Origin of the sequence: Candidatus Colwellia aromaticivorans (assembly GCF_003333305.1) — a bacterium.
GTDB classification, from domain to species: Bacteria; Pseudomonadota; Gammaproteobacteria; order Enterobacterales; family Alteromonadaceae; genus Colwellia; species Colwellia aromaticivorans.
In genome coordinates this window covers 1-57,671 of sequence record NZ_QOLD01000091.1, presented here as the reverse complement: position 1 = coordinate 57,671, position 57,671 = coordinate 1, and the positions used below count along the sequence as shown (strand labels likewise).

48 protein-coding genes, 1 tRNA gene and 2 pseudogenes (1 of these 51 running past the window's edge) are annotated in these 57,671 nt (G+C 37.0%); 31 read left to right on the top strand and 20 right to left on the bottom strand.

Features of this window, described 5'->3' with window-relative positions; genetic code table 11:
* On the top strand, positions 1-1,242 hold the 3' portion of the coding sequence (gene uvrB / locus DWA31_RS14985; RefSeq protein WP_281268637.1) for an excinuclease ABC subunit UvrB. The gene continues 786 nt to the left of window position 1, outside the view; the window shows 1,242 of its 2,028 coding nt (coding positions 787-2,028); its start codon lies beyond the left edge, outside the window; the stop codon is at positions 1,240-1,242.
* A gap of 39 nt (positions 1,243-1,281) precedes the next feature.
* Here uvrB and DWA31_RS14980 read toward each other — a convergent pair whose 3' ends face one another.
* Both DWA31_RS14980 and queC read right to left on the bottom strand, forming a co-directional pair.
* A complete protein-coding gene (locus DWA31_RS14980; RefSeq protein WP_114327374.1) occupies positions 1,282-1,494 on the bottom strand; it encodes a hypothetical protein in 213 nt (70 codons plus the stop codon).
* 312 nt (positions 1,495-1,806) lie between these two features.
* Complete coding sequence (gene queC, locus DWA31_RS14975; protein WP_114327400.1) at positions 1,807-2,463, bottom strand: 7-cyano-7-deazaguanine synthase QueC; 657 nt, start codon at positions 2,461-2,463, stop codon at positions 1,807-1,809.
* Between the two features lie 273 nt (positions 2,464-2,736).
* Here queC and queE point away from each other — a divergent pair, with 273 nt between their 5' ends.
* The 3 genes from queE (at position 2,737) to DWA31_RS14960 (ending at position 4,722) form a co-directional block, all read left to right on the top strand.
* Complete coding sequence (gene queE, locus DWA31_RS14970; RefSeq protein ID WP_210725611.1) at positions 2,737-3,408, top strand: 7-carboxy-7-deazaguanine synthase QueE; 672 nt, start codon at positions 2,737-2,739, stop codon at positions 3,406-3,408.
* Positions 3,409-3,571: 163 nt separating this feature from the next.
* The gene (locus DWA31_RS14965) at positions 3,572-3,796 is read left to right on the top strand and encodes a hypothetical protein (protein ID WP_136038007.1); all 225 of its coding nucleotides are present in this window, start codon (positions 3,572-3,574) and stop codon (positions 3,794-3,796) included.
* 251 nt (positions 3,797-4,047) lie between these two features.
* Positions 4,048-4,722 carry a DUF3313 family protein gene (locus DWA31_RS14960; RefSeq protein WP_114327372.1) on the top strand — a complete coding sequence of 225 codons (675 nt, stop codon included), beginning with the start codon at positions 4,048-4,050 and terminating at the stop codon, positions 4,720-4,722.
* A gap of 103 nt (positions 4,723-4,825) precedes the next feature.
* Here the strand turns inward: DWA31_RS14960 and alr are convergent, their stop codons facing one another.
* Positions 4,826-5,911: an alanine racemase gene (alr, locus tag DWA31_RS14955; RefSeq protein ID WP_114327371.1), complete on the bottom strand. Its 1,086-nt coding sequence runs from the start codon at positions 5,909-5,911 to the stop codon at positions 4,826-4,828.
* 172 nt (positions 5,912-6,083) lie between these two features.
* Between alr and murQ the strand changes: the two genes are divergently transcribed.
* From murQ to pbp4b, 3 genes are all read left to right on the top strand, one after another.
* The gene (murQ, locus tag DWA31_RS14950; protein WP_245942638.1) at positions 6,084-7,022 is read left to right on the top strand and encodes an N-acetylmuramic acid 6-phosphate etherase; all 939 of its coding nucleotides are present in this window, start codon (positions 6,084-6,086) and stop codon (positions 7,020-7,022) included.
* A 31-nt stretch (positions 7,023-7,053) separates the two neighbouring features.
* The gene (locus DWA31_RS14945; protein WP_425451900.1) at positions 7,054-8,277 is read left to right on the top strand and encodes an exo-beta-N-acetylmuramidase NamZ family protein; all 1,224 of its coding nucleotides are present in this window, start codon (positions 7,054-7,056) and stop codon (positions 8,275-8,277) included.
* Between the two features lie 148 nt (positions 8,278-8,425).
* Positions 8,426-10,885, top strand: coding sequence for a penicillin binding protein PBP4B (gene pbp4b / locus DWA31_RS14940; RefSeq protein WP_114327396.1), 2,460 nt, complete (start codon positions 8,426-8,428; stop codon positions 10,883-10,885).
* Between the two features lie 352 nt (positions 10,886-11,237).
* Here pbp4b and DWA31_RS14935 read toward each other — a convergent pair whose 3' ends face one another.
* Positions 11,238-11,723 carry a universal stress protein gene (locus DWA31_RS14935; RefSeq protein WP_114327370.1) on the bottom strand — a complete coding sequence of 162 codons (486 nt, stop codon included), beginning with the start codon at positions 11,721-11,723 and terminating at the stop codon, positions 11,238-11,240.
* 760 nt (positions 11,724-12,483) lie between these two features.
* On the opposite strand from DWA31_RS14935, the gene DWA31_RS14925 reads away from it, so the two are divergent.
* Positions 12,484-12,951 carry a hypothetical protein gene (locus tag DWA31_RS14925; RefSeq protein WP_114327368.1) on the top strand — a complete coding sequence of 156 codons (468 nt, stop codon included), beginning with the start codon at positions 12,484-12,486 and terminating at the stop codon, positions 12,949-12,951.
* A gap of 75 nt (positions 12,952-13,026) precedes the next feature.
* On the opposite strand, the pseudogene DWA31_RS17605 reads toward DWA31_RS14925, so the two are convergent.
* Both DWA31_RS17605 and DWA31_RS14915 read right to left on the bottom strand, forming a co-directional pair.
* Positions 13,027-13,188, bottom strand: a pseudogene (locus DWA31_RS17605) (S-formylglutathione hydrolase); the annotation flags it as partial.
* Positions 13,189-13,631: 443 nt separating this feature from the next.
* Positions 13,632-14,441, bottom strand: a complete 810-nt coding sequence (locus tag DWA31_RS14915) for a formylglycine-generating enzyme family protein (protein ID WP_114327367.1) — start codon at positions 14,439-14,441, stop codon at positions 13,632-13,634.
* A gap of 480 nt (positions 14,442-14,921) precedes the next feature.
* Between DWA31_RS14915 and DWA31_RS14910 the strand changes: the two genes are divergently transcribed.
* On the top strand, positions 14,922-15,134 hold the full coding sequence (locus DWA31_RS14910; RefSeq protein ID WP_114327366.1) for a hypothetical protein: 213 nt from the start codon (positions 14,922-14,924) through the stop codon (positions 15,132-15,134).
* Between the two features lie 209 nt (positions 15,135-15,343).
* Here DWA31_RS14910 and hspQ read toward each other — a convergent pair whose 3' ends face one another.
* The 3 genes from hspQ to DWA31_RS14895 form a co-directional block, all read right to left on the bottom strand.
* A complete protein-coding gene (gene hspQ / locus DWA31_RS14905) occupies positions 15,344-15,652 on the bottom strand; it encodes a heat shock protein HspQ (RefSeq protein ID WP_114327365.1) in 309 nt (102 codons plus the stop codon).
* A 16-nt stretch (positions 15,653-15,668) separates the two neighbouring features.
* Positions 15,669-16,400, bottom strand: coding sequence for a protein-L-isoaspartate(D-aspartate) O-methyltransferase (locus DWA31_RS14900; RefSeq protein ID WP_245942637.1), 732 nt, complete (start codon positions 16,398-16,400; stop codon positions 15,669-15,671).
* Positions 16,401-16,935: 535 nt separating this feature from the next.
* Complete coding sequence (locus DWA31_RS14895) at positions 16,936-17,415, bottom strand: aminoacyl-tRNA deacylase (RefSeq protein ID WP_114327364.1); 480 nt, start codon at positions 17,413-17,415, stop codon at positions 16,936-16,938.
* Positions 17,416-17,837: 422 nt separating this feature from the next.
* On the opposite strand from DWA31_RS14895, the pseudogene DWA31_RS14890 reads away from it, so the two are divergent.
* Positions 17,838-18,206: pseudogene (locus DWA31_RS14890) on the top strand (response regulator); the annotation flags it as partial.
* Positions 18,207-18,226: 20 nt separating this feature from the next.
* A complete protein-coding gene (locus DWA31_RS14885) occupies positions 18,227-18,493 on the top strand; it encodes a bacteriohemerythrin (protein ID WP_114327362.1) in 267 nt (88 codons plus the stop codon).
* 426 nt (positions 18,494-18,919) lie between these two features.
* Here DWA31_RS14885 and DWA31_RS14880 read toward each other — a convergent pair whose 3' ends face one another.
* Positions 18,920-20,431: a Fic family protein gene (locus DWA31_RS14880; protein ID WP_114327361.1), complete on the bottom strand. Its 1,512-nt coding sequence runs from the start codon at positions 20,429-20,431 to the stop codon at positions 18,920-18,922.
* Between the two features lie 387 nt (positions 20,432-20,818).
* Between DWA31_RS14880 and DWA31_RS14875 the strand changes: the two genes are divergently transcribed.
* From DWA31_RS14875 to DWA31_RS14835, 9 genes are all read left to right on the top strand, one after another.
* Positions 20,819-21,529 carry a TetR/AcrR family transcriptional regulator gene (locus DWA31_RS14875; protein ID WP_114327360.1) on the top strand — a complete coding sequence of 237 codons (711 nt, stop codon included), beginning with the start codon at positions 20,819-20,821 and terminating at the stop codon, positions 21,527-21,529.
* A complete protein-coding gene (locus DWA31_RS14870) occupies positions 21,526-22,986 on the top strand; it encodes an efflux RND transporter periplasmic adaptor subunit (RefSeq protein ID WP_114327359.1) in 1,461 nt (486 codons plus the stop codon). The genes DWA31_RS14875 and DWA31_RS14870 overlap by 4 nt, the downstream gene beginning before the upstream one ends.
* The gene (locus tag DWA31_RS14865) at positions 22,986-26,111 is read left to right on the top strand and encodes an efflux RND transporter permease subunit (RefSeq protein ID WP_114327358.1); all 3,126 of its coding nucleotides are present in this window, start codon (positions 22,986-22,988) and stop codon (positions 26,109-26,111) included. The genes DWA31_RS14870 and DWA31_RS14865 overlap by 1 nt, the downstream gene beginning before the upstream one ends.
* Before the next feature lie 17 nt (positions 26,112-26,128).
* On the top strand, positions 26,129-26,605 hold the full coding sequence (locus tag DWA31_RS14860) for a cytochrome c (protein WP_114327357.1): 477 nt from the start codon (positions 26,129-26,131) through the stop codon (positions 26,603-26,605).
* A 156-nt stretch (positions 26,606-26,761) separates the two neighbouring features.
* On the top strand, positions 26,762-29,866 hold the full coding sequence (gene ydiJ, locus DWA31_RS14855) for a D-2-hydroxyglutarate dehydrogenase YdiJ (RefSeq protein ID WP_114327356.1): 3,105 nt from the start codon (positions 26,762-26,764) through the stop codon (positions 29,864-29,866).
* Between the two features lie 77 nt (positions 29,867-29,943).
* Positions 29,944-30,240: a hypothetical protein gene (locus DWA31_RS14850; RefSeq protein WP_114327355.1), complete on the top strand. Its 297-nt coding sequence runs from the start codon at positions 29,944-29,946 to the stop codon at positions 30,238-30,240.
* Positions 30,241-30,367: 127 nt separating this feature from the next.
* Positions 30,368-31,363 (top strand): phenylalanine--tRNA ligase subunit alpha, encoded by a 996-nt coding sequence (pheS, locus tag DWA31_RS14845; protein ID WP_114327354.1) that lies wholly within the window; start codon positions 30,368-30,370, stop codon positions 31,361-31,363.
* Positions 31,364-31,373: 10 nt separating this feature from the next.
* A complete protein-coding gene (gene pheT, locus DWA31_RS14840; RefSeq protein ID WP_114327353.1) occupies positions 31,374-33,812 on the top strand; it encodes a phenylalanine--tRNA ligase subunit beta in 2,439 nt (812 codons plus the stop codon).
* 3 nt (positions 33,813-33,815) lie between these two features.
* Positions 33,816-34,109, top strand: coding sequence for an integration host factor subunit alpha (locus tag DWA31_RS14835; protein ID WP_114327352.1), 294 nt, complete (start codon positions 33,816-33,818; stop codon positions 34,107-34,109).
* A gap of 194 nt (positions 34,110-34,303) precedes the next feature.
* On the opposite strand, the gene DWA31_RS14830 is transcribed toward DWA31_RS14835, so the two are convergent.
* The 9 genes from DWA31_RS14830 to DWA31_RS14790 form a co-directional block, all read right to left on the bottom strand.
* Positions 34,304-35,680 carry a BatD family protein gene (locus tag DWA31_RS14830; protein WP_114327351.1) on the bottom strand — a complete coding sequence of 459 codons (1,377 nt, stop codon included), beginning with the start codon at positions 35,678-35,680 and terminating at the stop codon, positions 34,304-34,306.
* Complete coding sequence (locus DWA31_RS14825) at positions 35,673-36,386, bottom strand: tetratricopeptide repeat protein (RefSeq protein WP_210725610.1); 714 nt, start codon at positions 36,384-36,386, stop codon at positions 35,673-35,675. Before DWA31_RS14825 ends, DWA31_RS14830 begins: the two co-directional genes overlap by 8 nt.
* Positions 36,380-37,369, bottom strand: a complete 990-nt coding sequence (locus DWA31_RS14820) for a VWA domain-containing protein (RefSeq protein ID WP_114327350.1) — start codon at positions 37,367-37,369, stop codon at positions 36,380-36,382. The genes DWA31_RS14825 and DWA31_RS14820 overlap by 7 nt, the downstream gene beginning before the upstream one ends.
* Positions 37,369-38,484 (bottom strand): vWA domain-containing protein, encoded by a 1,116-nt coding sequence (locus DWA31_RS14815; protein WP_114327349.1) that lies wholly within the window; start codon positions 38,482-38,484, stop codon positions 37,369-37,371. Before DWA31_RS14815 ends, DWA31_RS14820 begins: the two co-directional genes overlap by 1 nt.
* Positions 38,477-39,031, bottom strand: coding sequence for a DUF4381 domain-containing protein (locus DWA31_RS14810; protein WP_114327348.1), 555 nt, complete (start codon positions 39,029-39,031; stop codon positions 38,477-38,479). Before DWA31_RS14810 ends, DWA31_RS14815 begins: the two co-directional genes overlap by 8 nt.
* A 1-nt stretch (position 39,032) precedes the next feature.
* Positions 39,033-40,007: a DUF58 domain-containing protein gene (locus tag DWA31_RS14805; RefSeq protein WP_114327347.1), complete on the bottom strand. Its 975-nt coding sequence runs from the start codon at positions 40,005-40,007 to the stop codon at positions 39,033-39,035.
* A gap of 10 nt (positions 40,008-40,017) precedes the next feature.
* A complete protein-coding gene (locus DWA31_RS14800) occupies positions 40,018-40,983 on the bottom strand; it encodes an AAA family ATPase (protein WP_114327346.1) in 966 nt (321 codons plus the stop codon).
* Positions 40,984-41,089: 106 nt separating this feature from the next.
* Positions 41,090-43,249: a tetratricopeptide repeat protein gene (locus DWA31_RS14795; RefSeq protein ID WP_245942642.1), complete on the bottom strand. Its 2,160-nt coding sequence runs from the start codon at positions 43,247-43,249 to the stop codon at positions 41,090-41,092.
* Positions 43,250-43,508: 259 nt separating this feature from the next.
* Positions 43,509-45,047 carry an arylsulfatase gene (locus tag DWA31_RS14790; protein WP_114327344.1) on the bottom strand — a complete coding sequence of 513 codons (1,539 nt, stop codon included), beginning with the start codon at positions 45,045-45,047 and terminating at the stop codon, positions 43,509-43,511.
* Between the two features lie 183 nt (positions 45,048-45,230).
* Here DWA31_RS14790 and DWA31_RS14785 point away from each other — a divergent pair, with 183 nt between their 5' ends.
* Positions 45,231-46,979, top strand: coding sequence for an alkaline phosphatase family protein (locus tag DWA31_RS14785; RefSeq protein WP_245942636.1), 1,749 nt, complete (start codon positions 45,231-45,233; stop codon positions 46,977-46,979).
* 70 nt (positions 46,980-47,049) lie between these two features.
* Positions 47,050-47,886 carry a hypothetical protein gene (locus tag DWA31_RS14780; RefSeq protein ID WP_245942635.1) on the top strand — a complete coding sequence of 279 codons (837 nt, stop codon included), beginning with the start codon at positions 47,050-47,052 and terminating at the stop codon, positions 47,884-47,886.
* A gap of 234 nt (positions 47,887-48,120) precedes the next feature.
* Here the strand turns inward: DWA31_RS14780 and yhbY are convergent, their stop codons facing one another.
* Positions 48,121-48,417 carry a ribosome assembly RNA-binding protein YhbY gene (gene yhbY, locus DWA31_RS14775; protein WP_114327343.1) on the bottom strand — a complete coding sequence of 99 codons (297 nt, stop codon included), beginning with the start codon at positions 48,415-48,417 and terminating at the stop codon, positions 48,121-48,123.
* Positions 48,418-48,503: 86 nt separating this feature from the next.
* Here yhbY and rlmE point away from each other — a divergent pair, with 86 nt between their 5' ends.
* From rlmE to DWA31_RS14725, 9 genes are all read left to right on the top strand, one after another.
* Positions 48,504-49,130 (top strand): 23S rRNA (uridine(2552)-2'-O)-methyltransferase RlmE, encoded by a 627-nt coding sequence (gene rlmE / locus DWA31_RS14770; RefSeq protein WP_114327342.1) that lies wholly within the window; start codon positions 48,504-48,506, stop codon positions 49,128-49,130.
* 155 nt (positions 49,131-49,285) lie between these two features.
* Complete coding sequence (ftsH, locus tag DWA31_RS14765; protein WP_114327391.1) at positions 49,286-51,256, top strand: ATP-dependent zinc metalloprotease FtsH; 1,971 nt, start codon at positions 49,286-49,288, stop codon at positions 51,254-51,256.
* 126 nt (positions 51,257-51,382) lie between these two features.
* Positions 51,383-52,231, top strand: a complete 849-nt coding sequence (gene folP / locus DWA31_RS14760) for a dihydropteroate synthase (RefSeq protein ID WP_114327390.1) — start codon at positions 51,383-51,385, stop codon at positions 52,229-52,231.
* Between the two features lie 395 nt (positions 52,232-52,626).
* Positions 52,627-53,964 (top strand): phosphoglucosamine mutase, encoded by a 1,338-nt coding sequence (gene glmM / locus DWA31_RS14750; protein WP_114327341.1) that lies wholly within the window; start codon positions 52,627-52,629, stop codon positions 53,962-53,964.
* A 166-nt stretch (positions 53,965-54,130) separates the two neighbouring features.
* Complete coding sequence (gene tpiA, locus DWA31_RS14745) at positions 54,131-54,901, top strand: triose-phosphate isomerase (RefSeq protein WP_114327340.1); 771 nt, start codon at positions 54,131-54,133, stop codon at positions 54,899-54,901.
* A 2-nt stretch (positions 54,902-54,903) separates the two neighbouring features.
* A complete protein-coding gene (gene secG, locus DWA31_RS14740; RefSeq protein ID WP_114327339.1) occupies positions 54,904-55,308 on the top strand; it encodes a preprotein translocase subunit SecG in 405 nt (134 codons plus the stop codon).
* Positions 55,309-55,380: 72 nt separating this feature from the next.
* Positions 55,381-55,465: transfer RNA gene (locus DWA31_RS14735), tRNA-Leu, on the top strand.
* A 368-nt stretch (positions 55,466-55,833) separates the two neighbouring features.
* Positions 55,834-56,022, top strand: coding sequence for a DUF1289 domain-containing protein (locus DWA31_RS17745; protein ID WP_114327338.1), 189 nt, complete (start codon positions 55,834-55,836; stop codon positions 56,020-56,022).
* 408 nt (positions 56,023-56,430) lie between these two features.
* Positions 56,431-57,318, top strand: a complete 888-nt coding sequence (locus DWA31_RS14725) for a DMT family transporter (protein ID WP_210725608.1) — start codon at positions 56,431-56,433, stop codon at positions 57,316-57,318.
* The last annotated feature ends 353 nt before the right edge of the window (positions 57,319-57,671 follow it).

The following is a 57,671-nucleotide window of genomic DNA, read 5'->3' as shown; positions in this document are numbered from 1 at the left end:
GAAAAAATATTAGCAGCCGTTGATAAAATAAAAATAGAGTTGAAAGAAAGATCACAATACCTTAAAGATAATAATCGCTTAGTTGAAGAGCAACGAATATCGCAGCGGACTCAGTTTGATATAGAAATGATGACGGAGCTTGGTTACTGCTCTGGCATTGAAAACTATTCTCGTTATTTGTCAGGCCGTGAGTCAGGTGAGGCGCCGCCGACGTTATTTGATTATTTACCCAATGATGGTTTACTCATTCTTGATGAATCTCATGTTACTGTGCCGCAAATTGGCGCTATGTACAAAGGTGACAGGTCACGTAAAGAAAACTTAGTTGAGTACGGCTTTAGATTGCCTTCTGCACTTGATAATCGGCCGATGAAATTTGAAGAGTTTGAAGCACTTTCGCCACAAACCATTTATGTGTCAGCAACGCCAAGTAATTATGAAATTGAAAAGTCTGCAGGGGATATCGCTGAGCAAGTTGTGCGTCCTACGGGCTTGTTAGATCCACAAATAGAAGTGCGCCCGGTAGAAACACAAGTAGATGATCTACTTTCTGAAATTAACAAACGATTGCCTTTAAATGAACGAGTATTAGCGACGACGTTAACTAAACGAATGGCGGAAGACTTAACGGATTACCTAGATGAGCATGGCATTAAAACACGTTATTTGCATTCTGATGTTGATACGGTAGAAAGAGTGGAAATCATTCGAGATTTTCGGTTGGGTAAGTTTGATGTTTTAGTGGGGATTAACTTATTGCGCGAAGGGTTAGATATGCCTGAAGTATCGCTTGTCGCAATACTAGATGCAGACAAAGAGGGGTTTTTACGCTCCGAGCGTTCCCTTATTCAAACGATTGGAAGAGCTGCGCGTAATATTAATGGTAGAGCTATTTTATATGCCGGTAGAGTCACTAAATCAATGCGTAAAGCCATTGATGAAACCGAGCGTCGCAGAGAGAAGCAGCATCAAAATAATATAGACAATAATATTACTCCTAAAGGCGTCGTAAGAAAAATTACTGATGTTATGGACGTGGGTGCTTTTAGTAAGTCTAAGGAGCTAGATAAAGTTGCTGAACGACATGCTAATTATCAGCTATTAACGACAAAAGAAATTGATAATAAAATTGAGCAACTTGAAAAAGAAATGTACTTGTGTGCACAAAACCTAGAATTTGAACAAGCTGCGGCAATTCGTGATGACATTGCCAAGCTTAGAGATCAACAACTTTCGACTTAACATTACCTTTATATGTGAAGTTATTTCAAATGGATAATACTATCTAAGATCCATCATAGAGTAATTGCCGATAATATTGGCAACTGCATTACTATTGCAACTACTTAAGTGGCTAATTTCTTCAATTATTTTATCTTGAATATCTAGAGGGAAAAGCATTAATTGCTCAAGATACATATGCGCTTTAGTTTCATCATTTGCATCTATCATTTCTTTTAAACACCGCGCTTGGCTCATCCACATGCTGCTCATAAGTTATCCTTAATCATTAATTGGACACTTATTAAGTCTAGACTATCAGTCGATAATGGTTATAAAAAATACCTCTTAAAATAAAATTTAAGGATAAAAATATTCTATAGAAAAAAAAGTAATTAATATTCAGTCTATTATTGAATAACACTAAAATAATTTATACAGATAATGACCAATTTTTTCTAATTTCACTTTCTAGCAATAGGTGTGTTGGTTATTAAAGACTCATTTATGGTGAGCCTTGTAGCTATATCACCAGCCGTAAAATTATTTTTAATTATATGAAGTTAATGTTAATTAAACTGTAAATTACTCGTATGCAATCGGATCTACCATTTCATTCTCGCTAAAAGCTTCCAAGCGTTCTTGGCAAGAACCACACTTACCACAGGCTTTTTCTCTGCCATTATAGCAAGTCCAGGTATTACTATAATCTAAGCCCATACTAAGCCCATCGGCTAAAATAGCTGTTTTATTTACCTTTAAATAAGGGCTGAAAATTTCAACACTTTCATAATTTGCAATATGACAAACATCATTCATTTTTTGCACAAATTCAGGGCGACAATCAGGGTAAATAGCATGATCACCACTATGAGCACCATAATAAACCTGAGTAGCGCCAACCGACACGGCATAGCCTACCGCTAACGAGAGTAAAATCATATTACGGTTGGGCACGATAGTTGATTTCATATTTTCACTTTCGTAATGACCTTCTGGAATATCAATATCATCCGTCAGTGAAGAACCTGCTAATAACTGATTAATAGATGAAATATCAATCACTTTATGATTTATTTTTAAAGATTCACATACGCTACTAGCACATTCCAACTCTTTTACATGGCGCTGGCCATAGTCAAATGAAAGGGCATAAACTTCTTTACCATCTTTTAGTGCACGATTAAGTACGGTAAATGAATCCATGCCGCCGGAATAAATAACAACAACTTTTTCAGCCATACCTTCTTTTGTCATAGCTTTTTCTGTCATAGTAAGGTCTCTTAAAATAAATAAGGTATAATACCAATCAAACTAACTAAGTGATCTTTTTAAATGGTCTAAATATCCAATAACATCGTTGCTTTCAATCCCAATAGCCAGCTATTGCTCAATCAAGCGCCTTGTTCTTGAAAATTTATCCTCACTAAAAATTGATCCATTAATTAATTTAATTGGTATAATCAATGGGACTATTTTACTTGATTAACACCATAGGCAAAAGCACAAATTATAATGATTCAATACAAAATCAACGAACTATTTGAAACGATACAAGGCGAAGGCTCTTTTACGGGTCAGCCATCAATATTTATTCGTTTGCAGGGCTGTCCCGTCGGTTGCTCATGGTGTGATACTAAGCATACTTGGGAAATAGAACTTAGCGATGAAGTAAGTCAACATAGCATGTTAACTAAAGCTCAAGAAACCTCACAGTGGGCTGAAATGACTGTAGATCAGATTTTAGCTTTAGTTAAAGAAAAAGGTTTTCAAGCTAAGCACATAGTTATCACCGGTGGTGAGCCTTGTATGGAAGACTTAACTCCCTTATGCAGTGCGTTCGAGCAATTAGGTTATAGCACGCAAGTGGAAACATCAGGTACTTTTGACATAAGTGTTTCAGATAAGTGCTGGGTGACAGTCTCGCCTAAAATTAATATGCGTGGCGGTTATCCTATATTAAATAGCGCTATGAAACGCGCTAATGAAATAAAGCATCCTATTGCTACTGAGCAGCACATTGACGATCTTAAAGTATTACTGGCAGAACATAATATTAAAGAAACGCCTATATATTTACAGCCTATTAGCCAAAAAACACGGGCGACTGAATTGGCTATTGCTACTTGTATCGCTAATAACTGGCGTTTATCAGTTCAAGTACATAAATATTTAGGGATAGAATAAATATCGGATAAATAAAGTCTCATATTGAGGCATGTTGGGCCTAAGACAGGGCCAATAATTACATCGCAATCATGTTAAAAATAATATTGGCAATAAATCAGGTAACAAATTAAATAATAATTTGTACAAAAATTCAGCCAACAAACACCGTAATGCGAAAAACGTGGCATCAAACAGAAATTTACAAAAAGCGCATCCGGCACCTAAACGGGCTAATAATGTTTTTGCTGACAAACAAGGTAATGTTGTTAGAAATAATAATGATCAATGGCAAAATCGTAGCAATAAATACTGGAATACTATCCCTAAAAGTAATCAATTACCGCAACAAAATAGGCAATCATCTCAACAGAATAGACAATTATTGCAACAGAATAGACAATTATAGCAACAGAATAAGCAGCAGAGACAAGGTATTATTTCTAATCAAATAAATTTTAATCGCATATATGAATAATGCCGAACGTGCTAGAAACATGGGTGGGATGCAACGACAACAACCTCAGCGAGGTGGACATCGTCGTTAGCTTGCCTATTTCACTACTAATCAATATGCATATTCCTGCATTTTGAATGGTAATGGGTATATCTACTTTAATGAGTATTATTAATTCAATAGCAAGATAAGAAGGCATAATAATGAAAAAATCAAAAGTAATTAAGTTAAGTATTATCGCTGTATCGCTTATGTTAGCAGTGGGTTGTCAATCAACAACCGAAGCTCCGCAAGTGTCTCAAGATGGCATGCAGCTAAAAGTTAATAAACGCTCTACCATTGCTTACAAAAAAGAAGGTGTTAATTTTTCTGAATATAACAAGGTGTTAATATTGCCTAGCCAAGTCGCTTTTAAAAAGAATTGGCAACGAGATTACAATCGAAGCCAATCTTCATCAGCACGCATTAAAGACAAAGATGTATTACGCATTAAGGAAGGAGTTGCTAAACTGTTTGATGATGTTTTTAAAGAAGAATTTGGCAAAATAGGTGATAACCCTTTAGTTGAAAAAGTGGAGGCAGGAACCTTAGTCATAAAACCTGCAATTATTAATTTAGATGTTAATGCACCTGATGTGCAATCAGCAGGAAGGGTGACAACCTATGTAAATGAAGCAGGTAAAGCTACCTTATTTCTTGAGCTTTATGATGGTGTTAGTGGAGAGATTTTGGCGCGTATTATTGATTCTGAAGTAGTTGGTGACAATATGTCTGCACAATGGGCTAATCGAGTGAGCAATACAGCAGATGCTAAACGAACGTTCAGAAAGTGGGCAAAAGCATTAAGAGTTAAGTATGATCAAGCGCAGGCAAAATAATTTAATTTCACTTATCAAAGTAAATTATTAAGTAGTTTGAAATTAATTTATAGTGGATATTGTAAAGAGCCTTATCAGTACTTATACACAGATAAGGTTAAGTTTACCTATCAATATAAACTTTAGGTACTCGTGCAGATACGCGAGTAAGTAATTCATAGTTAATAGTATTAGTATGCTTTGCTACTACTTCAACGTTGAGGTTTTCTCCCCATAACTCTACTACGTCACCTAAAGCAATATTCGCTAAATTTGTAACATCTACAGTGATCATATCCATCGATACTTGTCCTGCTAAAGGAGCAAGTTGATTATTGATAAATACAGGCGTTCCCGCTTGGGCGTTTCTTGGGTAACCATCAGCATAGCCTATAGCAATGGTGGCAATAACTGACGCTCGTTTAGCTTGCCAAGTTTCTCCGTAACCAACAGACTCACCTAGTTTTACTTTTCTTAAAGCAATAACCGTTGATTGCAGTGTCATGACTGGAGTCAATTTAATTGGCATGTTTTTGTTTGTTGTTGGGTTTGTACCATATAAAGCGATTCCAAGCCTATTAAAGTCGGCATGACTTTGTGGCCAGTTAATTATTCCAGCAGAGTTAGCCAAGCTAAACTGACACGAATATTTCTCGGCTAATGCTTTCAAGCAAGTTATTTGAACTTGTGTTTTCGGGTTGTTTATTTCATTAGCATTAGAAAAGTGCGAACAAAGAATAAGTTCTTCTTTTTGCTCACTCGTTAAGTCATTAATGACTTTTTTGGCGGCTTCAGGTGTAAAACCTAACCGATTCATTCCGGTATCAACTTTAATCCAAAGCTTTTCTTTGTAGATAGGCTGAACTTTGTTTAACCATGATATTTGTTCGGTATTATGTAGCATCAACCAAAAATTATGACGTTTTGCTAATGCAAAATCTTCTTGTTCTAGAGGACCTTCAAGAATTAAAATGGGTAATGTAATTCCCGCGGTACGTAATACAATTGCTTCATCAATAAATGCCACGGCAAAAGCCGGTACCATACAGTGGAGGCTTTTAGCTATTTCAATCGCGCCATGACCATAAGCATTCGCTTTAATAACGGCAATGGTTTTGCTGATTGGCGCTAAATTAGCAATTTCATTATAGTTATTTTTTAAGGCAGATAAATTAATAATTGCTTGTGTTTTTCTGGAACGGTAGCTCATTGATTATTTCTATTAGTGAAGCCTATTTTTTTGAATTATATCATGCTTCTATTATGTGAATAGTTTAATATTCACGATGATGTCATTATCTATTTCAATTCGTTATTTGTATTTTTTTGGAATAATGTATCCCAGCCAGATTCAAGTAAAAATTAAATTAACAAGGTTAACCATGAGCACTATGCTAATGAAAAAACAATCTGAACTAATTGATGAACTTAAAACCATAACCACCGAAGGACAAAACCCCGATACGTTAGATATCGATATGCTTGATGTAACTGGTGTGTTAGAAAAAATTAATCATGAGGATCAAAAAATTGCGAATATTGTTAAGCTTATTATTCCAGAAATAGCTAAGGCGGTGGAAAAAATAGTTGAAGCTTTTGCTAATGGTGGTCGTTTAATTTATATCGGTGCTGGAACGAGCGGTCGTCTTGGTGTTTTAGATGCAGTCGAATGTCCGCCAACATTCAGTGTAAGCGAACAGCAGGTTTTGGGCATTATTGCCGGTGGTGATAAAGCTATTAAAAAAGCGGTTGAAGGTGCAGAAGACAGTGAATCTCTCGCCATTGAGGATTTAAAAGCGGTTAAGTTGGAAGCTAAAGATGTATTAGTGGGTATTGCTGCTAGTGGCAGAACGCCTTATGTTCTTTCTGCAATGAACTATGGTAAAACCATGGGTGCAACAGTGGTTGGTTTGAGTTGTAGTTATAATGACAAGTTTGCACAAGCGAATGATATCAATCTTTGTGCAGTTGTTGGCGCTGAAGTATTAACAGGCTCAACACGAATGAAATCCGGCACAGCGCAAAAATTAATTCTTAATATGCTTACTACTGCAAGCATGATCCGCAGTGGTAAAACTTATCGCAACTTAATGATTGATGTAAGCGCTAGTAATGAGAAGCTTTATGCCCGCGCAGTGAGAATAGTAATGCAGGCAACTGAGTGTGATTTTCAATGTGCTCAAAAGGCCTTAAATATGGCAGATAATAACACAAAATTGGCAACTCTTATGGTGTTAACTGGCTTGGATGCAACCACAGCAAAGGCTTCATTGTTGAAAAATAAAGGTTTTTTACGCAAGGCTATTGAGCAATCAGAGTAATCAGAACAATAAATTTTTGAGGTGATAAGTCATGCGTCATTTTTTCATCAAAATGTCTAATAAATTAACAGTGCTTTACTTGACGTTATTCATGGCGCTTTGTGCTTGTACTTATACTTATACTGACGATGATGTTCCAGTAAAATTAAATAACGAAGACCTTATTCTTGGTGCAGAACAAGTGACACATTATTTGACTATGCTAACGGGAAAAAGAGTTGGCTTGGTAGTCAATCAAACATCGCAAATAAATAATAAGCATTTAGTTGATGTGCTTATTGATAATAATGTTAACGTGCAGGCAATCTTTGCACCTGAGCATGGTTTTCGTGGTGATCATGATGCAGGTGAAAAATTTAGCTCTAGCATCGATGAAAAAACAGGGATTCCCTTAATATCAATTTACGGTAAAAACCGTAAGCCATCTGCTGAGCTTATGGCAAATATTGATGTCATTATTTTTGATATTCAAGATGTTGGCGTACGTTTTTACACTTATATCAGTTCAATGCATTATATGATGGAAGCGGCAGCTGATGCTGGTGTGAGCTTTATCGTTTTTGACAGACCTAATCCAAACGGCGCTTTTGTTGACGGACCCATACTTGAATCTGAATTTACTTCATTTGTAGGCATGCATAAAATACCTTTATTGCACGGCATGACAATTGCCGAATTGGCATTAATGTTTAAAGGTGAAGGCTGGCTTAATAGTACTAACGATCTTAATTTAACCGTGGTTAGTATGCAAAACTACCAACGGAGAATGGCTTATTCACTGCCAATAAAGCCAAGTCCAAATTTACCTAATGATATTGCCATTAACCTTTATCCCTCTCTTGGATTTTTTGAAGCAACCCCCGTGAGTATTGGGCGAGGCACTGACTTCCCCTTTCAGGTAATCGGTCATGATAAAATATCAGTGGGAGATTTTAAATTTATGCCTATCTCTACTCCAGGTGCTGCATCTACACCAAAATTAATGAATAAAAGCCTTATCGGACAAGACTTACGCCACAGTAACATTAAGGGAGTAGACTTATCTTTTATTATTAAGTGGCATCAAGTATTTCAAGAAAAAAATACAAAATTTTTTACACGTGCAAGTTTTATGGACAAACTCAGTGGCACTGATAAATTAAGAAAAGCGATTGTAGCGGGTCAAACTCAGCTAGAAATCAAGCAAAGTTGGAAGCAAGGTTTATTTAAATTCAAAAGCTTAAGAAAACCTTATTTATTGTACAAAGACTTGTAATTGGCACAATATAGCTAAAGCATGATAATAGAGATCAAATCCCGAAGTAAACATTTCCGTAATTATCAATTTCGAAATTAACAATCCTGAAATAAACAAGTTGGACTTAACAGTGATTCATACTTTAAAAAAACACTCTTCTAAAATTATGCTTTTATTAGCTTCTGTTGCTTTAGTTTTTTTAACTAGTTGTACGTCAAATACCTTGCCTGTAGAAGAAATGCATTCAAAAAACTATGGGCAACGGATTAAGTTTTTGATCATGCACTATACGGGTGGAGATTATCAGAGTTCTCTGCAAGAGTTAGTTCATAAAAACAGTGTCAGTTCTCATTATTTAGTGCCAGAAAGTCACGATAAAACGTACCTTGAGGACGAACTTAAAGTGCTCAAACTTGTGAACGAAAATGAACGTGCTTGGCATGCCGGTAGTAGTTACTGGCAAGGAAGAACCGCTATTAATGACCAGTCTATTGGCATTGAAATTGTTAATGGCTCTAAGTGTGAGCGTTTACCCCAAGAACAGACTGAATTAGCAATAGGGCAACTTTTATTAGATAAAAAATTAACACCTAATCAAATATGTTTCTTTCCAGACTATGATCCTAAACAAATTGAATTGCTTATTGAGCTTTCAAAAGAAATATTAAAGAAAAACCCTGATATTTCACCAACACATATTATTGGCCATAGTGATATTGCCCCACAGCGAAAAAACGATCCCGGTCCACGTTTTCCTTGGTATCAATTATATCAAGCAGGTATTGGCGCGTGGTACGAAAAAGAAACAGTGCTGAAGTACTGGAAATTATTTGATGTTCAAATGCCAAATATTGGTTTAATCCAACAAGCGTTACATCGTTATGGTTACGGTATTGAGGAAACTAGCGAACTTGATAGTCAAACACAAGCGGTATTACATACCTTTCAAATGCATTTTGTGCCGTGGAAAATAACAGATAGAGCTGATGAGCAAACGGTTGCTACGTTGTTTGCGTTATTAGAAAAGTACATGCCTGAACAAGCGCAAGAACTGTTAGCTAGATATGAGCATGAGCTCGCCTTAGTAAAAACCACTAATACTATTTTGATTAAAAATGGGCAAATAGATCAAGCTTTCCCGCAACAAAACCGTAGCTCGCGAGCGCTAGTCAATGATCGCGCTATCTTTAAAAGCTATCAAGGTAAAGGTGAAATTATCATTGATAACCAAGATGCGATTTCTGCAGATATTTTTATTAATGGTGAAAAACTCAATATTGCCGACCCTTTACAGGCCTATAATAGCTATCAGTACTCTTTGAAAAAACGTACTAAAAATGGTGATAATACCTTTAAAATAGAAAATGTTTTACCTGAAGGTGCCAGTGTTAATATCACCATTCCTTATCCGGTGTTAGAAAATCAAACCTCAAAGCACAAACAACGCTTTATTAAAATAGATACTTTAATAAAAGATGACATTGAACAAGGCTTTCCTGGCGCAGTATTATTAGTACTTAAAGATGGAAAAATCATTAAGAATACAGCTTACGGCTACGCCAGAAAATTTGCAGATGGCGGAGAATTACTAACAGCGCCTGTAAAAATGACCACAGATACGCTATTTGATATTGCTTCAAACACTAAAATGTTTGCCACTAACTTTGCGTTAATGAAGTTGGTGAATGAGGGGAAGCTCGATACTAGTTTACCTATCAATCATTACTTACCTACCTATCGCGGTGCAGGGCGTGATTTACGGACAGTAAAAGACATTCTTACCCATAAAGCAGGCTATGCACCACAAGTGAAATTTTTTACCCGTGATAATAATTTAGGGCCAAAATTTTTCTCTCACGATACAAATAAAACTAAAGATCTAATTTTAACGCAAGTACCTTTTGCTGTAGGTCGTTCAACTAAACGCATGTATAGCGATACTGACTATATGTTGTTAGGTATGATCATTGAAAAAATAACGGGTATGTCGTTAGATTTATATGTTGAATATGATATTTATCATCCACTTGGGTTAAATAACACGGTATTTAACCCATTACAAAAAGGCTTTAGAAAGAATCAATTTGCTGCCACAGAAATTCACGGAACAACGCGTGGTAATCGTGTCAGTTATGAAAATGTGCGTACTTATGTTTTACAAGGTGAAGTCCATGATGAAAAAGCTTATCACTCGTTAGCAGGCGTTGCAGGACATGCAGGACTTTTTTCAACGGCTAAAGACATGGCTGTATTAGCACAAGCGTTATTAAATCGTGGCGGTTATGGAAATAAACAATTATTTTCGGGTAAAGTCATTGATCAGTTTGTTAAACCCGATGATGGTAATGGCACCTATGGTTTAGGTTGGCGGCGCGCCAATAATGGCGATAGAAAATGGCATTTTGGTCCTTATGCTAGTGGCTCTGCTTATGGGCATACTGGCTGGACAGGCACAGTAACTGTGATAGATCCAGAACATGATTTAGCCATTATCTTACTAACTAACGCTCGTCACAGCGAAATAGAAGGTGACGAAAAAGACTACCAATTTAAAGGAAAACAGTTTGAAACAGGTAATTACGGTAGTGTTATTTCTTTAGTGTATGAAGCTGTTTTAGATAATTAGATATTGATTAGCAAAAACTCTAGTTTAGCTCAGTCAGATTACTGCTAATTTATGCCCACCTCAAGACGTTGCTAATGACTATGTCCTGAGGTGAAGTTGAGATATAAATTATACCAATCTCACTAACTATGTGATCATTCTACTTGTTAAAATGACCAACTATTTCGTTATTTATTTAATAATTAACGCTGCATGGATGCAGCTTATTAGACAATGCAGGATCACATTGTCCTGAACAACTCGTTATTGAAATAAATGCCTTGTATTTGGCCGTTTTTCCTACGTATAAAATAGATCACCTAATTAATGAAACTGGTATTAGATGGCTATATTATAAAAATTCGTTTTTAAATTAGTCACTTTTTAGTGGTACGAGTAATACCGGAGTAGTTGATCTGTTAACTACTTTATCTGCTACTGAGCCAATAAATAAGTTGTTTAATGCACTATGTGCGTGACTACCCATCACAATAAGGTCAACATTTTTATCTTCTGCTACTTTAACTATTGTCGCGGCAGGTGAGCCTTCAACAATATCTGCGACAGGTTTGCCACCAGGAAACTCTTCACCGTTTAATTCTTCTAGGCAAAATTTATCAATGCGCTCATTAACTTTTTCATGTAAATCATCAATCGAACGCTGATATAGCTCCTCTACGGTTCCTTCTGATAGATATGAGTTAACCATTGATGTTGTATTAGCATTCAACGGTTCTATTACGAATAGAAAGTGAATTTTTGCGTTATTTTGTTTGGCTAGGGTCACAGCCATACGAAAAGCGGGTCGTGTATGCTTTCCAAGGTCAGTTGCATATAGTATTGTATTGATTTCTGTCATGACGGTATCCTTTTATCTATTTTGGAGTAGTTAATATAAGCATACGAAATTATTGGTGGTTATGCTTGATTTGAATCAAGCATAACCACCAATAATTACTAGCCTTAGAGAAAATCATTATTTACAAAAACAACGTAATATCATCGGTTAAGGTTGAAGCGAATGTTTAATCAAAAGTATAAAATGATTTTGTATTATATTTCATTAAATTTCAGGACAAGGTTTAAAAGTTAACGCTATATTCAAAGTGGGTACAAATACTTTAGAGGGAATGTTAACTTAGTGCGCTTTGAAGACATTGGTCACAAATTATTTGCCATATATTTTATAATGAATTGTTCGTGTCATATTACTGAGAAGTCTTAGTAATGAAATTGCATCTTAAAGTTGTACGGTATATACCCAAGTGAATTCAAAGTGCAGGTTTTAGTTGGAATTAGAAACGTTTTTAGGCAAGGCATTGATTGAAGAGAATGGTTGTTCCATTGTCGAAATCAATAACGAAGCATAAAACGTTTCTAAACCAACCCTACGGGGACAACTGATCAAACCATCTACTTCGTAGCCTCCTTTTTTAAGGGAGTAACCATTAATAAAAAGAGGCGCCTTGTATATGGCTCGCTCAGTTGTCCTAAAATCCGCTTTTTGAGTTCATTTGGGTATATATGATAAAAAAGTTGTAATTATTGAATGGTGTATTAATATTTTGTTGACGGCGGTACATTTAACAAAAAAATGAGTACTAATGGAGTTTACAAATATGAATAAAAAAAGAGTTTTGTGGTATGCGAGCATTGTTGTTTTGATTATGGGGAGTTCAACCATAGTGGGTTGTAGCAGTCAATTTGCAGAATCTATGCGCAAGTTTACTTATCCACCAGGTTTTAAATACACTGAACCCGCTGAGCTTCGTTCTGATATGGCTAAATTGGCGCAGCAAATGCTTTTGCTCGATGAAGTACTCATTAACCCATATGAAAAAACTCAAGATGGTGCAGAAGGCCAGCGCCAGCAAGTACTGCAGGTATTGCAAAACATGGGAAGAACCGCTTCTACATTAATCGAAGGAGAAACAGGAGGAAATCACCCGTTCATACAAGAGCACATGCAAGATTTTGTGGCTAAAGTTGACCAAGCGAGAACTGCTGCCTCTCTTCAAGAGCCGAATTATTACTATGCGGGCAAAGTCTCTGGCGGCTGTACAAATTGTCACAAGGTAAATCGATAATTTGTTTATAGATATACCCGTTCTACTTTAAGATGCATATTCAAGTGGAACGAGTAAATAATACCAAAATATTAGTTATTTGCTCAGATGGTTTGCATGAAAACGCAAATGATCTTCAATAAAGCTCGATATAAAATAGTAACTATGATCATAGCCTTCATGAAGGTTTAATTCCAAAGGGTTATTATTGGTTTTGTCTGCGGCTGCTAACATTTCAGGCTTTAATTGTTCACTCACGGGTAAGGTAACAAAGTGCGCTAAGGCGACATTAGCAGGTTGTTATAGCTAACGTCCGCTTCAAGGCTCATTGCTGCCTGTGGAATCCAAATTTTAGATGTTCACTATACGGCTAAAGTTACTGTTATAAATCACAGCTCGTTTTGCCAATATCCAACTCCCACTAACAACGGATAAGACTCCGTTAGTCGCATATATTGAATTTTATTACCTTATTTTATACTAATTTAATATTAATCAGATTAGATAGGTTATTTTTTAAAATCAATACTTTGAGGTTATAGTAATACCAACAGATGACATATCAAGCCAACAGATTACAAGTCCCTTGGTAGGAGTGCAAAAGGGGTAAAAAATGCATGTAGTATAACGCCTAGGTCGTTATTAAAGCAGCCAAAGGCTGAGGATGAGTTAATCTTAATCGAGCTTTGCTATTGGTTAGTTTATTTGTCCAGAGCCAGTCTAAAACCTTTGTGTTGTGAACGGTTAAAGTTGAAGTGTTTAAACCGATAGGCTGAACGCAGTTCAAATGCTGGACTGAACCAAGAGCCGCCACGCAATACCCGTTCTTTGCAGTTATTGGTAAACCAGTCGGTATTGTCAAGCCAGGGGCTACCGTCTTTTGGGGCATCAATGTAATTTACATGCCAGCAATCTTCTACCCATTCAGCAACATTACCATACATATCGTGCAATCCCCAAGCATTAGCAGCCAGTAGTCCCACAGGTTGAGTACCTCCGAGCGTGTTGCTGATATACCAGCCATAGTTATTTAACCTACCTTCGCTAGCACTAAAGAAATAGACACTATCAGTACCCGCTCTGACAGCATACTCCCATTGAGCTTCCGTCGGCAAACGGTAAGTTAAGTTTGGATAAAGTTGATTAAGTTTGTTGATGTATTTCTGTATATCTTTAAAACTGACATTTTCCACTGGTCGCCGGGGATCAACAAAATTAGCCGGATTGTTATTCATCACCAATTGCCACTGAGCTTGGGTTGTTTCATATTTGGCGAGATAGAATGGTTGTTTGATTTTAACCTCGTGAGCAGGTAACTCAGGATCATATCCTATTTTAACACTGGCATCCCGGCCCATGACAAAATGGCCTGATTTGATAAGTATAAACTCAATGTTCATTTCATCGACATAATCAGCCTTATTTTGTTCAGCTAGCACTGATGAACTATCAAATATCAGCACTTTTGTTAACAAGATAATAAAAATCAACAGACTAGCTCTGTTCAGCATGTTTGCTCTGCCTTATTGGTTTAGAGAATACGCTAGTTTAATCATAGTCTAGATCTTGTCATTACGTTGGGCATAAAATTGTTTTGTAAGCTTGCTTAGATAATAGTATTTTAGCAAGCATTTCGAATTTAACCGTCGACAATCTCAATGTAATTCATTCATGTACTACATTTTTATAATGGATTTAATACTACCAGTATGCTCGATCACTTTCATTCCCGTAGATTGTGTTACATAACGTGCCACATGGTCTGAACATCCTAATTATAGGTTTATTCAGACTAAAATGACTATATAGCGCACAGACTGTGTAAAAACTATTGATCATTTTTTCAAGTAAATAACCAATACTTATGATCTATCAATCTCAAAACAAGCTTAGTGTAATTGAAGGTATTATTCCTGTACTTAGTTCGCTAAAAATTTGCAAACTTACCATTGGCTTTTTCATTTTAGCTACTATGATTAAATAGGGGCTGTATGAAATATAATCGAAATAAAGTAGATATTGGTCACTACATGTCTAAAACTAATATCCACTTACGTGATGACAATGTGAAAATAGCTTTTGGTGATGAATTTGATATAACTGACGTGCTAAAAAATAACCAGGTTGAAATTTTATATCATCAAAAAAATTATATCTTTAATATGGATGTTTTAGATGGCGCTATTATTGCGTTAAGTCATTAGACTCGCTGAATAATATCTTATGGGTGAAAGTAATCCTATGGTTAGGTGTGTCAAATTTCATACACATATCGAGTAACACCAAGCGCTATTAAGCTGAACTCTCAATTTAAATCCACATAGTTTGCTCAATCACACCATTGGTTTTCCTAATATTATGTAGTATTGAGTTGTACAATCGATAATATTGAAAGAAAATAAGTAACTTTCTACTAGTGAGGTTTTTGTTTTGAGTAATAACGTTTACCATCGTATTTATCAAAATAATGTCCCAATAAGTGGTGATTAATTTGGCTACTATCATCATTGACTAACAAGTTTCTTTCTGCAACATAAGTCGATTGCAATGATTGGTCAACTAAAACATGATACCAAGGTCTATCTTTTGGTGGACGACTAGTTGCCATATTTTCATACCAATACTCGCTATGGCTAAATACAGCATCTATACCAACAATGACCCCTCGATAATTGAACCTGTTGTGATAAATTATTTGTCCGATATAAAATTTTGCCGGCATGAGTTGCTATATCCCCTTAGTGATCACTTTTGACCAAAGGTACGAAGCTTACTGGCAATACCTTGCTTTGCTTAAGCACACCTTGGTCATCTTTTTCTAATAAAGTTAATTGCTGATTTCCATATTGGTCATTGACTGGGATAATCATAATACCACCAGGTTTTAACTGGGTAAGTAACTTAGCTGGAATATCACCGCCAGCGGTTACTATAATACTGTCAAAAGGTGCCTGCTCAGGCCAACCTTGATAACCATCGCCAGTGCGTATAGTAACATTGTTGTAGCTTAGGGATTTAAGTGTAATTTCAGCATGTTGTGCCAATTCAGGTATAATTTCCATACTAAATACCTTGGCGACTAGACTAGATAATACCGCTGCTTGATAGCCTGAACCGGTACCTATTTCCAACACAGTATGACTAGCCTGAGGATTAATCAGCTGGGTCATTATAGCAACAATAAAGGGTTGAGATATGGTTTGATTATGTGCGATAGGCAACGGCCTGTTGTCGTAAGCATATTGTTGGAGGTGCTTAGGAACAAACTCATGCCTAGGTGTATTATCTATAGCAGCAAGAATGTCAGGTCTTAGCTGAGAAATGCCGGTATAGATAGCTGTTCTTTTGGTATCACTGATAATTAGCTTTAGCATCTCATTACGCAAATACTGCACTGACTCACTAGGGTCATCTAAAATAGAAAATGACACGAATGCAATTATGAGCAATAGTATAATTCGTTTAACCATAGCTATTACTCCCTACTGGGAGTGACGATATATTAATTATAGTATAATTACAAAATTGTACTTTTTATTGAACGAGAGTGACTTTATTGATTACTCCATATGGAAAAAAATCTGACGCGAATGTCTATAGGACACAGACTTGCCGTAAAATCTATCTAACTATGTGCCCCTTACCGCCATAGAATGACTAAATTTATGTCCGCTGTATGATCGGAAAGTTGACGTTTGATATTTTGACTAACCTTATTCCGCTCTGCGTACGGAAGGGACTGTTTTTTTTATAAAATAAAATATCAAAACACAAACTCAATAGCTAATGGGCAAGCCACATTCGAAACATTGGGATATTAAGTGGAAATAGTGACTCGGATTGAATTTTGTATTAACAACACCGTTTAGTGGGAACGGTTAACTCTTTACGAAATACAAAAAAACGAGAAATATAATGATATTAAGGTGTATCAATTATTCCCGTCCCCCTGTCTTTCGAAGCATTTAAAGCAAGTGAATAACTTTGTTCACAACAAACACAATATTAATGAAAGATTTCACTACTAAAACGCAAGTGCTTACTATTTGCAGCTATGGTTTCAAAATCTTCATGATTAATACGTAATAATTTTCGGTGATCACCTGCTTCAAGATAAACATAATCTAGTTGATCTAATAACTCGTCGCATATCATGTGCATATTAAAAGCATCGCCTACGGGCGGAATAGCACCATGTTCACAGTCACTAAACATCCGATAGACTTCTTTTTCTTTAAGTAAGTTGTAACTGCCCATCAGCTCATCATTAATAGCAGATAAGTTTATTTTATTTTTAGCTGGTAATACGGCCATCAATTTTCTATCTTCATGATCTTTTAAAATAACAGCTTTTGCTATTTGGTTCAGAGGAATCTTCGCCATAATAGCACTACCGATAGAGCTTGCGCTGTGATCATGTTCAATTACTTGAAAAGATATATTCTGTGCGGTTAAATAGGAGTCAAGTCGGCTAGAAATAGTCATAGTAACCTCCACGTTATATTTGATCCATCTCAAGTATAGACTGTAAATGCTTTTTAACCAAAGACTGTCAAATGGTGTGAGTAACTAAAGTTAAAAATAAGCTAAATGGATTGAATTTCAATGTGATCACACAGCCTGTGGCATTAGTTAACTCTTCCATTCAAACCCAAAAGGTCTGCTACTTAGCCAAGAACTCCAATACCGCGGAGCGGTTTAGTTCTTTGGCTAGGAGCCGAAGTATTCATTTAATCACTCGATGTTTCCCTTTTGCGCACGAAGATCATATTTATCTGTGGCAAACCTAATGCTATTCAGTGGTCACAGCAAATGCAATTAGGTGGCGAAGTTGAATGATAATAACTGGCACTTCTAATGCAATTGGGGGGCAAAACTGATGTAATTGTCCATTTAATCCTGATGTTGTTTTAATGGCATATGATCTACCAAAGCTTAACGGCATTGAGGTGACAAAAGCACTTCGTAAAGCTGGGAATAAAACCCCTGTAGTTGCTTACACTCATGTTAATGACAAAAAAACACTAAAGCGCTGGATACCTCTAGGGCTTAGTGGTTACATTATTAAACCGTCCAAAAAAAGCATTATTATAAGAAGTATTACTAAAGCGTTGAAAGAGCCTATTAATCCCATTTATATTAATAAAGAATCAGACAAAGAATGGATTCAATGGATACCTGAGTACTCGGTTAGTAATAAAGACATGGATGAGCAACATAAAGTACTATTTACCATGATAAATGAGTTTTTCACCAAGACAGTAAACCCGAAGTAATTAAAAACTTAATTGCTTATATGAATTTACACTTCGAAACGGAAGAAAATTTATTAAGACAAATTAACTACCCGAAAACAGCAAAGCATACAAAGCAGCATAATGAATTAAGATCTAAATTTCATTTATTAGAACAAAAACTTGATAATTACACGATAGATTTACATCACAAAATATCGACCTTTCTCTATAACTGGTTGACTTTACATATATTGAAATCTGACATGGAATACAAGTCTTATGCACGATCTATCGAAGAAACAAGTTTTAGCCATTATGACATTTGAAGTCTACGTTTCCATGCTTCAACAATTTATAGTAACTAAGATTGAATGGTTCACCTTTAATCTAGAGCAAAGATAATATGACACAATTTCTTTGGGATTTACGCTTAAAACTTGTCGAAAATCTAGTGTAGAGTTTTTTGCTGATAACTTCTGTTTAGCGCACTGTGAAGCAACCCCAATACAATTACGTGAACGACTGTGATGGTGGCTCAGGAGCCAGTCAAGGTGACGGTCAATCTGTGAACACTCATATTGCTTGAGATGATCAGCCAACAGTGAGATTCTCGTACATCAAATAGTTACATTATATAGTGGGATTGTCGTTACTTGTTTTGAATGATTTTGTTGTTATATAGTAGTCGAGTAAATGTCATAAATGTAAGGTATGCTCTCTTACAAAAGTTACATTTTTTCAAAGAGCTATGACTATAATAACGAAGCTATAAATTTTGTTAAGGGGCCAATGTTTTGCTCTACACTTGCCGCTTCTAATGCCTCCATATACTCACTTCTTCGCTCTACTGGCACAACAGTCCATGAGTAACCACCTGCGGCCATCATTAAGTTCATTATGAATCGTCCCATTCGGCCATTTCCGTCAAAATAGGGATGAATATAAACAAAAATAAAATGCCCCAATACAATTCGAACCGCAGGGTTTTCTTCTTCCATTAACAAATCGAAAAGTGCAGGCATCATATCCCTAACTGCCGCTTTGGTTGGCGGTGTATGTTTTGATTTTCTAATATACACTGGCCCTGTTCGATAGCCTGCTAAATCTGACTGTTTTATAATACCAGCGGCAACACTTGGGCCTAATAAAGCTAAGTACCAATCCGCATGAGTAGCTTCGAATACTTCACCAGGGTTTTCACCATTAAGTACACGTTCAACGGCTAGCTTTACTTGTTGAAAGGCATCCCAATAACCTTTCGCAGCCATTGCATCTAAATGCTTTCTACTATCATCAGATTGTTCAGGGTTCCAGTTACCTGAACGTACATGTTCAATTAACTCATGTGTCACTCGATAGCCTTCAATGGATAGCGAGTGGTAAGCATCGGTAACAAACTTGTCTTCGACTTCAGCCAAGTAATTCTGAACATTTATTTTAGCGTCAGGTACATCAGGAAAATGGGCAATCACATCTGTTCGCATACTTTGCCACAGTAAACGCAGTCGATTTACGTAAGGAGAAACCTCACTGCGACCAAAGATTATGTGTGTTTCATCTTCAAATGGGTCAACCTCTTTTACCTTAAAATCAGCTACATCCATGCCTTTAATGATGTTATTGGCAATTAAGTCTCTACCAATGTTACGAAATGCCCCAGCCAAACGGCCTGCACTGGCAACATGACCACCATCAAGCAATACACTTAACACTTCTGAGGCATCTCTCACCATTGAAAGTAGCGTTCTCATTTGAATGGGCTTTTGTGCAAAGGTATTTTTAGCACAATGCACTAAACTTGCTCCCAAGCCATATACTCTCAAACCATCGACTATTGTTAACTGTGCTTGCTCTGGCATCACTGAGCGAATATCGAATACCGAAGTATTGTGAAGTAAAGCCGTTGGTTTATTTCGACCTTTAGGCGAGCGTACTAATAACTGAGGTGGAACAGTTTTATCACCAATATGAATTTGTATTGATTGCTCTGGTGATAAACACCAATTCTGCTCAAGTCGCTCATCTAAATACGCCCCACAAAAATCCCAAAAAGACGTATACCAGGCGGTACTATCGCCTTGTTGTTCATCTGGGCTTGAAGGAATATACCAACCTCGCATTACTTCTTTAATAAAGCCATGCTTGGTCAAGCGTTCTCTATCGGTGCGCTCAAGCATTTTCGATTGCACAGCAATAATACCGCTATCTTGCAATAGCTTTAATTGCTCTAGCGAATATGCGAGCTTTTCTGAAACTTGATTCATGTTAACACCGTTAGCTTTTGCTGAAATTACTTGTTAGCTTTTAGTGTAGTTCATAATTAGCTTTTAATGCAACCATCTATTAGCTTTTAATGTGGAACTAATAACACTTATAGCATGACAATCCTTATCTATGCTTACTTAAAGCTATAAATCGTCATTGAATCTAAGGTCTACTTTACCTGTTCAAAAATTAATTTAGCTCTAACTCTCTATGTCTCTATACTGTGGCAATAGTGACATGCGATCTCTGTTACTGTCTGAAAACATCATAGGTAGTGTTGATTAATACGTATAACATTTTACTATTTTGAAACTTTACTTGCTAAAAAAACGATCTTACTATTTAATTAATCAAGTGATTAGTTAAATGATAAAATAGGTTTTACTATGAAAAATTCAGCATTAGCTAAAGGGCGCCCGGTAAACCCTGATAAACAAGCGATGCAAAAAGCGAAGCTATTGGCATCGGCAGAACAGCTGCTTGCTGAAAAATCGTTCGCGAATATAACGATAAGAGAACTTGCTCAACATTCAGGTGTTAACTCTGCCATGATTAGTTATTATTTCACTAATAAAGAAGGGCTGTTTGTTGCTTTATTAGATGAGATGTCGACCAAGCATTTTACTGTTATGCAAGCTATTACCCAGTCAGCGGATCCTATTAAAACCTTTATAGAAACTATCTTGTCGATGTTAAACAATAACCATGGTTTAGCGCGTTTAATTCATCATGAATTTTTATCGGGCAATTCAGCAGGTAATTCAAGTGGTAGCTCAACGTTAAGTGATATTTTTATTGATCGCTTTCCTAAAAAAATGGCAAGTTTCATTCCTCAACTTGTCAAAAATAACACCTCAATCAAAGACGGTCGTAAAGCCAAGTACGCTGCATTTTCGCTAGTCACAATGCTTATTACGCCCTTTATTCATAAGTCTATTCGGCAACAAGCATGGCAAATTAGTGATGAAGAATTGCAAAGCCCCTTATGGGCAGAGCATATCCATCAACAATTTATGTTTGGTTGTAATTCACCTTCAATTACACAACCTGAAGTGCTGCATAGTACTGGCGTTCAGAGTAAGGAAAACTTGTCATGAGTTTTATAGGAAAAATAAAAATGTGGCTAAAAACAAAAGTGGCTTTCCCTGTTATCGCAATTGCAGGACTGGTGTTGATGTTTTTGATAGTAAAGTTACAGCCGGATATGAAGCATAACCCTGTTACTAGTTTAATTACTCCCGTTAATTATATAAAAGTAGTATCTCATCTTATTAAGCCTGAAATTATTGGTTACGGTGTTGTGAAGCCAGACATGACATTACAAGCGAAAGCTGAAGTGTCGGGACGTGTTACTTATATTCACCCTAAACTTAAAAAAGGGGAAATATTTTCGCAAGGCACCTTGTTATTAACCATTGATGATAAAGATTATTTATTGCAGTTGAAGCAGGCGCAAGCAGATTTATTAGTGAATAAAGCAAACTTGCAAGAAATGACGTTAACCATTGAAAATAATGAATTAGAGCGATTACTGGCCCTAGAAAAATTACAAGTAAGAAACGCAGAATACGCCCGAATGTTGAAACTGAGTAAAACAGGCGTGGTTTCCAAATCATCCTTAAATGGTGAAAAACAAAATTTATTGAAACAAAAACAAGAAGTACAACAGCTTGAAAATAAAAAAACGATATTACCCTCAACGTTAGCGGTAATGAAAGCCCAGCTTGAAATATCTAAAGCTAAATTAGAAAAAAGCCAACGAGACTTAGCGCGTACACAAATTCCCATGCCATTTAATGGCAGAATCAGTGAGGTTTACACTGAGTTAAATCAATATGTTAGTGCAGGTGGCCTATCAAGTTCAGGACAACTATTTGATGCTTTTACCCTTAATAAAGTCATTATTAATGCGCAGTTCCCGTTAGAGCAATTTCGACTTTTTGCTCAAAACTTTAACAAAGACGCTTTTGAGAATAAACAACAGGCCCCAAACATGAAAGACGTATTACAGTCTTTAGGTTTGACCGTTATGGTGCAAGATCCCCGTGGGCTTTTTAAAGCTTGGCCGGCAACAGTAGAGCGCTTTAGTGATAATTTAGATGCCAAAAGTCGCACTGTTGGCATTATGGTTAGCGTGAGTGATAGTTATAAAGAAGTATTGCCCGGTACTAGACCACCTTTACTTGAAGGTATGTACATGAAAGTTATATTAGCAGGGAAACCCAAAAACATGCTGATATTGCCGCGCTTTGCTTTACATAACAAACAAGTCTTTATTATCGATGAAATGAATTTACTACAGCGAGTTGACCTTGATAAATTGCAATATCATGGTGACTTATTACTAGTAGACTCGACAAAAGAGCAAACAATAAAAGCTAATGACAAAGTTATTATCTCAGATGTTTTTCCTGCGGTTAATGGCATGGAAGTGACGCCGATACTTGATGATATTGTCACTAAACAAATGATGTTGTGGTTAGGGGAAGAATCAACACCTACTCTTTCATCACATGCTAGCTCTCCACCTACCAGTAACGCTGGAGCTAAATAATGATCCGCTTTTTTTCGGCACATCCAACGGCAGCTAATTTATTAATGATGGTGCTGTTAGTGATTGGCTTAATTACATTACCGCAAATAAAGCGTGAAACTTTTCCTAAGGTAGAAGCGTATTCAGTACAAATACAAGTACCATATCCCGGAGCAACACCATTGGATGTTGAGCAAGGTATTTGTTTAACATTAGAGGATGCGCTTGATGGTATTAGTTTTGTAGAAGAGAAAGTCTGCCAAGCAAGGCAAAGCGTTGGCATCATGACAGTGAAGATGTTTGAGCAAGGTGATTTTTCTAAATTTCTAGACGATGTTAACAGTGCGGTTGATGGCATTAGCGATTTTCCCACTGAGGCAGAACAAGCGATTGTTAGTGAAGTAGGGCGTGTGCAAAATGTGATTTCTATCGCGCTGACCGCTGATATTCCCCGTGCAGAATTAAAAACCTTAGCAGAGCAAATAAAGCAACGCCTATTACGTCATCCTAATATTCCACTTGTTGATATTCAAGGTTTTTCAGACCGTCAATTACTGGTTGAAGTACCCAGTTATAACATCAGACGATACGGACTTAGCTTGCAAGACATTGCTAATATTATTGCCAATCAAGATGTTGATTTACCTGTTGGTACCATTGAAACGCATTTTCAAGAAACCCAATTACGCTTTTCAGATGAAAGAAGAACGGTTAGCGATCTAGCGAGTATTGTAGTGATGAGTGGTGAAAATGGTAATGATGTACTGCTTGGTGATGTTGCCACTATTATTGATACCTTTGAACTGCCTGAAGATAAGCTAACCTTTGCGGGCAAAGAGGCTGCCATTTTATCGGTTAGTAAAAATACCACGGATGATAGTTTACGTGTGTTAGAAGCCGTGGAGGAAATGCTAATAGTAGAGCGTGCTAAATTACCTAAAGAGATTGATTTAGTGCTCACCCAAGATGCCACCAGTATTGTTAAAGACAGAATTAGTTTATTGACTACTAATGCGTGGCAAGGGCTTATTTTAGTGTTTGGCGTGATGTGGTTATTTTTTACCTTTCGTTATGCTTTTTGGGTGGTGATGGGCTTACCGGTTTCATTTATTGCGAGCATGTACTTTTTAAATGTTTTTGGTATCTCTATAAACATGTTTTCTATGGTGGCGTTATTGCTGTCGTTAGGCATATTAATGGATGATGCGATTGTTATTTCTGAATCTATTGGCAGTCAAATAAAAAAAGGTTTATCACCTTTATCGGCATCAATAGAAGGGACTAAAATTGTGGCCCGAGGGGTAATATCTTCATTTTTAACAACGGCGTGTATCTTTACCGGCTTAATTTTTATTGAAGGTGATTTAGGGCAAGTGTTAAAAGTTATTCCTATTGTCTTACTTACCGTGATTAGTGTTTCTTTGATTGAAGCATTTCTAATTCTCCCTCATCATTTAAATCATTCGTTGTCTCATGCAAAGGATAAAACGGTTTCTAAATTTCGGATCAAGTTTGAAGAAAAGTTTGAACACTTTAGAGAAAAAGTTGGTGATCTGGTCGAGTTACTCATTCGTTTTCGTTATGCATTTTTGGGCAGTGTAGTCGCCTTGTTTTTATTTTCTATTAGCATGTTAGTATCGGGTGTTTTAAAGTTTTCTGCTTTCCCAAATATCGAAGGCGATATGGTACAGGCACGAGTACTAATGCCATCAGGTACGCCTTTAAAGCAAACCGAGGCGGTAGTGCAGCAATTACTGAAAGCGTTAGATAAAAGCTCTGATCATTTTCAACAACAGGAACAACTAATTAAGGCAATTAGTGTTAGTTACAATGAAAATGAAGATGCTTATGAATTGGGACCACATCTAGCAACCATTAAGGTTGATTTACTTACCGCAGAGTCACGCCAAACCAGTACCCAGCCCTTTATTAATTATTGGCGAGAAAGCACCGGTGTTATTGCAAGGGCAAAATCTATTTCTTTTAAAGAGCCTGTTATTGGTCCTAGCGGTAAAGCCATCGAAATTCGACTTAACGGGGATGATTTCACTCAATTATCACAAGCCTCATTTGACTTACAAACGTGGCTTTCAGGTTATGACGGTGTTGACAATATTTTTGATGATTTAAGACCCGGTAAACCTGAGTTTTCAATTACCTTAAAAGCTGGGGCGTCAAACTTAGGTATTGATGCACAAACTATTGCTAGCCAAATGCGCAGCGCCTTTCAAGGGGTTAAAGTATTAGAAACCAATGTTGGTTTAAATACTTTTGAGGTGACGGTGAAACTGGATGCTTCTTCGAGAGATGAATTTCAAGATTTTGATACCTTTTCAATTATACATCCACAAACTAAAGCGATTATTCCCTTATCAAGTGTTGCTAATATTGAACCCTCAAGAGGTTATGCGCGTATCAGCCGAGTGAATAATCAACGCAGTGTTACTGTTTATGGCGATATTGATGTCGATAAAAATAACACTAAGAAAGTACTTGCTGATATTACTGCACGTTGGTTGCCGCACTTTAACCAGCGTTACCCAGAATTAACGCTAAGCTTTGAGGGTGAAATAAAAAATGCGGGCACCACGCAATTGTCTATGATGAGAGCTTTTGTGGTTGGCTTGTTTGGCGTATTTATATTGTTGTCATTTCAATTTAAAAGTTACCTTGAACCATTTGTCGTTTTAGTGGCTATTCCTTTAGCGATGATTGGTGTTGTTTGGGGGCATTTAGCGATGGGGTTACAATTTACTATGCCTTCAATGATGGGCTTTATTTCACTGGCAGGCATTGTCGTTAATGATTCAATATTGTTAGTTGAGTTTGTTAAAAAACGCGTAAAAACAGGATTGACGGTTCATGAAGCGGCGGCAAAAGCGAGTCATGACCGTTTTAGGGCTGTACTACTAACGTCAATCACAACTATTGCGGGTATGACACCGCTGTTGTTCGAGACGAGTACGCAAGCGCAAATTTTAATCCCTTTAGCAACCAGTATTGTTTTTGGTATAGCCACTTCCACATTATTAGTACTTTTTGTTATCCCATGTCTTTACTGTGTATTGGAAGATTTTGGTGTAGCTAAAGCGAATGAACCTGAACCTTCTCGTATAGAAGAAACAAATAAAAAACTAAATGCATAACAAATCGGAGAATAAATATGTTCATCAAGAAAAAACGGCTACTTGCCACTTCGTTAGTAATTTTAACAACAGCCAACTTTTCAATGGCAAATGATGCAGTTAGTTCGGATGCCGTGATTGCTGATACCGTAAAAGAAAAGGCCGCGGAAGGTAGCCTCAAATTAGTGATGCGAGGTTTATTAAAGGATACCCAACAATTAACGGCGGCAATGCTTAATGAAGACTTTACGTTGATAGCTGCTAAAGCAAAGATTATAGCGGATCACCCAAAACCGAGTATGGCTACTCGCAAGAAAATCATGAAAACTTTGGGAGCTGATATGGCTAAGTTTAAGGCAAATGATGATGTCGTTCATAATGCGGCTGTAGAGATAGTAACAAATGCCGAACAAAAAAATATCAATGGTGTTGGTGAAAATTTTAAAAAAATGATCGGCGGATGTTTATCCTGTCATAGTACGTTTAAAAATAGAGTGTCAGAGATTTTAAAATAACCAGAAGGGGTAGTAGACCTTTAAAAAAGTATGGTTATTCCTATTGTTTGAGTCATAGTAATAAAATGTTCTTAAAATTACCTATTATAAGCAACGCAAAAATTAATTGGCTCATGATATACTTCAGATAATTCATCCTTGTATAGAAAAATATTCATGCTACCCCGTATTGATCATCAAACGCATCTTTCTCCTCTTTATGAAAGCTTTGTCGCTTCACTGAAAAAGAATAGTTTCACTGGCGATATAAATGCTAGTTACAGTGCACGTTTATCGGTTGCTACTGATAATAGTGTTTATCAGCAATTACCCAAACTGGTGATTCATCCGCGTACCAGACAAGACATTGTTATATTAACCAAAACCGCAAATGAAGATCAATATAGCGAAATAAAATTTAGCGCACGTGGCGGTGGTACGGGAACTAATGGTCAAAGTTTAACACCAGGTATTATTGTTGATTTGTCTAAGTACATGAATAAAGTGCTTGAAATTAATGTGCAAGAAAAATGGGTAAAAGTTGAAGCGGGTGTTATTAAAGATCAACTGAATGACTATTTACGCCCTCATGGTTTTTTCTTTGCGCCTGATTTATCCACGTCTAATCGCGCTACTGTTGGTGGCATGATAAATACTGATGCATCAGGACAGGGCTCTTTAGTTTATGGAAAGACCTCTAATCATGTTTTAGCTCTTGAGTCAGTTTTAGCTAATGGCGATATACTCAATACAGCGCCGATGACGATTGCTCAGGCGCAATCATTAGCGAATGAAGATAGTAGACATGGAAAAATAACGAAGCAAGTTCTTGCGTCAAGTCTTGATAATCGCCAACTTATTTTGGAAAAATTCCCACGTTTAAATCGATTCCTAACAGGTTATGACTTAGAAAATGTTTTACAAGATGACGAAAACACGTTCGATCTAAGCCGTTTAATCACTGGCTCAGAAGGTTCATTGGCGTTTGTTTGTCAGGCAAAACTTAATATAACGCCCGTTAGCCCAGCTAAAACACTTATCAACATTAAATATGACAGTTTTGATTCAGCATTACGCCACTCACCCTTTTTAGTTAGCGCTAAAGCAACATCGGTTGAAACTATTGATAGCAAAGTATTGAACTTAGCTAAGCAAGATGTTGTTTGGCATAGCGTCAGTGATTTAATCACTGACGTGCCTGACAAGGTAATGGATGGTATTAATATTGTTGAATTTAATGGCACCAGTGTTGAAGCATTAGCTGAGCAAGTTAAGCTGTTAACAAAAGGGTTAGATGAAACTATTGCCAGTAATAACAGTGGTGGGGTTATTGGTTATCAAGTGACTTCTGATTTAAGTAGCATAAATAAACTGTATGCGATGCGTAAAAAAGCCGTGGGCTTATTAGGGAACACTGATGGTAATCAAAAACCGCTAGCGTTTGCAGAAGATACCGCGGTGCCACCTGAGAATTTAGCTGATTATATTAGCGAATTTCGAGCGTTACTTGATGGTTACAACTTGCATTACGGCATGTTTGGTCATGTTGATGCTGGCGTATTACATGTGCGACCAGCGCTGGATATGTGCGATCCAGAGCAAGAAAAACTATTAAGAACACTTTCTGATGAAGTGGTGAAACTTACCGCCAAATATGGCGGTTTAATGTGGGGAGAGCACGGTAAAGGTTACCGCTCTGAATATGGCCCAGAGTTTTTTGGTGAGCAATTATTTAACGAGCTTAGAAAAATTAAATCGGTATTTGATCCACTAAATAAAATGAACCCGGGTAAGATTTGTACTCCAATAGATTCTACCGAGCAATTAGTCAGTGTTGATGACACTAAACGTGGCTTCTATGACAGACAAATTCCCGTGACAGTAAAAGAGTCTTTCACTGCCGCGATGGATTGTAACGGTAACGGTTTATGCTTCAACTATGATGCTAATAGCCCTATGTGCCCGTCGAGCAAAATAACGAAAGATAGACGTCATTCCCCTAAAGGGCGAGCAGGTTTAATGCGTGAATGGTTACGTTTATTAGAAAAGCAGGGCGTAGACATTTTAGCGCTTGAGCAAGATATTAATCAATCTAAAGGACTGTGGTCAGTCAAAAAAGTGCTTGATAGCAGCATTGCTAAATTCAAGATAGCTTTCTTAACTAAAGATGATAATAAAGACGACTTTTCTCACGAAGTTATGGAAGCCATGCAAGGGTGTTTAGCGTGTAAAGCTTGTGCCAGTCAGTGTCCAATAAAGGTTGATGTACCTGACTTTAGAAGTCGCTTTATTAATCTGTATCACTCACGTTACCCTCGACCATTAAAAGATCATCTGGTTGCTAATGTTGAAATTTTAGCACCGCTCATGGCAAAAGCACCAAAACTGGTTAACAGTATTTTAAGCTTAAAAGCTTATGATACCTTGTCTGAAAAAACCATTGGTTATGTTAATACACCATTGCTTAGCGTTCCGACGTTGAAAGAACAGATCAAACAGGAAGGTTATTCGGGTTTTGATTTGGCTAAACTACAGAGTTTGTCTGACAAGCAACGTGAAGGTTATGTGCTAATTGTTCAAGATCCTTTCACTTCATTCTATGATGCTAATACAGTACAGAGCATGATGGCATTAATTAGAAAATTAGGCTTAGAGCCAATATTATTACCGTTCAAGCCTAATGGTAAAGCACAACACGTTAAAGGATTCTTGAAGCGTTTTGCTAAAACTTCAAAATCGAGCAGTGATTTTTTAAATAAGTTAGCACAGTTAAATATACCTATGGTGGGAATGGATGCATCCATGGTGCTTTGTTATCGTGATGAGTATGCGAAAACATTAGGCGATAATCGTGGTGATTTTGAGGTGTTGTTAGCACATGAGTGGTTATTGTCGTTTATCAAAAAAGACACGAAACTTGATCTTAACGCTAACATCAATGTAAATGATAAACAGCAGGTTTTTAAACTCTTTTCGCATTGCACCGAAAAAACAGCCTTAGTGAATAGTGAAAATGAATGGTTAGACATTTTTAATTATTTTGGTTTATCTCTTGAAAAAGTCAGTGTGGGTTGCTGTGGCATGGCAGGTACATATGGTCATGAAAAATCTAATTTAGAAAACTCAAAAGGATTATTTGATTTAAGTTGGCAACCTAAATTAGCTGAACTTGATGCGGTACAAATTTTAGCTACTGGTTTTTCTTGTCGCTCTCAAGTAAAAAGGTTAACTGAATTAAAAGCAAGACACCCTGTTGAGGCGTTGCTTGCTGTATTGACGTAATTTTGATGTAGCGCAAATAATAGTTAAGGTGACAGGCGTATAGTTTTTTATAGGAATTAATTGAAAAAAATTTTATTATGCCTGAACAAACCTTGATTAAATTGTTGAAAGTATCAATAGCTGTTGGTTTATCTCTATTGGCGCTTGGCATCTACTTACATAATTTTAGTCATTATATGGAATCATTAGGCGTTACAGGCATCATTATTAGTGCTGTTTGTATCGCTTTTGGTTTGATTTTCTCATTGCCTACTAAAATGTATCTTACCTTTCTTTTAGTCAAACGCGAAGCTGACTTACAAATGAATGAAAAAGAAAAACAGCTTACATCACAAGAAAAAACCTCACAACCAGTGTCGAACCCCCCTGAGTAATAAAATAATTGTAAGATAAATCACTAGTATTTATTAATAAGCACTATTTACCCTACATATTCCTAGAATATCGTGTAAAATCATCCCCATTTTTATTATTAAAATCAGTCTCGTTTTAGAGGAAGTCATGAGTTTAGATACCACCGTCATAGATAGCATTGTTGCACAGGCCGAAGTTGCCATTGCTGATGCCACAGATCCAAATGCGCTTGATCAAGTACGCGTTAATTTTTTAGGGAAAAAAGGTTTATTTACTGAGCAAATGAAAGGCTTGGGTAAATTACCAAAAGAAGAAAAGCCTAAAATGGGTCAAGTTATTAATATTGCCAAACAAGCAGTGCAAAAATTACTAACTGCCCGTGGCGAGTTGTTGCGCGCTGAAGAAATTGCTCAAAAACTTGCGGCAGAATCTATTGATGTTACTTTGCCTGGTCGTGGTACGTCATTGGGTGGCTTACATCCAGTGTCTCGTACTATTGCACGTATAGAAAGTTTTTTTGGTGATTTAGGCTTTGAAGTTAAAGCAGGTCCTGAAGTAGAAGATGACTATCATAATTTTGATGCCTTGAATATTCCAGAGCACCATCCAGCAAGACAAGATCATGACACATTCTATTTTAATCCTAAATTAGTTTTACGTACGCAAACCTCTGGTGTGCAAATACGTACTATGGAAGTTGAAAAGCCACCATTACGTATTATCTCTCCAGGTAAAGTTTACCGTAACGATTATGACCAAACTCATACACCTATGTTTCATCAAGTTGAAGGCTTGATGGTAGATAAAGATGTTAGTTTCACGCATCTTAAAGGTATTTTGCATGACTTCTTACATCATTTCTTCGAAGAAGAAGTAGAAATTCGTTTCCGTCCATCATATTTCCCTTTCACTGAACCGTCAGCAGAAGTAGATATTATGGGTAAAAATGGTAAATGGTTAGAGGTACTTGGTTGTGGCATGGTTCACCCAAATGTACTTAAAAGCGTAGGAATAGACCCAGAAATTTATACAGGTTTTGCTTTTGGTATGGGCGTAGAGCGCTTAACTATGCTGCGATATGGCGTAAATGATTTACGTGCATTCTTTGAAAATGATCTTCGCTTCTTAAAACAGTTCAAGTAGGAAACCACAAATGAAATTTAGTGAATCTTGGTTACGTGAGTGGGTAAATCCTGCACTTTCATCTGATGAATTAGCTCATCAAATTACTATGGCTGGCCTTGAAGTAGACGGCGTTGATCCGGTTGCTGGTGAGTTTACTGGCGTTATTGTTGGTGAAGTTGTTGAATGTGGTCCACATCCTGATGCAGATAAACTGCAAGTAACAAAAATTAGTTTAGGCGATTATAGTTCTAGTACGGTAGAAAAAGGCGAATTGGTTGATATTGTCTGTGGTGCCAAAAACTGCCGATTAGGCTTGAAAGTAGCCGTTGCTACTGTTGGTGCAGTATTACCAGGTGATTTTAAAATTAAGAAAGCAAAATTACGTGGTGTTTCATCTTTTGGTATGTTGTGTAGTGAATCTGAAATTGGTTTAGCCGATGACTCAGATGGCATTATGGAATTAGCTAATGATGCGCCTTTAGGTACTTGTGTACGTGAATATTTAGATTTAAATGACGTTACCATTGATGTTGATTTAACGGCTAACCGTGGTGATTGTCTAGGTCTTAAAGGCCTAGCGCGTGAAGTAGGTGTGTTGAATTCTTTAGAAGTTACTGAACCAATAATCACAGCTACAGCACCAACGATTGATGATGCAATTACGATTAATATTGACGCTAACGAAGCATGTCCTCGGTACTTAGGTCGTGTTATCAAGGGAATTAACCCTAATGCAACGACGCCACTATGGATGGTAGAAAAACTGCGTCGTTGCGGTACACGTTCAATAGACCCTGTTGTTGATGTAACTAACTACATATTGCTTGAATTGGGGCATCCTATGCATGCTTTCGATTTGGCAAAGCTAGAGGGGGGCATTAACGTACGTTTCGCTAATAAAGACGAAAAATTAACATTATTAGATGAAAACGAAGTCACATTAAAAGAAGGTACGTTAGTTATTGCTGATACTGGTGTTGAAGGTAACGGCAAAGCATTAGCCATGGCCGGTATTTTTGGTGGCCTTGAGTCAGGTGTTACGAACAACTCCACTGATATATTTTTAGAAAGTGCATTTTTTACACCATTAGCTATCTTAGGTAAAGCACGTCAATATGGCTTGCACACGGATGCTTCACATCGATATGAACGTGGAATTGATCCAACGTTACAGCATGATGCGATAGAACGAGCGACTGAATTATTACTCGCTATTGTTGGTGGGCAAGCAGGTCCGGTTGTTGAAGCAAAATCTGATGCAGACATTCCGCAAACAAAAGACGTGAGCTTACGTCGTAAAATGTTAGATCGTCGTATTGGTCATCATATTGAAGATGCACAAGTCAGTGAAATTCTCACTCGTCTTGGTTTTGATGTGAGTGAGCAGGACTCAGGCAGTGATAAAGTATGGCAAGTGGTAGTGCCTGCTTATCGTTTTGATATTAAAATAGAAGTAGATTTAATCGAAGAAGTTGCTCGTATATTTGGTTATAACAATATTCCTAATGTTGCGCCAAAAGCAACGTTAAAAATGGTTAAGCAACAAGAAGCAAACATCAGTGTTGATAAACTTAAACAAACGTTAGTCAACCGAGATTATCAAGAAGCGATCACCTACAGTTTTGTTGATCCGAAAATCCAAAGTTTATTGCATCCGGGTGAAGCCGTCATGACTTTGCCGCATCCTATTTCTTCAGAAATGTCGGTAATGCGTTTAAGCTTTTTCACCGGTTTATTACAATCAGTTGTTTATAACCAAAACCGTCAGCAATCGAGAGTACGTTTATTTGAATGTGGATTACGCTTTGTACCTGATGAGTCAGCTGAAAATGGTGTACGTCAACAAAATATGATTGCCGGCGTTATTGGTGGTAACCGTACTGATGAGCACTGGAGTATCGAAAAAGCAGCGGCCGATTTTTATGATATTAAAGGTGATGTTGAAGCACTTCTTTCACTAACAACTGATGCAACAAGTTATGACTTTTCACAAGCAGAGATTGCGTCATTACACCCAGGGCAAACAGCACAAATTACTCGTAGTGGTATTTTAGTCGGTTATGTTGGAGCCTTACATCCTGAATTAGAACGAAAAATAGGGCTTAATGGACGAACATTAATTTTTGAACTTTTATTATCAGAAATATTAGTTCAGAAAATCCCTGAAGCCTGTGATATATCTCGCTTTCCTGCAAATAGAAGAGACCTTGCAGTAGTGGTTAAAGAGGATGTTGATGCAAAAAAAGTGTTACAACTTATTGAAAAGGTTGGCGGAAATCATTTAATTGATCTAAACTTGTTTGATGTATACCAAGGTCAAGGTATTGAAGACGGTTATAAAAGTCTTGCTATTGCCCTAGTATTACAAGATACAAACAAAACGCTTGAAGACAAAGAAATCACGGATGTTATCAATCGAGTTGTTGAAACCTTAAAAACTGAGTTAAATGCATCACTGAGGGACTAAGCAATGGCGCTTACCAAAGCAGAAGTAGCAGAACATTTATTTGAGAAAGTTGGGCTGAGCAAGCGCGACGCAAAAGAAATGGTTGAGATATTTTTTGAAGATATTCGTGAAACCTTAGAAAGTGGTGAACAAGTTAAACTTTCTGGTTTTGGTAATTTTGATTTACGTGTAAAAAGTGAACGCCCAGGCCGTAACCCTAAAACAGGTGAAGATATTCCAATTTCTGCCCGTAAAGTGGTCACCTTTAGACCAGGACAAAAATTGAAAAGCCGTGTTGAAGGCGGTAATAGCGATTAGTGTGTAGGGCTAACTAATTACTTGTATAGATTTTACTAGTTACGATCAAAAATAAATGAAACTATTTAGCTTGTTTTATAAGCAAGCCTATAACTCTTTATCCTGATGTTGTTGTTCAGGAATTGATTGTTCAGTTAAGATGAAAAGATATTAAAAACCACATTAACTTAATAAGTTAATGTGGTTTTTTGCTTTTATTTATTTAACTCTATCGCTTTATTAATCGTTAAGCTGCTTTCTATACTCATTTTATTTTTTGTTATTTCTTTTAATAAAGCTTTTCCATCTTGTTGATTGAAGTTGATCTTTCTTGAATTAATAGACTCATGTGCAAAAGCTAATTGATTTAGTATTGCTCTTAAACGTGAAGGTGAATGGTGAGTTTTTGGAACACCTTGCATTAACATTGAATACTGATAAAGGTATTGGTTCGCCTTCGCGTATTCTTGTTTAGTGATAGCTTGTAAAAAATCATGACGCAATGTTCTTTTTTCTAATTGCGTTACCTTTGAATATATAATAAATAATGTACGTTTATAGTGATATAAAACAAATAGTACAATAGAGATAAAAATAACTAATGTTGAAATAAATAATGAGTGTTTTAGTTGTTCTTTAGATAGGCTAAAGGCATTGTTATTTGGTTTATTTACATCATTTTTGTTTCTACCTACAGACCAAAAGCTTTCAGGGATTATTATTTCTTCAAGTTTGTTGTTGCTCGTATTCCACCAGTAAATTATTTGTTGAGGTATTTTATAATCGCCTGCTTGTTCAAATATATAAGTAATTGTTTCTATACGTGTACCAAGTAATTCGCCACGATTGGCTTTATCAAATACCTGTGCTGGTTTTTGGTAAATACTGATGCCAGTCAGCTCTTGTGTTGCGAGTGGCGGTATCATCATAGCAGGAGTGTTTGTTGCATTAATGGTAATGGTTTGTGTAATGGCTTCTCCAATTTCGTAACTGTGCTCTTTATCTAAAGAACCTTCTATAGTTAGACTCACTTTGGTCGATACAAGAAAGCTTTCTAAGCTTACCAGAGCTTCTGGTAATGAAATTGTAAAAGGCTGCTCAGTCGTGGCGATAATGCCCTCAACCACACCATTATTTTCAGTGTTAACAGAAATTAGTACATCGATGCTAGGTAAAATGTATTCTCCGCTTCGAGTCGGGTATAAGGTTATCTCACGGGTTTGGCTTGACCAAGTACGTCCGTTAATTTTTTTTGTGCTATTTATCGTTATTTCACTATTCGCTAATATTACGGTATCGGTAAGTTCAAATGTTTTAAGTTGTGTTCCTTTGTTAAACCACCGATTGGTGGAAACTTCAACAGTAAAAATTAACGGTTGACCAACAATTTGTTGTTTCTGATTCTGTATCTGGGTTTCAATGGTAAGTTGATTACTATTGATTAGATTTTCGATAGTGAGCGCTTGTGTTGTAAAAGGTAAACTCCCGAAAATAGTTAAGGTGAGTAACAGAAAAAATTTTTGATGTGTTTTTACTTCCACTTGAGAGAAAAATTGGCGCAGTAGGAAAGTAATGAAATAACGATTATTCATTTACTTTCTCCTTGCTGGATTTTGTTTGTTCAAATTGAAAATAAAATTTTTGTGATAAAAAGCTTGCTGGATCTTTTTGAACTTGTCTTAGCCACATTTTATTTAAGTTTTCATCTAATAATAATTCATCTGAACTAAGTTGCTCAAATTCGGGTGCTCTTGCTTCTTTTTTCTCTGCTCCATCGCCAGTTTGTGGCTCATCGCCGAGCTCTTTTATTGACTCACCTTGCTCAGACTTTTGCGATTCTGACAATAGGTTAACTTCATCAATTATTGCTTGGATAATTTTTATGTTGGTTTGGGCTGCTAGATAGTTCGGGTACTTATTAATAATCTTTTGGTATAAATTTCGCGCTTTAATATACTCTCTGCCATGCGCTAGGGCATTAGCTTGGGCGAGCAAACTTTGTTTATCGTTAAACTGGCTATAAAGCGTGGCAGCGCTTTGATAATCTTCATTGCCATAAGCGCTAAATGCTTGCCAATGGCTATTCGTAAAAGTTCTACTGGCTTGATTATAGCGGGCACTGTTAAAAAGTAGCTGACCTTGTTGATTTTTTGTTAGCCATAAATCAATAAAGGCGTTGGGGCTTAAGGCAATAAGCAATATCGAGCTAGCAACAATGAGTGACCATAGCGCTTTTTTATGCTGATTTAGTAAAGCCTTAGTGACTTTTATCTTATCGGCCATTTTATTAACTACCATTGCAGCGCCCATCCTTTTCTAAACCAAAATAGAAACATGAAGGCAACAACAAAAGTGAATGGATAACCTGAATCAAGCCACGGCCTATTTTTATCATCGACTATGACCAAGTTATTCTCAATATAACGGTGAACTTGTTGTATATCTTGAGTGTCAATACTCATAAATACTAAGCGACCATTGCTATCGTTTGTCAATGTTTGCAATTGTTCTACTTGCATGGGGATAATGTTACTACCATCACTTAACTGTGCAGCGGACTTTCCAATAGCCCAAACAACAAGTTGGTTATTATGTAAGGCACCTCCATTGGTAAATGACTGGCTAAATGCTTCACTGCTTTCTTGCGTGGCACTATCAGTGATTAACAATATAGTACTGGGTACCGTAGCTGACGCTATTAATTTTTGGCTAATTGGCAAAATACTTTGTGGTAGCTTGCCACTTACCGGCATTAGTGTTGATGATAATGAATCAAGAAAATGGCGAATCATTTCTCTGTCGTTGGTTATTGGCATTACTACATGGGCTGAGCCTGAAAAAGCCACTAGCGCAGTTTTAGCGTCCCCGCGTTTATCGAGCAATTGTAATATTTTTTGTTTAGCCCTTAGTAACCTGTTGGGCTGAATATCACTTTGTTCCATCGTTGCAGAAACATCTAAAGCGATGATTAGTATTGCTTCATCTTCACTAAAAGGTGAGGGCTGTTGTTGCCATGTTGGTCCCATTAATATTAAACAAAGTGGTAATAAAATAATTAATGATAATTTTTGTGGTGATAACCAATGACTGGTATTACCCTTTACCGTTAGGGTGTTAAGCATTGTTGGTGACATAACATGCCGCCACATAATTAAGGTATCATCACGTTTGCCAAAAAAGCGTAAGACAATAAATAATGCCACGAAAGCAAGTAGCCAATAAGGACGTAAAAAATGAAAATATTGCAATTGATTAAAGTTGAAAAAGTCAGCTAAGATCATTATTTATTCACCTCTGCTGATGTTGTGCTATTTGGATTGCCTGTTGATGTGTTAGTAAAAACTTTTGTGTTATTAATGTTTTTATTAGCAATATCATTGTTATTAAGGTTATTTCTTGCGAAGTAAAAACGTAGATTAACCAGAGATAATGAAATCAGATAGATTAAAACTATTAATATCATCGGGTAGTGATGGATACTTGTACGTGGTCGAAAATATACTGCATCGAATAACTCTGGCTCCATGATATTTATTTCATTATAAACCTGCTGTAACTGTGCATTACTCAGTGCTTGAAAACTTGCCCCTTTGGTCAGTTCACTTATTTTTTCTAATACGGCTAAATCAACTTTTTCTTCTCCTGCTGCGGCTGGATCGCCAATAGCAATAGTATAAATTTTAATGTTATAAGCGTTAGCAACTTTAGCTGCTTCAACGGGCGGCACACGTGAAGCGGTATCATTACCATCGGTTAAGACTATTAATACCCTATTTTTAGTTTGGGACTGCTCAAATACACTGATAGCGAGGCCGATGGCATCACCAAAAGCAGTACTAGGGCCAGCCATGCCTATTTCACTTTCATTAAGTAAGGCCAACCAAGTTTTGATATCGCCAGTAAAAGGTGCCTGTAAATAAGGAGCATCGCCAAATAGAATTAGTCCTAATCTGTCATGTTCTCGTCCTTGGGCAAAATTGCTTAATACTTGTTTTACCGCACTGAGTCGATTAACCGTGCTGCCATCCCTAAGGGTAAAATCTTCAACTGACATAGAACCAGACAAATCAACTGCTATCATTAAATCGCGAGCAGATTTAGATTGCGTAATGGGTGCGCCAATATGCTCAGGTTTCGCTATAGCCGTGACTATGAAGCACCAAGCCATAATGGTGAATAAACGCTGTAAGTTGTTTCTATTAAGTAATACTGCGCCACTTTGCGGTTTTTCGCCTGTAACATCAACTAAACGGGTAAAGTAGGGGACTTTGATTGAGGATTTTTTTTGTTTATAAACAGGTGCAAACCATACAACTAATAGCGGTAGAGGCAATAGCCAAAAAAATTCAATATAAGCAAATTCTATGGTGCTAAAGTCAATAGCCATACTAATCATCTAGCCTCCTATGATATTTTACCCATAAAGTTACTTGTGTAATTAATATTTGGTTTTGCTTTTTAGTTAATGTGTTTGCATTTATTGGTTTAAAAGCCAGTTGATGTAAAAGGGTAGGACAGCTACTAACAAAGCTAGTTTTTTGGCATTGTTGATCTAGCCAATGTTCCCAACAACTCCCTGTGAGTTGACTAACCTCACTGCGTTTAAATGCACTCAAAGCTGTTTTTCTTAATAGTGCAGGGAGTTGTTTATAAAGGTTAATATCATCTGTTTTTTGGCAATGAGCTAACCAGCTTAACGCTTCACGACGATAAGCATTAGACTGATAAATTTTATAAATTTTATAGATTTTATAGCCTTTATAACTAATGAAAAATAAGATGAAAACTGCGAGTATTTTCCAGCCAATAGTTTGTGGAAACCAGCTAATAAACTCAGGAGTTTGTGTTTCAACTATTTTTTCTAATAGGTAATTGCCCCAAGGTTTGTCAAAATGAGCCTGAACAGAGGCCACTGTGATTTGTGCCATCATTGAAAAGTTCATATTAACGTGCCCCAAAAGCTTTACGCACTTGGCTATCAACAGGCGTTAAGGTATCAATTGATAATAACGGAATGCGATATTTTTTGGCCGTATCGTCATACACTTTAAGTTGACGGGCAATTTCAGTTTGATACTTTTGCTGCGTATTTTTATCTAAGGATGAAAACTGAATCTGCTTATTACCATCGCTAACCACCATTTGTGTCATTTTCGGCAAATCTAATTCAAGTGGGTCGAAAACATGACAAGCAATGATTTCACTATGTTGACGAATTTTTTTTATATGATCCGTGCTTTGATCATTCCAACCATGACCATCACCAATTAATATCACTAAAGCATTATGACCAGAAATCATCCGTAGCTTTTCGAGCATTTTATTGAATGATTTACCGTCTTCATTGTTATTATTACTACTTGAGAAGTAACTTTTTGATAAATTTAATTGATGATTTTTTTTGATGATCTCAGCTAATAAAGTCACCACATGATTACGCCCACGCTTAGCGGGTACAACTTTGACTTCATCATCATTATAAATAATTGCACCGACTCTATCGCCGGTTTCTACCACTCGCCATGCCATGAGTGCGGCAAGCTCAGCAGCAATTACAGATTTCATTTTATGGCTGCTACCAAAAAACATACTCATGCGTTGATCTATGGCGAGATAAACATTACGTTCTTTTTCTTCGGTATATACTTTTACATGGGGCTTGCCGGTGCGCTGGGTTACTTTCCAGTCCATGGCGCGTATATCATCACCTGGGCAGTAATGGCGTAATTCTTCAAAATTAAGACCGCGCCCACGTAATTTAGAGACATGTTTACCTGACAGCAAACTATTAGCGGGTTGATTAGGCATAAAAGAAAAACCACGGGTTTTAAACTGCAAACGCCTTAGCTCGTTTAAATCAGCATAGATCAAACTATCACCTAAATTTTTATTTGATTGAGTATCATTTATTTTGGTCATGCGCTTAGCCCTAAGCAACTACTACCTGTTTTAATATTTCATCGATTACTTGATCTGCAGTAATACCGTCAGCCATAGCGTCATAACTTAGTATTAAACGGTGGCGTAAAACACTATGTACTATTGAGCGAACATCATCAGGGTCGCAAAAATCTTTATCATTGAGCCATGCTTGTGCTCGGGCACACTTATCAAGGGAAATACTGGCGCGTGGACTTGAGCCAACACTGAGCCATGTTCGTAAAGGTGAATCAGGGTAACGCTCAGGATTTCGGGTAGCCATTACAATGGCGACAATATAGTCAACCATGGCATCGCTCATATGAACTTTATGTATTTCATCACGGGCGGTAAAAATATGTTCGGGATCTATTTTTTCTACTGTTAATACCGATTTTTCTTCACTGCGTACTAAGTTGATGATTTTTGCTTCGGCTTCATCATCAGGGTAATCAACAGTTACCTTCATAATAAACCTATCCATTTGTGCTTCAGGTAAAGGATAAGTGCCTTCTTGCTCAATGGGGTTTTGTGTTGCCAATACCATAAATAATTCTGGTAATTTATAGGTTTTACCCGCTACGGTAATTTGTCTTTCTTCCATGGCTTCAAGTAGTGCAGCTTGCACTTTTGCTGGCGAGCGGTTAATTTCATCGGCTAATAAAATGTTATTAAAGATAGGTCCTTGTTGAAAGGTCAACGTTGGCTTGCCATTAACTTCTTGATAAACCTCAGTACCTGTAACATCAGAAGGTAATAAATCGGGGGTAAATTGTACTCGTCCAAGATCTATATTTAGTGATGTAGCCAAACTTTTAACTGAACGTGTTTTGGCGGTGCCGGGCAGTCCCTCAAGTAAAACATTACCATTGGTCAACAGTGCCACCAATAAAGCATCCACAACATGTGCTTGGCCAATAACAGACTGTTGAATTTGATGCTTTAACTGTTGTAGTGCTAGTAAACTTTGGCTCATGATATTTTCCTTTTAACTATTCCTTTGTTATACCCAAGGTTTTTTGAACATGGTGGGCTGCTGCATATTTGACAGTACATGGAGTATTTAGTACATTTTTCTACTTCTATTTCCTGCCATCGTTAAGTTGTATGTTTAACTGTTCTATTACATTCGCCGGCGCTACTTTAGCTAACTTATTCAAACACTGTTTGGCTTGAAATGTTTTATGGCGTATTTGCATTTCACATAATGCGTACAAATGCTGTGGATTTTGACTCAATTTATACGCTTGTGTTAATGCCTTATATGCCTTTGATTTATTTTGCTGCTCCAAACTAAGTCCTAATACATAAAAATAATGACTATTTTGTGGTGCTAATTGTGTTGCTTGATGTAAATAATTTGCTGCTGTTGGCTTATCCTTAGCTCTAATAAAAGCCATGGCTAGCTCAAAGGGTAGCTGCGGATTCTCTGGGTTAGCATCAACCCCTTGCTTTAATATAGCTATAGCTTGCTGATTTTGCTTTAACTGACGGTGTACTTGGCTTAAATTTATATAAGCGGGAGCAAAATAAGGTTCAATAATGATGCCTTGCTTGAAGGATTGTATCGCTTGTTTAAACTTACCTTGATAGCTATAAATTATGCCTTTATTGGTATGAGCAAAGCTGCGATCGTTATTAAAATCTTGGCTAGTTATGTATTCATTTAATGCAGGTGTTAATTGTTTTTGCTGAGCTTGATTTAATTGTTGCCAAAGGCTAGCTAAAGCAAATGCGGAAGAGGTGCGCACTGTTAATACTTTATCAGTTAATAAAGGTGATAATAAACGCCACTTTTGTGCTTGTATTTCTTGGGCTCCTCGGCCTTGTAAAGCAATTACTGCGCCCAACCGGATAAGCTCATTGTCATTCTTTAAACCCCTTGCTATCGCTATTATTGTATTGGTGTTAGAAGTGTCAGCCATTTTGGTTAGCGCAGAGGCGCGAATAATAGGTGCATAACTAAGGGTTTGCGCAATACGTGATAACTCTGAAGCGACACTTTGCCATTGTTTGTTTGAAAGTGATATCGTTGTTGCTGAAAAAACGGCAGCATAGTCTTTTTGCTGTTTTTTAGCTATTCGTTGCTCGGTATTAGGGAACCAAGCATTGACGTTACTTAAAGACCAATTACTGTCTTTATCTTCATGACAACTTAAACAAGTATCAGGCGTACCAAGTTGTAATGCTAAATCTGGACGGGGAATATGAAAGCCGTGATCACGTCTTGCATCTATCTTCATATAAGTGGTTTGTGGCATATGACAATTCACACAATGCGCCCCATTAGAACTTTCGGGGTGTTTATGATGATTATTTGAGGCGTAGTTGTCGGCTTGATGGCATTGTAAGCAAAGCGTATCTATGGGAAATTTTAATTTAGCTGTATGAGGGTTATGGCAATCACTACAAACTACACCTTTTTGGTACATTTTTGATTGTAAAAAGGAGCCATATACAAAGTTTTCGTTATAGACTTGGCCATCAGCATAATAGTTTTCACTGGTGATTAAATCGAGTAGATAGCGCTCACCAAAAGCATTGTTTTCTTTATTGGCAGTGATGTGAGCATTATTGCTAATTTGAGTACGGCGACTATGGCACTGAGCACATGTTAATACTTGTTGAGTATTTTTGATTCTAGCGGGTGTCAGTGTTGTTTTCCCTTTCTCACTCTGCCAATGCTTTACCGAAGTTGATAAGTCGCGATTAAAACCGAAATTATTGATTTTTTTATCTTTAGTCCAACTGATATGTTCACTTGCAGCACCATGACAGCTTTCACAAGCAACATTTATTTCACTAAAACTCGTTTGGTAACTGTTGCTATCAATATCAAAATTCTTTTTTACGTTGGTTGAATGACAATCAGCGCACATGTAATTCCAATTTTGACCAGTATTGGTCCAGAAGAAATCTTGATGATTTTTAGTAAATTCAGGATATAAGTTAAACCAACGCTGACCACCATCTGTTTTTGCACGTGAATCCCAAGCAAAAGGAATAAGTTGAACGCGACCATCGTTAAATTCAACCATATATTGCTGTAGTGGTTTATAGCCAAAGGTATATTTAATTTGATAGTCGTGAAACAGGCCATCATCATCTTGAATATTAACCCAAAATTGTTCACCCTTTTTAAAGAAAGTATTTGGCTTTATTGTTCGTTTATCTTTAAAAATAAAAGTGGCGTTATTAAAGTCACCTAAAACACTATCGCTATCGGCATGCTTCATAGACATGTCATGATGTGATCCCTGCCAATCTTTGTAAGCTTTTTCATGACAACCGATACAGGCTTTAGAGCCAACAAATTCTATAGCATTATTGCTAAAAGGGAGTAACAATAAGCTGAAAATAAAAAATTGAGTTTTAATATTGTTTACCTAAATGAAATTATTTTTTTTAGAAATGAAGTTAATACCTAGTGATAATACCAATATAAAAAGCCCGAAACAAAAGTGTTCGGGCTTTTAAATGTATTAACTTTTAAAGTGTCAGTTATTTACCTTCAGATTTATTCAAAAAAGTATCATAAACCGCTTCAACTGACCAAGAACCCGTTGGTTGGCTTGGTGGATATTGCTCAAATGTTGAAAGGAATTTAGCTGTTTCAGATAAGCCTAAGTAGATATATGGTGCTTTATCTATCATCCAGTCGTAGTAAGAGTTAGAGTTTTCTTCTGCTTTGCTCCAAGGGTCACGACGTAAATTATTGACTTTAGGCATTCTTAACATTTGGAATGGTTCTGTCCATAAAGCCATAGTTTTCCCGCGGTTTTCAGCATAAGTCATTTTCCAATCACCAACACGAATACCAACAGGGAAGCCTTCATCGTTTAGGTAATGGTAAATATTACGAGCACCTTTATCAGACTTTCCGGTTAAATGAGGTAACATGTTAAAACCATCGAGATGAATTTTACCCTTTTTATCACCAAAACGACGATCGCCTTTAAGCATATCTTGTTTAAGTGAATTATCACCAGCGGCAGCTGCTAAGGTTGGCATCCAATCTAAATGGGCCATTATCTCATTAGAAACAGTGCCTGCTTTAATTTTTCCAGGCCAGCGCACCATCATAGGAACACGGTATGCGCCTTCTTTTTCACTATTTTTTTCACCAGCGAATGGCGTTATACCAGCATCAGGCCATGTATTGAAGTGTACGCCATTATCCGTTGAGTACATTACGATGGTGTTGTCAGCAATTTTAAGCTTATCCAATTGATCTAACATCATTCCTACATGATTATCATGTGCAACCATTACATCATTATAAAATCCTTGACCAGATAGACCTACATGCTTGGGATTAATATGCGTTCTAAAATGCATTCCTGCAGTATTTACCCAAACAAAAAATGGTTTTTTAGCTTTAACTGCTTTTGCAACAAACTTTTGTGCAGCAGCAACAAATTCATCATCTGCAGTTTCCATGCGTTTACGTGTTAATGGTCCGGTATCATTAATTTTACCATCAGAAAATGAGTGAATAACACCTCGAGGTCCAAATTTTTTCTTGAATGCAGGATCCTTAGGGTAATCTGGATCTTCCGGTTCTTCTTCAGCATTTAAATGGTATAAATTACCAAAGAACTCATCAAAACCATGATTAGTTGGTAAGTGTTCATCACGATCACCTAAATGGTTTTTACCGAATTGACCTGTTACATAACCTTTAGCCTTTAGCATCTCGGCAATGGTGATATCTCTATCTTGAATACCTTCTGCAGCGCCAGGTAAGCCAACTTTTGTCATACCTGTACGTAAGCCAGATTGGCCTGTTAAGAATGTAGAACGACCCGCAGTACAACTTTGATCGCCGTAATAGTCTGTGAACATCATGCCTTCTTTGGCAATACTGTCTATATTTGGTGTTTGATAGCCCATAATTCCGTGGCTGTAGGCACTGATATTGGTTCGACCGATATCATCACCCCAGAAAAATAAAATATTTGGTTTTTCAGCCGCTTGGGCAGCTGATGTTGCGATTAGGCTTGCACCCATCATCAACATCTTTAACTTATTTTTCATCATTATGTTCATCCTTTAATTACCAAAAAAATTTTAATTATTACGCTCTAAAATAATAATCTGCATAATTAACTACGCAGATTGCGCTATTAATAGTACGACGTTTTATTGTAAATGCAATGATTTAACAGTAAATTATACGTAGTATTTAGTTATTTGGTTCACATACTTATAAGGAAATTGTTAATGAAATTGTTAATGAAATCGTTAATAAATACATATTTATTAAAATTAGCGTTGTATGTGCTGTCTATAGCAACTGCTGCAAGTGGTTTTATCTATAGCTCAGGAGTGATTGCAAAACTTGTTAATCCTAAATTAGTTTTACAAATAACCGTCGACCAATTACGCGGGGATATGCCAGCCGCCTTTTTAGATAAAATGCCTAAGGGAGGCTTTAAATATTTACTCAATGACGGTGTTGTTTATAAAGATGCCCATCATAACCATGCCAATACTGAAACCATTGTCGGCCACTCAACCATAGCCACTGGTGCCTTACCGGCTGTACATGGCATGATAGGTAATGTTTGGTACGATGATAAGTTGCAGCGCCTTGTTTATAATGTTGAAGATAGTCGATACCCATTATTATCTGCCAATGCTGATGTAAATCAAAAAACAGAAATTGACCCAACACAGCGTACCGCTAAATCTTCGGGTCGTTCGCCAAGTAATATTCAGGTATCTACTTTCAGTGATGAAATGATGATTGCCTCTAATGGGAAAGCTAAGGTCTTTGGCGTGTCAGTAAAAGACCGTGGTGCAATTTCTATGGCAGGGCATATGGGTAAGGCTTTTTGGTTTTCAAAAAAGTCGGGTGAGTTTGTTACTAGCGAATATTATTATGATAAATATCCTGAATGGGTATTAGCTTGGAATGCTGAAAAACCCACTGAAAAATATCATCAACAAACTTGGCAATTAAGCCAACCTAAGTCTAGTTACGTATTTGGAAAACAAGATGATCAAGCTTGGGAAACTAAACTTCCTGGTTTTGGCCGTACTTTTCCACATCAGTATGGTGATATGACTAATGATTATTTTAATACCTTTTTAACCCTCAGCCCCGCAGGGGATGAATTGACGCTAAACTTTGCTAAAGCGGTGGTAAATAATGAGCACTTAGGAAAAGATAATATTACCGATTACCTATCGGTAAGTTTTTCATCAACTGATTATGTTGGCCATATTTTTGGCCCATCAAGTTTAGAAGCAGAAGATAATATGCTGCGTTTAGATCGCACTATTGCCGATTTACTGAAATTTATTGATAAAAAAGTAGGCTTAGAAAACACCTTGATTGTGCTATCTGCCGATCATGGTGCAGCAGAAGTACCCGCTTATTTATCATCATTAGGCATGAAAAAAAATGTGGTTGCCCCCAAAGAATGGGATAAAGCGCCAAGTATGAAAGTGCTTAAGAAACAGTTTGGCTTTGATACCGCGCTAATTAAAAGCTATTTTCACCCGTATATTTATCTTGATAGGGACTTAATCGCTAGACGTAAGTTATCACTTGAGCAAGTACAAAAAGTAGTTGCTGCTGAGGTTTCTAAATTTGATGGTGTTGCCCTTGCAGTAACGAGTACTGATATAGAGTCGGGAAATACATCACAAGATTATTTACATACGTTGGTTGCCAATAATCACAGTGAAAATCGCTCAGGAGATATTTACATTGTTCTTGAGGCCCATCGGTTTGTTGCTGATATGGAAGGGTTAAGTGTCGCTTCAACTCATGGTTCTCCTTGGGGGTATGATACCTTCGTGCCTCTTGTTTTTGCCGGTTTTAATATTGATGACGACATTATTTATCAACGGGTAAGTACTACTGATATAGCGGTGACCTTATCAGCAATTTTAGGAATAAAAGCACCATCAGGAGCGCAAGGTAAAGTTTTAATCGAAGTTATTAATCAGCTTAATGATTAATCGATAATAGTTGTTATCGTATAACAATAAGAAAGGTGTTTTTATTATGTTTAAGTCAATTTAGGATCTAATGTTTATTATTCGTATATTTTTTGCTAGTTTTTTAGTTTTCCTTTCATTGCCTAGCCAAGCTAATGATATTGACCCCGTTCATTACGCCTATTCTAATTACTTAGGTAGTGGCATTTATCACACAACAGGACAAGATGCAACGTTAATTAATTTACCTTTTTCTTTAGTGTTGGGAAAAGAAGGTGCAACGACCTATAGCTTAAGGTTACCAGTTTCACTTGGTTTCTTTGATTTTAATTTTGAAAATATACCGGATTTAGACTTTCCAGACAGTGTTGGTACATTATCGCTTACACCAGGTATTCAATTAAATTATCAGTACACAGAAAATTTAGTTATTGAAAGTTACCTTGACCTTGGGTATGCGCGAAATTTAACGACAAATAGAAATGTTTTAGTCCACTCTGGCGGTATTTCTAGTCTTTATTCTTTTACTGTTAATGAATTTGATTCTATTTGGGCTAGTCGTATTTATTATGCTGGATATGATGGGCTTAACTATGACGCAGCTGATTTATATGCTGCTATACAACTCGGTGTAGATATAGGGTTACCTGTTAAATATCAACTGTTTGGATATACGTATCAACCAAGAATATTTGCTACAGCATTTTGGTATTTCACCGAAGTTGATTTTGATGTATTAATAAATTCTACGCAAAGCACACCAGAGCAAAGTAAAGTCAGTTTATCAAATAGCGTTGAATTTGGTGTAACGATGAAGTTTGATAAAACTATTGGTTATTCATGGGCAGGATTTGACACAATAGGGCTTAGCTATCGCTTTAGTGAAAATATAAATGTTGTCCGAATATTGTTTAGTTTTCCAATATAGCAAATACATATACCCGCTCCACTTGAAGATGCTCGTTTCAGGAAGTCTGAGCGATTCATAATCAAGGCGCATTTTTTTATTAAGGGTTATTCAGGAGCACATTATCCTGAATAACCATTCTCTTCAATCAATGCCTTGCCTAAAGAGGTTGCTAATTCCAGCTGAATCATGCATCTTCAAGTGGAACGGGTATTAAGTAGCGACAAACATTAACTTGTCGCTTACCATTTTGTTTTAAATTTTAGGAATTCGGATCTTATGTTCTTCACTTTGACGATAAATGACTAACGTTTTACCTATCACTTGTATTTTAGTTGATTTAGTTTCACGGCAAATTGCTTCAACAATTAACCCTTTAGTTTCTTTATCATCAGTTGGGATTTTTACCTTAATCAATTCATGGTGATTAAGTGCGTAATCTATTTCGGCTACAACAGCTTCAGTTAAGCCATTATTACCTAATAAAACAATAGGTTTTAGTGGGTGGGCAACACCTTTTAAGTATTGAATTTGCTTTTTATTTAAGTTCATTAATAAATTTCGATAGTTGTTAACTTGAATTAACGCTATTTTACCCTTATCTAACAGCTAATATCTATAAATAGTAGAAAATAAACATGGTAAAGAAAAAACATACCAATAGTTCACAGCGTTGGCTTGATGAACACTTTGAAGATGAATATGTTAAAAAAGCTAAAAAGCTTGGCTTACGTTCACGTGCTATCTTTAAAATTGAAGAAATAAATAATAAAGATAAACTTATTAAGCAGGGCATGAAGGTCGTTGATTTAGGCGCCGCTCCTGGGGGATGGTCTGAATATGCTGTTAAGGTTGTTGGTGATAAAGGGCAGGTGATTGCCTGTGATATTTTACCTATGGATGCTATTGCTGGTGTTGACTTTTTAGAGGGCGACTTTCGTGAAGAGGTAGTTCTTGATGCCTTGCTTCAGCGTATTAATGGAAAAAACATTGATGTTGTTATGTCTGATATGGCGGCAAATATGACAGGTAATGAAAGTGCTGATTCAGCGCGTAGTATGTATTTAGTGGAATTAGCCTTGGATATGTGTCATCAGGTATTGAAACCTAATGGTGCTTTTGTTGTCAAAGTATTTCAAGGGGCGGGCTTTGAAGATTATATGAAAGCGCTTCGCACTGTATTTAAAAATGTTAAAACTCGTAAACCAGAGTCATCTCGAGCTCGTTCTCGTGAAGTTTATTTAGTGGCTACTAATTTTAAATAACTGTTTGTTACTTGAAACTAACGGATATTATGTTACTAGTTGTAAATGGTGACTAAAGTTAAATGGCTACTACCCTTGAATTATAGTAAATTAGACACAATAAAGTTATACAGTATTGTTTTAATAAATTTATCAACCCCAAAGAGGTCATGAAGTTGAGTGATATGGCAAAAAATATTATTTTATGGTTAGTTATAGCCGTTGTGTTAATGTCTGTTTTTCAGAGCTTTTCACCTAATACAGTCACTGAAAATGAGACGGATTACACACGATTTATCACCGATGTTCGTCAAGGACAGATTCGTGATGCTAATGTTGATAGGAATGGTGTAATTACTGGTGAAAAACGTAGTGGCGAAAGCTATAAAACCGTTATCCCTGGTGGCTATGATCGTGACTTAATTAATGATTTAGTGAAACAAGGTGTGCGTGCACAAGGTAAACTTCCTGAAGAAACCAGCTTTTTAACCACAATTTTTGTTTCGTGGTTCCCTATGATCTTACTCATTGGCGTATGGATTTTCTTTATGCGTCAAATGCAAGGTGGCGGCGGTAAAGGTGCTATGTCTTTTGGTAAATCTAAGGCGCGTCAATTAAGTGAAGACCAAATAAAAACAACCTTTGCTGATGTTGCGGGTTGTGATGAAGCCAAAGAAGATGTCGCTGAATTAGTTGATTACTTAAGAGAGCCAACAAAATTCCAAAAATTAGGTGGTCGTATTCCTTCAGGTATTTTATTGGTGGGTCAGCCGGGTACAGGTAAAACGTTATTAGCAAAAGCGATTGCTGGTGAAGCAAAAGTACCGTTTTTTACTATTTCAGGTTCAGACTTTGTTGAAATGTTTGTTGGTGTTGGTGCTTCGCGTGTTCGAGATATGTTCGAGCAAGCAAAAAAAGCAGCTCCTTGTATTATATTCATCGATGAGATTGATGCCGTAGGTCGCCAACGTGGTGCAGGCATGGGTGGTGGTCACGATGAACGCGAGCAAACGTTGAACCAAATGCTAGTTGAAATGGATGGTTTTGAAGGTAATGAAGGCGTTATTGTTATTGCTGCGACTAACCGTCCAGATGTATTAGACCCTGCATTATTACGTCCAGGTCGTTTTGATCGCCAAGTAACTGTCGGGTTACCTGATATTCGTGGTCGTGAGCAAATATTAAAAGTGCATATGCGTAAAGTTCCTTTAGGGGATGATGTAAAAGCGTCTGTTATTGCTCGTGGTACACCAGGCTTTTCAGGTGCCGATTTAGCTAACTTAGTGAATGAAGCTGCATTATGCTCTGCCCGTACATCACGTCGTGTTGTTAGTATGCATGAATTTGATACCGCTAAAGATAAAATCATGATGGGTTCTGAACGTAAATCAATGGTGATGTCAGAGTCTGAAAAAGAAATGACTGCATACCATGAAGCAGGTCATGCACTTATTGGCCGATTAGTGCCAGATCATGATCCAGTATATAAAGTAAGTATTATTCCACGTGGTCGTGCGTTGGGTGTAACTATGTACTTACCAGAACAAGATAGATTCAGCCATTCTAAGCAACATTTAGAAAGTAACATTTCTTCTTTGTATGGTGGTCGTATCGCCGAAGAAGTTATTTACGGTAGTGATAAAGTATCAACAGGCGCGTCAAATGATATTGAACGCGCTACTAATATTGCCCGTAAAATGGTTACTCAATGGGGGCTTTCTGAGAAATTAGGTCCTATGCTTTTTGCTGAAGAAGAAGGTGAAGTATTCTTAGGGCGTACGTCTTCTAAGTCGCTACACATGTCAGACGAGACAGCGAAATTAATTGATGCAGAAATAAAAGCTGTTGTTAATCGCAACTACGACCGAGCAGAAACATTAATCAAAGATAACTTAGATATTTTACATGCGATGAAAGATGCGCTAATGAAATATGAAACTATTGATGCGTTGCAAATTGATGACTTGATGGCGAGAACTGAGGTTCGTAAACCTGCTGGTTGGGATGACAATAGCTCAGATTCAAACAGCAATTCAAACAGCAATTCAAGTGATAGTGGTGATACTGCGGCTAAAAAAGAAGATATAGTGAAAGAAAAGCCAAGCCCTGATTTATCTGAGCCAAGCAGTGATACACCTGCTAAGTAGTTAATATTTATTATTTTCAATAGATTATGAAAATAATAAAGAAATAAAAACCTCGATGTTTAATAGAAACATCGAGGTTTTATTTTATAAAACCGGTTATAAAATTAGTTATAAAAATAAATCATGATGTCAAAAACTACGCAAGCAAACTTCAGTGCCTCAATAAAAAATCAATTGGATACTGTCCAAGTAATGGGAATATTGAATGTTACACCTGACTCTTTTTCTGATGGTGGGCAATTTACTCACTTTGATAGTGCATTAAAACAAGTAGAGCAAATGATTGAACAGGGTGTTGATATTATCGACATCGGAGGGGAGTCTACACGTCCTGGTGCCGTTGATGTAAGGGTGCAAGATGAAATTGTTCGTGTCATTCCATTACTTAAAGCAATAAAATCACGCTTTGATATCAATGTGTCTATTGATACTTCAAAAGCTGAAGTCATGTCTGAAGCCATTATCTATGGTGCTGATATGATTAATGACGTTCGCGCATTGCAAAATGAAGGTTGCCTTGAGGTTGTTGCGCAAAGCAACATTGCTGTTTGCCTTATGCATATGCAAGGCATGCCACGGTCAATGCAAGAAAACCCACAATATAAGGATATTATTGATGATATACTTGAGTTCTTTAAACAGCGCATTAACTGCTGTGAACGAAGTGGCATTAATAAAGAGCGATTAGTGTTGGATCCCGGTTTTGGTTTTGGTAAAACAGTCGCACACAATTATGAAGTGCTTGCTAAGTTTACTGAGTTTAAGGCACTTGGCTTACCGCTGTTAGCAGGAATTTCCCGTAAATCAATGATCGGCAACTTATTGAATAGAGATGTGAATGAACGCTTAGCGGGTAGTTTGGCCGCAGCAATAGTTGCCATTCAACAGGGGGCTAATATTATACGTGTTCATGATGTACAAGAAAGTGTGGATGCAATAAAAATTTTAAAAGCGGTTGCTAAATATCAAATATGACCGCTTACTAATGTAATATACCCGTTCCACTTGAAGGTGCTCGTTTCAGGAAGCCTGAGCGATTCATAATCAAGGCGCATTTTTTTATTAAGGGTTATTCAGGAGAATATGCTCCTGCATTCTCTAATAAGCTACTTCCATGTAGCGTCCTTAAAAAGAAATGTAACGCAGAATATGATTTGCTCAGCCTTCCCCAAAGGGCTGGTTTAGAAGCGTTTTATGCTGCGTTATTGATTTTGAGAAGGGAGTAACCATTCTCTTCAATCAATGCCTTGCCTAAAAGCGTTTCTAATTCCAGCTGAATCATGCATCTTCAAGTAGAACGGGTATACATTAGTACAGTATAAAAATGTTAAAGCTAAACGCTTTAAGCAAAGATTAAAGGAAGAATAAAAATGTCTAATCGTAAATATTTTGGTACTGACGGTATACGTGGTTTAGTAGGTCAATACCCAGTTACTCCTGAGTTTGTTATGAAGTTAGGCTATGCAGCCGGTAAAGTATTGGCGGCACAAGGCACAAAAAAAGTGTTAATTGGTAAAGATACGCGTATTTCTGGTTATATGTTTGAATCCGCACTTGAAGCTGGCTTTTCTGCTGCAGGTATTGATATCGGTTTGCTTGGGCCAATGCCTACCCCAGCCATTGCCTATTTAACTAAAACATTTCGTGCTGAAGCCGGTATTGTTATCAGTGCTTCTCATAACCCTTTTTATGATAACGGCATCAAATTTTTCTCACAAGATGGTCAGAAATTACCTGATGATGTGGAAATTGCCATTGAAGCTGAATTAGATAAACCGATGGGTTGTGTAGAGTCAGGGGGTTTAGGTAAAGCAAATCGTATTGAAGATGCGGCAGGTCGATATATCGAATTTTGTAAGAGTAATTTCCCAAGCCAGTTATCTTTGCAAAACTTAACCATTGTTGTTGATTGTGCCCATGGTGCAACCTACCATATTGCACCGAATGTTTTTCGTGAATTAGGCGCTACTGTTATTGAAGTTGGCACATCGCCTAATGGTACTAATATAAATGACGGTTGTGGCGCAACATCAATGGAGCAAATACAAGCTGCAGTGATAGAACACAAAGCTGATTTAGGAGTCGCGCTTGATGGTGATGGTGATCGCTTAATGATGGTTGATCACACTGGCTATGTGATCGATGGCGATGAAGCGGTTTATATTATCGCGTGTAATGATTTAAAATCAGGTAACTTGCAAGGGGGGGTTGTTGGTACCTTGATGAGTAATATGGGCCTTGAATTAGCGTTAGGGCAGCTTGATATACCTTTTGCTCGTAGTAATGTTGGTGATAGGTATGTAATGCAAATGCTTAGAGAAAAAGGTTGGAAATTAGGCGCTGAAAATTCTGGTCATATTATCAATTTAAATCATACCTCTACAGGGGATGGTATTATCGCTGCACTTAACGTACTAACAGCTGTTTGTCAGCGTAAGGTATCGTTATTTGAATTACGACAAGGCATGACCATGTTGCCACAAATACTTGTTAATGTACGCTTCTCTGGCGGTGGTGACCCTATTAATGCGTCAAGTGTTCAAGCTTGTGTTGATAAGGCTAGTGCTCAATTATCTGGTCGTGGTCGGGTATTATTGCGTAAATCAGGTACAGAGCCGTTAATACGTGTAATGGTAGAAGGTCCTGAACTTGATGAAGTAACTAGCTTAGCACATGAAATTGCTGACTCAGTGAAGTTAGCGAGTTAACCAGTTTTACTGTTTTAATTTTTTGTGTTGTAAAAAACAGCAGTTGAGCACGATATTAGCAGAAAGTTGATTGATTTTAACTTATCACTTGTAACTTAATCCTATGTTGGTTAATATCTCGCGGCTTTATTTTACAATGCGTTGAAGAGTAGCAAGGGGAATAAAAATGGCTAGACGTGCAATCGTTGCAGCTAATTGGAAAATGAATGGCGGTTTAGCTTTAATAAACACCATAATTGATGGTTTAACGTCGGTTGAACTTCAAGAAAATGTTGATGTTGTTATTTGCCCGAGCTTTCCTTTTTTATCTGAATTGATTTCTCAGGCGAAAGTAAATAAATTAGATAAAGTAATCCATGTTGGCGCTCAAAATATAAGTGCTCATGAAAGCGGTGCTTATACGGGTGAAGTTTCCACACAAATGTTGCAGGAATTATCGGTAGAGTTTGCTATCATAGGTCACTCTGAACGTAGAAGTTACTACAAAGAAACGTCTACGCAAATTGCGCATAAAGTGAATGCAGCACTAAAAGCAGGTATAACACCTATTTTATGTATTGGTGAGAGCGAAGCAGAGCGTGTTGCAGAACAAACAGAAACAGTATTAGCATCGCAATTACAACCAGTAATTGATGAAGTAGGTATTGAAAAATTTATTGATGTTGTTATCGCTTATGAGCCTGTTTGGGCAATAGGTACTGGTAAAACAGCATCAAGCGAGATGGCACAAGAAACACATAAATTTATTCGCCAGTTTTTAGCTAAAGTTAATGCAAATGTGGCGGATAAAGTGCCTTTGTTATACGGTGGCAGCGTGAATGCGTCAAACTGTGAAGAATTATTCGCACAACCTGATATAGACGGTGGTCTTATTGGTGGTGCTAGTTTACAAGTTGAACAATTTAAAGTGATTTGCTCAACAGCTAAAGGAAAGTAAAAATGTTTTATCAAGTTTTAATTATTGCCTATGTACTTATTGCCTTAACGTTAATTGGTTTAGTGCTAATTCAACAGGGTAAAGGGGCTGATATGGGAGCATCTTTTGGTGCAGGCTCTTCAGCTACTGTTTTTGGTTCTGGTGGCTCAGGTAACTTCTTAACTAAAGCGACTACTTGGTTAGCGGTTGCCTTTTTTGTTATTAGCTTAGTTTTAGGTAATTTAACGGCTAACAGAACTAAAGCAGTTGATGAATGGAATAATCTAAGTGCTCCTGTGAGTGAACAAACAATTGCTACTGATGCTATTCCAGGTGAAAGTGCGGAGTCTACTATCAGTGGAAATAGTGATGTACCAGCTTCTGATGCACCTGTTACTAAAAATAATGATAGTGATGTACCCAAGTAATTTAAGTTAGCTGATAAACCTCAATATTAGCAAGATAACTTACAACATTAGACCGTTTATATTTAATAGTGCGCGGACGTGGCGGAATTGGTAGACGCGTTAGCTTGAGGGGCTAATGACTTAGGTCGTGGGGGTTCAAGTCCCCCTGTCCGCACCATTAAATAGAACTAACAAGACCAATAAAGACCGAAATGACCTTTAGAAATAAGGGATTTCGGTTTTTTTATGTCCGAAGTAGTCCTTAGAAGATGGTGATATCTTAGGTTTTAGTAGTACGGTCAGTAGTACAGGTTTCCTTTGAATGAATCAAGTACTACTCAAATGACTATAATTGAAAAAGGCTAAAATAGCAGAAGCTACTTCTACTAGTTTGTGGCGTAGTTTGGAAAGCCACGTTTTTTCTTCGTTAGGACGTAGGCTTAAATAGGTTAATTTAAGAGAGATGCAAACACTGATTCTTAATGACATTTAAATAAAAAACAATATACTGCCATGTGTTTTGTTCATGATTAGAGTATTGCTAATATGTTTATAGGAAATAGTACAAAGGTAATTACCCCTTGCATAGGTCAGTGTGATCTAGATGAAAGTGATATTTGTATGGGGTGTTATAGGTCTTCATCAGAGATTACGGGTTGGCTAGACAAATCGGAAGACGAAAAAATAGATATAGTCATTAGATGTAAAAAAAAGATAGCGTTGCATTCACAATAAAGTTTAGAATGTTTTTAATGTTGGTAAATCAACCATATAGAAAGCTAACAAATGAGAAAGTAACAGTTAGCTGTTTTCATCCATCAACATTTTAGTCAACAATAGTTTGTCCATTATTAGGGTGATATGTTTTAAATGGGTATATACCCGTAATCATTCAAAGTGCGTGATTTCAGTGGGAATTAAAAGCCATTTAAGCAAGGCATTAAATTTATAGAATGGTTGTTCCATTCTTTAATTTAATAACGTAGCATAAATTACTTTTAAACCCATCGAAGAAGGGCTTGAGCAATATCACTTCATCGTTGCTGTGATTTATAAGGGAGTAACCATTATTACATCACAGCGCCTTGAATTGAAATCGCTCAAGCACTCTGAAACCTGCATCTTGAATGGTAACGGGTATATATGAACAATAAGTCTTTTTTAAAAACAAGCTTACTTACAGGCTTGGCGTTAATTGCATTCGCTGCAAATTCTGTACTATGTCGTTTAGCGTTAGGTAATGAAGCGATTGACGCATCAAGTTTTACGGAAATTCGACTATTATCAGGAGCTATTGCTCTTTTTATCATCTTAAGCATTAAGGGGAGCATCAAAGGGAGTAACAAAGGAGCATCATCTAAAGGCAGTTGGACTGCTAGTTTTACGTTGTTTCTTTATGCAATAACATTTTCATATGCTTACCTTTCTGTCGATACAGGTACAGGCGCACTTATTCTATTTGGCTCTGTTCAGATTACAATGATAATGCTATCACTCATTTCTGGTACGCGATTACACCTTATTGAATGGTCAGGGGTTTTCCTCGCTTTCACTGGGCTTATTTATCTCATTCTTCCAAATATAACTACGCCATCAATTAATGGTTTTATATTAATGACAGTCTCTGGAATATCCTGGGGCATTTATACCTTAAAAGGGCGAGGCTCTAAAAATCCGCTTATGGATACAACTTATAACTTTTTAAGAACAATCCCTTTTGTCACATTATTAGCTTTATTTACCATGCAAAATATGAGTTATTCATTCGAAGGAATAGTATTAGCGATAATATCAGGAGCTATAACATCAGGCGTAGGTTATACCATATGGTATGTCGCCCTTGGCGATTTAACTTCAACACAAGCTGCTGTTATCCAATTGTCTGTTCCTGTGATTGCAGCTATAGGCGGTGTTATATTTGTGTCTGAGCTAATCACAATTCGTCTCGTTATTTCAGCCATCATAGTGCTTAGTGGAATATTAATGGTGGTTTTAGGTAAATATTACTTTACTCAAAAAAGTGCTAAATAAAGACATGCATACCATTAACAGTGCATTAGAAATGAGTAACCACCTGTGTTCAAAACACTGCCAGATTACTTACTGGACTTCCCATAGCTTCAAATTGCTGTTTTCAGCCATAGTGTAAATTAGGGCAAACACCTAAAGGCTGGATGGTATCACGATCTGAGAAACTTTAAGTTATGATAAATATGAAGCTTCTTCTTTGAATTATATTTCTATTTATAAACGCAGCCGGCGTTTTTCAAGGCAGTTGTCGCCTAAATTGTTAAGCAGCTTCTTTGTGCTGCTCTGGATTTAACTCCACAGCGCCTATTGGCTGCCAGTTTCTCTCTTTTTTTGACCATCGCTCAGGATGTTCA

Coding starts and splice junctions, on each gene's coding strand:
- DWA31_RS14980 (WP_114327374.1), bottom strand. CDS start 1,494: ATGAGCAGCATGTGGATGAGCCAAGCGCGGTGTTTAAAAGAAATGATA.
- queC (WP_114327400.1), bottom strand. CDS start 2,463: ATGGCTGAAAAAGTTGTTGTTATTTATTCCGGCGGCATGGATTCATTT.
- queE (WP_210725611.1), top strand. CDS start 2,737: ATGATTCAATACAAAATCAACGAACTATTTGAAACGATACAAGGCGAA.
- DWA31_RS14960 (WP_114327372.1), top strand. CDS start 4,048: ATGAAAAAATCAAAAGTAATTAAGTTAAGTATTATCGCTGTATCGCTT.
- alr (WP_114327371.1), bottom strand. CDS start 5,911: ATGAGCTACCGTTCCAGAAAAACACAAGCAATTATTAATTTATCTGCC.
- murQ (WP_245942638.1), top strand. CDS start 6,084: ATGAGCACTATGCTAATGAAAAAACAATCTGAACTAATTGATGAACTT.
- DWA31_RS14945 (WP_425451900.1), top strand. CDS start 7,054: ATGCGTCATTTTTTCATCAAAATGTCTAATAAATTAACAGTGCTTTAC.
- pbp4b (WP_114327396.1), top strand. CDS start 8,426: ATGCTTTTATTAGCTTCTGTTGCTTTAGTTTTTTTAACTAGTTGTACG.
- DWA31_RS14935 (WP_114327370.1), bottom strand. CDS start 11,723: ATGACAGAAATCAATACAATACTATATGCAACTGACCTTGGAAAGCAT.
- DWA31_RS14925 (WP_114327368.1), top strand. CDS start 12,484: ATGAATAAAAAAAGAGTTTTGTGGTATGCGAGCATTGTTGTTTTGATT.
- DWA31_RS14915 (WP_114327367.1), bottom strand. CDS start 14,441: ATGCTGAACAGAGCTAGTCTGTTGATTTTTATTATCTTGTTAACAAAA.
- DWA31_RS14910 (WP_114327366.1), top strand. CDS start 14,922: ATGAAATATAATCGAAATAAAGTAGATATTGGTCACTACATGTCTAAA.
- hspQ (WP_114327365.1), bottom strand. CDS start 15,652: ATGCCGGCAAAATTTTATATCGGACAAATAATTTATCACAACAGGTTC.
- DWA31_RS14900 (WP_245942637.1), bottom strand. CDS start 16,400: ATGGTTAAACGAATTATACTATTGCTCATAATTGCATTCGTGTCATTT.
- DWA31_RS14895 (WP_114327364.1), bottom strand. CDS start 17,415: ATGACTATTTCTAGCCGACTTGACTCCTATTTAACCGCACAGAATATA.
- DWA31_RS14885 (WP_114327362.1), top strand. CDS start 18,227: ATGAATTTACACTTCGAAACGGAAGAAAATTTATTAAGACAAATTAAC.
- DWA31_RS14880 (WP_114327361.1), bottom strand. CDS start 20,431: ATGAATCAAGTTTCAGAAAAGCTCGCATATTCGCTAGAGCAATTAAAG.
- DWA31_RS14875 (WP_114327360.1), top strand. CDS start 20,819: ATGAAAAATTCAGCATTAGCTAAAGGGCGCCCGGTAAACCCTGATAAA.
- DWA31_RS14870 (WP_114327359.1), top strand. CDS start 21,526: ATGAGTTTTATAGGAAAAATAAAAATGTGGCTAAAAACAAAAGTGGCT.
- DWA31_RS14865 (WP_114327358.1), top strand. CDS start 22,986: ATGATCCGCTTTTTTTCGGCACATCCAACGGCAGCTAATTTATTAATG.
- DWA31_RS14860 (WP_114327357.1), top strand. CDS start 26,129: ATGTTCATCAAGAAAAAACGGCTACTTGCCACTTCGTTAGTAATTTTA.
- ydiJ (WP_114327356.1), top strand. CDS start 26,762: ATGCTACCCCGTATTGATCATCAAACGCATCTTTCTCCTCTTTATGAA.
- DWA31_RS14850 (WP_114327355.1), top strand. CDS start 29,944: ATGCCTGAACAAACCTTGATTAAATTGTTGAAAGTATCAATAGCTGTT.
- pheS (WP_114327354.1), top strand. CDS start 30,368: ATGAGTTTAGATACCACCGTCATAGATAGCATTGTTGCACAGGCCGAA.
- pheT (WP_114327353.1), top strand. CDS start 31,374: ATGAAATTTAGTGAATCTTGGTTACGTGAGTGGGTAAATCCTGCACTT.
- DWA31_RS14835 (WP_114327352.1), top strand. CDS start 33,816: ATGGCGCTTACCAAAGCAGAAGTAGCAGAACATTTATTTGAGAAAGTT.
- DWA31_RS14830 (WP_114327351.1), bottom strand. CDS start 35,680: ATGAATAATCGTTATTTCATTACTTTCCTACTGCGCCAATTTTTCTCT.
- DWA31_RS14825 (WP_210725610.1), bottom strand. CDS start 36,386: ATGGTAGTTAATAAAATGGCCGATAAGATAAAAGTCACTAAGGCTTTA.
- DWA31_RS14820 (WP_114327350.1), bottom strand. CDS start 37,369: ATGATCTTAGCTGACTTTTTCAACTTTAATCAATTGCAATATTTTCAT.
- DWA31_RS14815 (WP_114327349.1), bottom strand. CDS start 38,484: ATGATTAGTATGGCTATTGACTTTAGCACCATAGAATTTGCTTATATT.
- DWA31_RS14810 (WP_114327348.1), bottom strand. CDS start 39,031: ATGAACTTTTCAATGATGGCACAAATCACAGTGGCCTCTGTTCAGGCT.
- DWA31_RS14805 (WP_114327347.1), bottom strand. CDS start 40,007: ATGACCAAAATAAATGATACTCAATCAAATAAAAATTTAGGTGATAGT.
- DWA31_RS14800 (WP_114327346.1), bottom strand. CDS start 40,983: ATGAGCCAAAGTTTACTAGCACTACAACAGTTAAAGCATCAAATTCAA.
- DWA31_RS14795 (WP_245942642.1), bottom strand. CDS start 43,249: ATGTCTATGAAGCATGCCGATAGCGATAGTGTTTTAGGTGACTTTAAT.
- DWA31_RS14790 (WP_114327344.1), bottom strand. CDS start 45,047: ATGATGAAAAATAAGTTAAAGATGTTGATGATGGGTGCAAGCCTAATC.
- DWA31_RS14785 (WP_245942636.1), top strand. CDS start 45,231: ATGAAATTGTTAATGAAATCGTTAATAAATACATATTTATTAAAATTA.
- DWA31_RS14780 (WP_245942635.1), top strand. CDS start 47,050: ATGTTTATTATTCGTATATTTTTTGCTAGTTTTTTAGTTTTCCTTTCA.
- yhbY (WP_114327343.1), bottom strand. CDS start 48,417: ATGAACTTAAATAAAAAGCAAATTCAATACTTAAAAGGTGTTGCCCAC.
- rlmE (WP_114327342.1), top strand. CDS start 48,504: ATGGTAAAGAAAAAACATACCAATAGTTCACAGCGTTGGCTTGATGAA.
- folP (WP_114327390.1), top strand. CDS start 51,383: ATGTCAAAAACTACGCAAGCAAACTTCAGTGCCTCAATAAAAAATCAA.
- glmM (WP_114327341.1), top strand. CDS start 52,627: ATGTCTAATCGTAAATATTTTGGTACTGACGGTATACGTGGTTTAGTA.
- tpiA (WP_114327340.1), top strand. CDS start 54,131: ATGGCTAGACGTGCAATCGTTGCAGCTAATTGGAAAATGAATGGCGGT.
- secG (WP_114327339.1), top strand. CDS start 54,904: ATGTTTTATCAAGTTTTAATTATTGCCTATGTACTTATTGCCTTAACG.
- DWA31_RS17745 (WP_114327338.1), top strand. CDS start 55,834: ATGTTTATAGGAAATAGTACAAAGGTAATTACCCCTTGCATAGGTCAG.
- DWA31_RS14725 (WP_210725608.1), top strand. CDS start 56,431: ATGAACAATAAGTCTTTTTTAAAAACAAGCTTACTTACAGGCTTGGCG.